The organism is Pyxidicoccus sp. MSG2, assembly GCF_026626705.1.
Classification (GTDB): Bacteria; Myxococcota; Myxococcia; order Myxococcales; family Myxococcaceae; genus Myxococcus.
On the sequence record NZ_JAPNKC010000001.1, the window covers coordinates 6,802,730 to 6,860,400 of the forward strand.

Here is a 57,671-nt window from a genome sequence, read left to right on the forward strand (position 1 = left end):
CGTCGCGAAGGGCGACCTGTCGCGCAAGATTACGGTCGACGCGAAGGGCGAGGTGCTGGAGCTGAAGAGCACCATCAACACGATGGTGGACCAGCTCCGCGCCTTCGCTTCCGAAGTGACGCGCGTCGCGAAGGAAGTCGGTACGGAAGGAAAGCTCGGTGGTCAGGCCGACGTGAAGGGCGTGTCCGGCGTCTGGAAGGACCTGACGGACAACGTGAACTTCATGGCGTCCAACCTCACCAGCCAGGTGCGCGGCATCGTGCGCGTGGTGACGGCGGTCGCCAACGGCGACCTGAGCCAGAAGCTGACGATGGAAGCGAAGGGCGAGATTGCCGCCCTCGCGGACACCATCAACGCGATGACGCAGACGCTGTCCATCTTCGCCCAGCAGGTGACGGACGTCGCCCGCACGGTGGGTGTCGAGGGCAAGCTGGGCGCCCAGGCGGAGGTGCCGGGTGTCGCGGGCACGTGGAAGGACCTCACGAACAACGTGAACCTGCTCGCGAACAACCTCACCGCGCAGGTGCGAAACATCGCGGAAGTCACCACGGCCGTCGCGAATGGTGACCTCTCCAAGAAGATTACGGTCGATGCGAAGGGCGAGGTGCTGGAGCTGAAGAGCACCATCAACACGATGGTGGACCAGCTCCGCGCGTTCGCCGCCGAGGTGACTCGCGTCGCCAAGGAAGTCGGTACGGAAGGCAAGCTGGGCGGCCAGGCCGACGTGAAGGGCGTGTCCGGCGTGTGGAAGGACCTCACGGACAATGTGAATGTCCTCGCCGGCAACCTCACCGACCAGGTGCGAAACATCGCCAAGGTCACGACGGCCGTCGCCAACGGCGACCTGTCGCAGAAGATCACCGTGTCCGTGAAGGGCGAGGTGCTGGAGCTCAAGAACACCATCAACACGATGGTGGACCAGCTCCGCGCGTTCGCCTCCGAGGTGACTCGCGTCGCCAAGGAAGTCGGCACGGAAGGCAAGCTGGGCGGTCAGGCCGCGGTGCCCGGAGTCGCGGGCGTGTGGAAGGACCTCACGGACAATGTGAATGTCCTCGCCGGCAACCTCACCGACCAGGTGCGAAACATCGCCAAGGTGACGACGGCTGTCGCGAACGGCGACCTGTCGCAGAAGATCTCCGTCGAGGCGCGCGGCGAAATCCTGGAGCTGAAGAGCACCATCAACACGATGGTGGACCAGCTCCGCGCCTTCGCCGCCGAGGTGACTCGCGTCGCGAAGGAAGTGGGTACGGACGGCAAGCTGGGAGGGCAAGCCGCGGTGCCGGGTGTCGCCGGTACGTGGAAGGACCTCACGGACAACGTGAACAGCATGGCCTCCAACCTCACCGCGCAGGTGCGAAACATCGCGCTGGTGACGACGGCGGTCGCCAACGGTGACCTGTCCAAGAAGATTACCGTCGACGCGAAGGGCGAAATCCTGGAGCTGAAGGACACCATCAACATCATGGTGGACCAGCTCAACAGCTTCGCTTCCGAAGTGACGCGCGTCGCTCGTGAAGTCGGTACGGAAGGAAAGCTGGGGGGGCAGGCGGAAGTGCGCGGCGTGTCCGGCGTCTGGAAGGACCTGACGGACAACGTGAACTTCATGGCCCGCAACCTCACCACGCAGGTGCGCGGCATCGTCAAGGTCGTGACGGCCGTCGCCAACGGCGACCTGAAGCAGAAGCTCGTCGTCGAAGCGAAGGGCGAGGTGGCCGCGCTCGCGGAGACCATCAACAACATGACGGACACGCTGGGCACCTTCGCCGAGCAGGTGTCCACGGTGGCCCGCGAGGTGGGTGTCGAAGGGAAGCTCGGCGGTCAGGCCCGCGTGCCCGGTGTGGCCGGCACGTGGAAGGACCTCACCGACAACGTGAACTTCATGGCGTCCAACCTCACCACCCAGGTGCGCGGCATCGTGCGCGTGGTGACGGCCGTTGCAAACGGTGACCTGACCCAGAAGCTCATCGTCGACGCGAAGGGCGAGGTGGCGGCGCTCGCGGACACCATCAACAACATGACGGACACGCTGGGCACCTTCGCCGAGCAGGTGTCCACGGTGGCCCGCGAGGTGGGTATCGAAGGAAAGCTGGGCGGCCAGGCCCGCGTGCCCGGTGCGCGGGGCACGTGGCGGCAGCTGACCGACAACGTGAACCAGCTCGCCGGCACCCTGACGAGCCAGCTGCGCGCCATCTCCGACGTCGCCACCGCGGTGACGAAGGGCGACCTGACTCGCAGCATCACCGTCGTCGCGGAAGGCGAAGTCGCCGCGCTGAAGGACAACATCAACCAGATGATCGTCAACCTGCGTGAGACCACGCAGAAGAACCAGGAGCAGGACTGGCTCAAGACGAACCTGGCGAAGTTCTCCGGCATGATGCAGGGCCAGAAGAGCCTGGACGCCGTCAGCCGCCTCATCATGAGCGAGCTGACGCCGCTGGTCTCCGCCCACCACGGCGCCTTCTTCCTCGTGGACGGCGAGTCCGGCACGCCGCTGCTCAAGCTCACCAGCACCTACGCGTACCGGGAGCGCAAGCACATCGCCAACCGGTTCCGCCTGGGCGAGGGGCTCGTCGGTCAGGCCGCCCTGGAGCGGAAGACGATTCTGCTCACCAAGGTGCCCTCGGACTACATCACCATCTCCTCGGGCCTCGGTGAGTCCGCGCCGCTCAACATCATCGTCCTGCCCGTCCTCTTCGAGGGCGAGGTCAAGGCGGTCATCGAGCTGGCGTCGTTCCACCCGTTCAGCGCGATTCACCAGATCTTCCTGGACCAGCTCACCGAGAGCATCGGCGTGGTCCTGAACATGATCATCGCCAACATGCGCACGGAGCAGCTGCTGCTCCAGTCGCAGGGCCTCACGCAGGAGCTGCAGAGCCAGTCCAAGGAGCTCACGCAGCAGCAGGACCAGCTCAAGCGCACCAACATCGAGCTGGAGGAGAAGGCGAAGCTGCTCGAGGAGCAGAACCGGCGCGTCGAGGAGAAGAACAACGAGGTGGAGCGCGCCCGCGTCAGCCTCGAGGAGAAGGCGGAGCAGCTCACCGTCATCTCCAAGTACAAGAGCGAGTTCCTGGCCAACATGAGCCACGAGCTGCGCACGCCGCTCAACTCGCTGCTCATCCTCGCCAAGCTCCTGGCGGACAACAAGGACGGCAACCTCAGCAACAAGCAGGTCGAGTACGCCAACACCATCTACGCGTCCGGCGGAGACCTGCTCAGCCTCATCAACGAGATTCTGGACCTCTCCAAGGTGGAGGCCGGGAAGATGCAGGTGGAGCCGCGGGACATCGTCCTGTCGGAGCTCAACCAGTTCATCGACCGGGGCTTCCGCCCGGTGGCGGAGCAGAAGGGGCTGGCCTTCACGGTGGAGGTGGCGCAGGGCTCGCCGCGGCACATCCGCACGGACCCGCAGCGCCTGCAGCAGGTGCTGAAGAACCTGCTGTCCAACGCCTTCAAGTTCACCGACGAGGGCAGCGTCCGGATGAAGGTGTCGCTGGCCGAGAAGACGGTGCGGTTCGACCACGAGGTGCTCAGGCGCTCGCGGCACGTCCTCGCCTTCGCGGTGACGGACACCGGCATCGGCATCGCCAAGGACAAGCAGCGCCTCATCTTCGAGGCGTTCCAGCAGGCGGACGGCTCCACCGCGCGCAAGTACGGCGGCACCGGCCTGGGCCTCTCCATCAGCCGCGAAATCGCCAAGCTGCTGGGCGGCGAAATCCACGTGCAGAGCGAGCCGAAGAAGGGCAGCACCTTCACGCTGTACCTGCCGCCCGAGTACGTTGGCCCGGAGGACGACGGCCTGCCGCCGCTGTCCGTTACCAGCGACGGCATCCCCCGCGTGCCCGCGGCGCTCGAGCCCCTGTCCGCGGTCTCCGTGCCGCCGGCTCCGGCCCCGGCCCCCGTGACACCGACCGCGGCGGAGAGCAGCCACGTGCTGGATGCGGCCCTGCCGCCGCAGGTGGAGTCCTCGCTCGCGCCCGTCTCGGTGGAGGATGACCGCGAGCACATCCGCGAGGGGGACCGCGTCCTCCTCGTCATCGAAGACGACGTGAAGTTCGCCCGCATCATGGTGCAGATGGCGCGGGAGAAGGGCTTCAAGGCGCTGGTCGCCACCCGCGGTGACACCGGCCTGTCCATGGCCAACGAGTACCAGCCGCACGCGATTACGTTGGACATCCAGCTGCCCGTGGTGGACGGCTGGAGCGTGCTGGACCGCCTCAAGCGCAACGCGCGCACGCGGCACATCCCGGTGCACGTCATCAGCGTCATGGACAAGCACCAGGGCAACGCGCAGGGCGCCTTCGGCTACCTCACCAAGCCCGTCAGCAAGGAGGGCCTGGAGCGCGTCTTCAACCAGCTCTCCAGCTTCCTGGAGCGCAAGGAGCGCAGGCTGCTGCTGGTGGAGGACGACGACGTCCAGCGCGACAGCCTCGTGAAGCTGCTCAGCGAGGGCGGCGACGTGGCCGTCACCGCCGTGGCCACCGGTGAAGAGGTCCTCCAGAAGCTGGAGGAGAACGAGTACGACTGCCTCGTCATCGACCTGCTCCTGCCCGACACGGACGGCACCAAGCTGGTGGAAGAGGTGAAGACGCAGCAGCGCTTCCGGGATTTGCCCATCGTCGTCTACACGGGCAAGGAGCTGACGCCCAAGGACGAGGCCCGGCTGCGCCGCTACACCGGCAGCGTCATCCTCAAGAGCGGCTCCAAGAGCCCGGAGCTCCTGCTCAGCGACACGGCGCTCTTCCTCCACCGCCTGGACCAGAACCTGCCGCCGCGCGCGCGGGCCGCCCTGTCCCAGCGCAACGAGAAGGACGCGGAGCTCACCTCCCGGAAGGTGCTCGTCGTCGACGACGACATGCGCAACATCTTCGCCCTCACCAGCGTGCTGGAGAACCACGGCATGCAGGTGGTCTTCGCGGAGAACGGGCGGGCCGCCATCGAGATGCTGGAGCAGCACCGTGACGTCGACATCGTCCTCATGGACGTGATGATGCCGGAGATGGACGGCTATGAGACCATGCGTGCGATTCGCAAGGACCTCAAGTACGCCAGCCTCCCCATCATCGCCGTCACGGCGAAGGCGCTGAAGGACGACCGCGAGAAGTGCATGGCCGCCGGGGCGAGCGACTACCTGCCCAAGCCGGTGGATACCGACAAGCTGCTCGAGCTCATCCGTTTGTGGGTGAGCGCCTGACAGCCTGAGTGATGGCTAGCACACGGCTGGTCTCCGTCGGGCTTGGGCCCGACGGAGGCTGCGCCTAGCCTCTTGAGCCATCCTTTCATCCCATCTCCATGACGCCTAGCGAACACATCCCGGCCGAACGCACCCAGGACGGCGCCGCACGCCCCCGGGCGAGCATCCTGATGGTGGATGACCACCCGTCCAACCTGCTGGCGTTGGAGGCCATCCTCGATCCGCTGGGTCAGGAGCTGGTGAAGGCCACCAGCGGTGAGGAAGCGCTCAAGTTCCTGCTCAAGCGCGACTTCGCCGTCATCCTGATGGACGTGCAGATGCCGGGGCTGGACGGCTTCCAGACGGCGACCATCATCAAGCAGCGCGAGCGCACGCGCACCATTCCCATCATCTTCCTCACCGCGCTCAGCCGCGACGCGGCCCACGTCTTCAAGGGCTACGCGCACGGCGCGGTGGACTACCTGCTCAAGCCGTTCGACCCGGAAATCCTCCGCTCCAAGGTCAGCGTCTTCGTGGACCTGTTCCTCAAGGAGCAGCAGATCCAACGGCAGGCGGCGCAATTGCGCCAGCGCGAGCGCGAGTCCCTGGAGCGGCAGAGCGAGCTGCGCTACCGGCGGCTCACCGAGTCGCTGCCCGAGGTCATGTGGGCCGCGCGGCCGGACGGCTCGTTCACCTACGCCAACCGCGCCGGGCGCGACTACACCGGCATCCAGGAGGACGAGCCGTTGTCGCTCGCCACCTTCCTGGACTTCGTCCACCCGCTGGACCGCGAGGACATGCGCGGCGTGTGGGAGCAGGCCATCCGCCTGGGCCAGCGTGTGGAGCGCGAGTTCCGCCTGCGCCGCTTCGACGGCGTCTACCGCTGGCACCTGGCGCGCGCGGTGCCGGAGCGCGACGAGTCCGGACAACTGGTGGGCTGGATTGCCATCGCCACGGACATCGACGACAAGCGCCGGGCGGAAGAGGCCCTGGGGCGCTTCAAGACGACGCTGGACGCCACGCTCGACTGCGTCCTCATGTTCTCTCCCGACTCGCTGACGCTCACCTACGCCAACGCGGGCGCGGCCAAGCAGCTTGCCGGCACCGTGGACGAGCTGGTGGGGCTGTCCGTGCTGGAGGTGGAGGGCGCCTTCGACGACGCGGGCTACCGCAAGCTGCTGGCCCCGCTGCTCAGCGGCACGCTGCCGAGCCAGACGTACTCCACCACCCACCGCCGCCGGGACGGCAGCGAGGTGCCGGTGGAGGTGGTGCTCCAGTACGTGGCCGCCGACGAGGGCCCGGGCCGCTTCATCTCCGTGGCGCGCGACATCACCGAGCGGCAGCGCGCGGAGACGGCACTGCGGCTGGCCAGCGAGGCCAAGGATGCCTTCCTCGCCGCGGCCAGCCACGAGCTGCGCACCCCGCTGGCGGCGGCCAAGGGCCACGCGCACCTGGCGCTGCTCAAGCTGGGCAACGAGACGGAGGCCGGCCCGGGCAAGTCGCTGAAAATCATCAACCGGCAAATCGACCGGATGGCCAAGCTGGTGGAGGACCTGCTGGACATCAGCCGGCTCCAGGCGGGCCGTCTGTCGCTGGAGCTGGAGCGCTTCGACATGAGCGACCTCGTGCGCGAGACGAGAGACCGCATGGCGGTGCTCTCCCAGGGGCACGAGCTGCACGTGGAAATGCCGGAGCACCTGGAGGGCACGTGGGACCGCGGGCGCCTGGACCAGGTGCTCACCAACCTCCTGTCCAACGCCATGCGCTACTCCCCCGAGGGCGGGCCGGTGCTGGTGCGGCTCACCGGCGAGGGCGAGGCGGGCGTGCACCTGGCGGTGAAGGACCGCGGGGTGGGCATCCCCAAGGAGAAGCAGTCGCTCATCTTCGAGCGCTTCGGCCGCGCGCACGGCAGCAAGTACGGCGGCCTGGGGCTGGGGCTCACCATCAGCCAGGGCATCGTCGAGCAGCACGGCGGCCGCATCTGGGTGGAGTCCGCGGGCCAGCCCGGCGAGGGCTCCACCTTCCACGTGTGGCTGCCGCGCGAGACGGTGCCGCAACTGGCCACCGTGCACCAGGCGTCCAGCACCCGCACCGCGAGCTGAGGGCCGCGCTCCGCGCTACTGCACCCGGGGCGGCCCCCCGGGGCGCAGCGGGCTCACGCCCGTCACCGACAGCACCCGCGTGGAGGGCTCCAGCCGGTACGTCACCACGTGGTTGGAGGCGCGCAGCTCGAACTCCTCCGCCGCCTCCTCGTCGCTGACCCACTGGCGCAGGCCCACCGTCGCGGCGACGCCCGCGAGGAGCGAGTCCAGCACCGCGCGGTCCCCCGGGGCCAGCGCGGACCACGCGGCACGCGCCTCCCACGCGGTGGCGACCCGCCACGCTCCGCCCTTCTTCCTTCCCATGCTCACGCGGAGCCGGGGGTCCGGCGGATGTCCACCAGCATGAGGGTCCGTGCCGTGTCGTCCCGCTCGTAGGTCACCACCAGCGTGGCCACGGTGAGGTGCTGCCGGGCCGGCTGCTCGGTGATGGGCGCATTCAGCCTTCCGTACTTCGCGGCCAGGTCATCCACGGCGTGCTGGAACGCATCGAAGAGGGCGGTGGACATCAGCCCGACTTCCTTCCACGCCTGGGACGTGAAGACGACGCGGTAGGGTCCGGTGGCTTTGGGGAGGGTGCGTTGCATTGTGCTGGGCAGGCTGGGGGGACGCGGAATGCTGTCACGGGGGACCCGGCCCACGACTCCCTGGCCACAGGGCTTCGCCGGACTCCAGGCGACGGCATTCCATCGAGTGACTTCAGAGGGGGAACGGCAATATCCGCCGGGTCCGGGTGGGAACATCCGCCCACCCGTCGGCGGGGTGCTCGCGACCGGCTTCTTCGCCGGCCGGGTGGCTCGCTACCGGGAGGCTGACGGGGGCGGAATGGTGGTCAGCCGGAGCGTGACTTCCGTCAGCCGGATGGCGGCCCGCGCGGAGTCCACCTGGTACAGCAGGACGAAGTCCCCCACGGTGAGCGACAGCGCCGTGTCCACCCCGGCCTCCTCGATGAAGCGTGGGTCTGGCAGCCGCCCTTCGGAGGCGAGCGTCGCCAGCGCCGTCAGCCGCTGCTGGAGGACCCCATAGTCTTGATGGGAGAGGTGGCCGAGCTGGCGCCATGCGGACGGCGCGACCTCGACTGCGTACGAGGGGAAGGATGGGGGTGTGGGGGATTCCATGCGCACCCACCCCAAAGCAACCTCCGCACCAGCCCGAAGGTGCCAGGAATCAGACGTTTGGCTCATGCCCGGGGGAGGGAGCCTGTAGGAATTCCGGAGCCGCTCGCACCGGGGTCTGTAACTTTTGCGAGTCGCGTGTCTCCGGTGCGCGTTTCGGCCCCGCGGGGCTGTTGCCTCGCGGACAGGCGGAAGATTTTGGGGTGCGTCACCGCTCCCGCCGCGCGGCGCCGGACCAATCATGCCCTGCCAAGCGCGCAGGGCCCTCCGCTTCCGTATGCCGAGCATCGCCGACCTCATCGACACCCACCGCGAGCTGCTCGTGCGGCGCTTCCTGGAGGAGGCCAGCAAGCTGGACAGCGCCAGGGACCTGCGGCCCTCCGAGGTCATCAACTCCCTTCCCGAGTACCTCTCCCTGCTCGCCGTCATCTCCCGCCAGGGACGCCGCGAGGACGCGGCGCGGACGAAGCAGCGGCTGGAGGACACGCACATCAGCGGGCGCCTGCGGCTGGGCTACAACCAGGACGAGGTGACGAGCGAGTACGTCCTCATGGGTCGGCTCATCGCCGGGCTCTGGGAGGAGCTCCCGCTGGAGGCGCAGCCCTCGCCGGAGGACTCGCAGCTGCTCTTCACGGAGCTGGACGCCGCCATGGACTCCACGGTGGCCCTCTTCACCGGCGACTCCGTGGAGGACCGGCAGCGCGAGAAGCGCACCCTGCGACGCCTGGAGGCGCTGGCACCCAAGGCGTTGGGGCGCGATGAGGCACCGGGCCCCCATGTGATGCCCATGGTGCGGCTCATCCTGGACGCGATGGAGGCGGACGGGGCGGAGCTCTTCCTCATCGACGCCGACGCGCCGGGGACGTTGCGGCTCGCCGCCTCCGCCGGCCGGTGCGAGGGACTCGCCGTCCCGGAGCGAAGGGTGTCCCTCGACGGGGACTCGTTCCTCGCCCGGGTGGCGCGCTCCGAGGAGCCGCTGGTGCTGGCGGGCACGTCCGAGTCCCCCGCCGCGCTGCGCGAGGGACTGTGCGGCGGCGGGCTGTCCACGCTGATGGGGCTGCGGCTGTGGCCACACGGCGAGCTGATAGGCGTCCTCTACATTGGTGTCGCCCGCGCCCGGCCCTTCCAGCCGCAGGCCAAGCGCTACCTGGAGACGCTGGTGGAGTACCTCTCCGGCATCCTCGACCGGGCCCGCCTCTTCGGGCAGCTCCGGGACGCGCACTCGCGCCTGGGCATCTCCGAGGAGCGTTACCGGCTGGCCAGCCGCGCCATCACCGACGCCATCTGGGACTGGGACCTCTCCACCAACACCCTCTTCTGGAACGAGGGCGTGGAGTCGCTGCTCGGCTTCCTCTCGCACGAGGTGTCGCCCCACATCGACTGGTGGACGTCGCGCATCCACCCCGACGAGCGCGAGCGCGTGGTGAGGGACCTCCACCGGGCCATCGATGGAGGCCTGGGCCGCTGGCGCAGCGAGTACCGCTTCCTCCACCGGGACGGCCACTACGTGCACGTCACCGACCACGGCGTCATCGCCCGGGACGCGTCGGGCCGGGCGGTGCGCATGGTGGGCGCGATGCAGGACATCAGCGTGCGCAAGCAGGCGGAGGAGGCACGCTCGCGGCTGCTCAAGCGCGAGAGCCAGCGCGCCGAGCAACTGCGCGGGCTGGCGGCCGCGTCGGTGACCATCAGCGGCACGGGCTCGCTGGACGCGCTGCTGCGGGTCATCACCGAGCGGGCCCGGGCGCTCATCGGCGCGCACCAGGCGATGACGTCCATCACGGTGAAGGGGCGCGCGGGCCCGACCATGCAGGCCGTCTCGCTCTCCGACAAGTACGCCGCGTGGCGGGCGGGCGCGACGCCGCTGGATGACGGCGGCCTCTACACGTACGTGGCGCGGACGCTCCGGCCGGTGCGCCTGACGCAGGCCCAGCTGGAGTCACACCCGTACTGGAAGGGCACGGGCCCGCGGGTCAGCGGCGGCCCGCCGATGCGCGGGTGGCTGGCCGCGCCGCTGCTCGGCCGGGACGGGACGCGCCTGGGGCTCCTCCAGCTCTCCGACAAGTCCGAGGGGGAGTTCACCGAGGAGGACGAGGCCATCCTCATGCAGCTGGCGCAGCTGTCGAGCGTGGCCCTGGAGAACGTCCAGCTCTACGCCGCGCTGAGCGAGAGCGAGGACCGGGTGCGGCTGGCGCTGATGGCGGCGCGGCTGGGCACGTGGGATCTGGACCCGGCGTCGGGAGTGCTGCGCTGGGACGAGCGCTGCAAGGCGCTCTTCGGCCTGCCTCCGGACGCGGAGGTGACGTGGGAGACGTTCGTCGCCGGGCTCCACCCGGAGGACCGCGAGCCCACGGTGCTGGGCGTCCAGCGGGCGCTCGCGGGAGAGGCGGGGGGCGTCTTCAACCTGGAGTACCGCACCCTGGGCCGGGATGACGGCGCCGAGCGCTGGCTGTCGGCACACGGCCAGGCCTTCCTGGATGCCCGGGGACAGGCGGTGCGCTTCATCGGCACGGTGCTGGACGTCACCGAGCGCAAGCGCCTGGACGCGCAGCTCCTGAGGCGCGAGGAGGAGCTGCAGCGGCGCGCGGACCTGGAGGAGAAGCTCATCGGCATCGTCAGCCATGACCTGCGCAACCCGCTCAACGCGATTGGCTTCTCCACCACGTTGCTGCTGCGCCGCGCGGACCTGGACGAGGCCGCGAAGCGGGGCATCGACCGCATCCGCAACGCCAGCGGGCGCGCGGACCGGATGATTCGCGACCTGCTCGACTTCACCCAGGCGCGGCTCGGCGGGGGCATTCCCATCCATCGCAAGCCGGCGGACCTCAACGAATTGGTGCGCACGGTGGTGGAGGAGGTGCGGCTCGCCAACCCGGGGCGTCGCATCGACGTCACGACGGAGGGTACCGGCGCGGGCGAGTGGGACACGGACCGGCTGGCCCAGGTCGTCACCAACCTCCTGAGCAATGCGCTGCGCTACGGCGCGGAGGACGCGCCCGTGCAGGTGCGGACGCGGGCGGAGGACGGCGTGCTGGAGCTGAGCGTGCGCAACGCGGGCGAGCCCATCCATCCGGAGGTGCTGCCCATCATCTTCCAGCCGATGAAGCGGGGGACCTGGCGCGAGCAGGCGACGAGCCGCGGGCTGGGGCTGGGGCTCTACATCGTGGACCGCATCGTCCACGCGCACGAGGGCAGCGTCACCGTGAAGTCCGCCGCGGAGGAGGGGACGACCTTCTTCGTGCGCCTGCCCCGGCACGCGGGCCTCACGGGTTGAAGTCGCGCTTCAGTCCGGGCCGCAGCCCAGCCGCTGCCGGCCGATGGCCAGGTCGTCCAGCCACCAGTCGGTGGGCACCGTGAGGCCCTGGTAGAGGACGACGCCGGTCTCCAGCACCGTGAAGTCGGTGGCCTTCTCGCGCACCGGCGGCGTGGCCGTGGGCGGGTCGGAGAAGACGAACTGCTCGGGCCAGGCGAGCTCCGCGCCGTCGAGCCACACGCGCGGCGTGGCGGCCTCCGCGTGGGTGCCGTTGGCGCCGTCGAACTGCCACTCGAGGCAGGCCCAGGCGTCGAGCACCAGCGGTGTGCCGGAGACCTGCACCCACTCCGGGAAGCCCGGCGGCTCGGGCGGGTGCCAGATGGCCATGTACTTCTGCTGGTAGGTGGCGACCTCGTACCAGTCGAGCGTGTCGAAGGCGCCGCCCGCGTGGCCCGGCCGTGGGTAGCGCGCGCTGAAGAGGCCCGCGTGCGACATGGGGCGCGCGGGCGTCGTGTACACCCAGACGCGTCCCCAGAGCACCGGCCCGAAGTGGGCGGGCAGGTCGAAGCGAAGCGTCTTCTTGGGCCCGCCCTGCGTGCCCTCCTTGCCGCCGGCCAGTGCCTTCGCGTGCAGCGCGTACCGGCCCCGGTGCGGCCGCGTGTCGTCCACGAGCAACTGGCCGCTGAACTCGTCGCGATGCGGCGTCCAGCCGGCCGGTAGCGCGCCCTCCTCGAAGTCCCAGCACAGCGCACCCGGCGCCGCGCAGCCGGTGGCGGAGCCCGGGGCTTCGTTGCTGGCGCCGCGCTCCGGCGGGCCATGGGTGCAGGCGGCCGCGAAGGTGAGGATGAGCAGTGCGCTCGATGCTGCCATTGGAGTGTGCAAGCGGGTGGCTTCTTATCGCTTGCGCGTCAGCAGCACCACCGCACCGAGGATGGCGCCCATGGCCACCCAGGCCGTGGGCTTCATCGTCTCGCCCGCGAGCACGCCGCCGAGGAACACCGCCACCACCGGGTTGACGTACGCATAGCTGGTGGCCAGCGACGGGCGCGCGTTGCGCAAGAGGTAGCCGTAGGCGCTGTAGCCCACCAGCGAGCCGAAGGTGACGAGGTAGAAGTACGCGAAGATGGCGCGAGCGCCCGGCATCGTCGTCGGCAGGTGCTCACCCGTCGCCAGGCCGAACGCGTACATGAGCGCGCCGCCGCACAGCATCTGCGCGGCGGTGGACATCAGCCCCTGCGGCATCGGCAGGCGGCGGCTCCAGATGGAGCCGAAGGCCCAGCTCAGCGGCGACAGCAGCATCGCCACCGTGGGCAGCCAGTGGCCCCCCAGATTGCCGCCCAGGTTGAGCACCACGATTCCGCCGAAGCCCAGCGCCAGGCCCCAGCGCTCCGCGCGCCCCGGCCACTGGCCGAAGAGGCCGCCGAAGAGCGCCGTCCACATGGGCAGGCTGCCCACCACCAGCGCCGCCACGCCCGACGGCACCCACTGCTGCGCGTAGACGAGGCCCCCGTTGCCGATGCCCAGCAGGAGGAAGCCCACCACCGCGCTGGACGCCCACTGGCGCGCGGTGGGCACTGGCGCACCGCGCAACCACAGCACCGCGAACAGCACGCTGCCCGCCAGCATGAAGCGGCTGCCCGACATCAGGAACGGCGGCAGGCCTCCCTCCAGGCCGAAGCGGATGGCCAGGTAGGTGGAGCCCCAGATGAGGTACAGCGTCACCAGGCTGGTGATGAGCCAGCCCCGGTGTGCGCCTGGAGCGCCAACGCCTCCCACGGGCAGGACGGCGGGGGTGGACGGCGGTGAAACCAGGGGCTGTGCGGGCGACGAAACAGACACGGTGCCGCCGCTTGTAGCGCTCGCGTCAGAGCGGGGCCATGTGCGCATTGCCATACCCCACAGTCGTCGGGCCCGCGGTGCGGTACAGTGCTCAAGGGCATGCTCCCGGGCGCGGCGGCGCCTGCCTGCCCTCCTGCTGCCCGACATCGGGAATGTCTCCGCCACCTGGACGTACGGACGAGGGGAACGCGGATTGAACGGCCGGGCCCGCTTTCTTAAACTTCCAATGGAGCCTCGGTGGGCATCATGCCGCGCCGCTGGCTCTGGAGTGTGAGCAGGGATGCCGTCCGAAGAGCTGGGAGAACGTGAGAAGGAAGTCCTCCGCGCGGTGGTGCAGGAGTACATCACCACGGGCGGACCGGTGGGCAGCCAACAGCTCACCCGCCGGCCCGGGTTCGAGGTCTCCTCGGCCACCATGCGCAACGTGCTCGCCGACCTGGAGGAGCTCGGTTTCCTGGAGAAGCCGCACACCTCGGCCGGCCGGGTACCCACGGACCAGGGCTACCGGTTCTACGTCGACACGCTCGTCAAGCTGAAGGACCCGACGCCCCGCGACAGGGAGCTCATCCACGCGGGCCTCATCCAGGAGACCAACCTGGAAGAGGTGCTGGGCGAGGCCAGCCGCATCCTCCATTCGCTCACGCGGCACGCCGGGGTCGTCGTCACGCCGCGTCCCGACGCGTCCGTGTTCCACCGCATCGAGTTCGTCCGCCTGCGAGAGGACCGGGTGCTCGCCATCCTGGTGGGGCAGAGCGGCCAGGTGCACAACAAGGCGATTACCGTCGAGTTCCCCATCACCTCGGACGAGCTGCTCAAGGCGAGCAACTACCTGTCCGAGCTGTTGCGAGAAGTCCCGCTGGAGGAGGCGCGCGAGCGCATCCGCGCGGAGATGGACCAGGAGCAGGCGCTCTACAACGCGCTGACGGCCAAGGCGCTGAAGCTGGGCGCGGCGGCCACGGATTTGCCCACCACGGAGCGGGTGCTCATCCAGGGCACGGGCTCGTTCCTGGAGGCGCCGGAGTTCGCGGACGTGGAGCGCATGCGCGCGCTCTTCAAGGCGCTGGACGAGAAGCACAAGCTGCTGTCGCTGCTGGACCGCGTCCAGCGCGCCAACGAGATGCAGATATTCATCGGCGCGGAGAGCGACTTCTCCGCGGCCGGCGACGTGTCCGTCATCGCCAGCCCGTACGGAAACCAGGAGCAGGTGCTGGGCACGGTGGGCGTCATCGGCCCCACGCGCATGGACTACCGGCGCGTGATTCCGCTGGTGAACTTCACCGCGCAGGTGCTCTCGCGCGTGCTGGAGAAGGTGTAGCGCTTCCTACTCCGCGCGGGTGACGAGCAGCTCCTGCTCGCCGCCCGTGCGCCGCAATTGGATGCGCACCGGAGAGCCGGGCGCGCCCTTCGTGCGGGACTCGGCCTCCGTCCTGTCGCGAACCACCAGCCCGTCCACCGCCAGCAGCCGGTCTCCCACGGAGACGCCCGCGCGCGCGGCGGGCCCGTCCGGCGTCAGCCAGGCGAACGTCACCAGGCCCCGGTCCTCGCTGAAGCCCGCGCCCAGGGTGCCGGGCGCCGCGCGGCGCGGGGACACGATGATGTCGCCCAGCTCACTGGCCTCGGCCTCCACCACCTTCACCGTGCGCGTCTCCGTGCGTCCCTCGGGGGGCATGAGCCGTACGGTGTGCGGGCCGGGGCGCACGTCGTCGAGGCGGAAGCGGCCGTCCGCGCCAGTGCGAGCGTCCGGCTGCGCCGTCACCGTCCGGTCCAGGAACACCGCCACGCCCGGGGCCGGCCCGCCGCCCCGGCTCCACACCGCGCGCCCGGAGATGGAGGACGCGCCGCCGGTGAGGGGCACCTCCACTTCCGCGGAGCCGCCCGGCGTCAGCGTCACCTGGGCCTCGCCCGTGCGCCCGTCCGCGGTGCGCACGGAGAGCTGGAGGCGCTGACCGGGCGCGTCCGGCAGGAAGAAGGTGTCACCGGGGAAGCGCCGCGCGGTGGGCGACGCGCCGGCCCACGGCAGCTCCTCGCCATCCGGCTCGTGCAGCTCCAGGACGAAGCCGTCCGGCGGTGGGCCCCCGGCGGACACCACGCGTCCGCGCAGCGTGGCCGCGGGCTGGAGGCGCACGCTCTGGGGGCCCTGGCCTTCCGTCACGCCGGTGAGGCGACCCACGCGTCCACCGTTGTGCGCCACCAGCGTCAGGGGCACGGCGCCCTGGGGACGCGCGAGCAGCTGGAAGTGCCCGGACTCGTCCGCGCGCACCGTGAGGTTGATGGCGAACTCTCCGGGCTGGACGGCGACCACCACCGCGAGCGGGCCCGGCGCGCCCGAGGGCTCCAGCACGGTGCCGGAGATGGCGTCATGCTCCCTCAGCGTGAGGTCCAGTCGCAGGTTGCTTCCCGCGGTCACCGTCACCGCCGGGTCGTTCTCCACGTGGAAGTAGACGGTGGGCTCCGCGCGTGACTGCGTGGAGAACTGGTACACGCCCTCGGGCAGCTCCACCTGGTAGTGGCCCCGGGCATCCGTCTCCACCGTGGCCGCGCCCAGGCTGCCCCGGGGAATCGCGTGCACCAGGATGCTTCCCTCCAGGGGCGCGCCCGACGGCCGCGTCACCTGGCCCCAGACGATTCCGGACTCCGGCAGGGTGAAGTCCACGCGTGTCGTGATGCCGGCCTCGAGCGTCTCCACGCGAAGGGTCCACCGGGAGGAGCCCTCTCGCCGGACCTTCACCGTGGACAGCCCCGCTTCGAGTCCCTCCAGCCGGTACGCGCCCTGGGCGTCCGTCAGCGTGGTGCGTGCGACGCCCTCGCGCTGGCGCAGCGCCACGGCGACCTGGGCACCCGCGACGGGCCTGCCCTCCGTGTCCACCACCGTGCCCTCCACCACCGCCGTCGCATGCTCCAGCTTCACGTCCAGCGGCGTGTAGCGCTCCGCGACGACGACCACGGCGTCCGCCACCTGGCCCGTCATCCCGGGGGCCCGCGCGGCCACGTCGTACTCGCCCGGCGGCAGGTCCATCCGCCACGTCCCGTCCGGCCCCGACGTGGCGCGGCCCAACTCTCCCGCGCTACCCCGGGGAGAGGCCACCAGCACCGCGCCCCGCACCGGCGCACCGTCCGCCGACACGGTGCCCTCGATGCCGCTGGCGCCACCCAGCGTCACCGTGAGGCCGCGCAGTGTCTCGCCCGGCGCCACGGACAGGGGCGCGGGGATGTGGCCCACCGCGTCGCCCCGCCTGGCGGACACGCGCCAGGTGCCCGTGTCCACTTCCAGCGCGAAGCCGCCGCTGTCTCCCGTGGTGGTGCGCACCGGCTCGGAGCCGCCGACGGCCGTCACCTCCGCGCCCGCGACGGGCTGGCCTCGGGCGTCCACGACGAAGCCCTCCAGCGTGCCCGCGCCCCACAGCCCCACTACCAGTGCGCCGGCATGCGGGACCTCGAGCAGGCGCAGCATGCGGCGGCTATAGCCCGGTGCCTCCGCGGTGAGCGCGTAGTGGCCGGGCGCCAGGTCGGAGAAGGCGAAGCGGCCGTCCGCGCCGCTCCGCGCCACCGCCGTCTCCTCCGGCAGGTGGGCGGGGTCCGCCCAGGCGACGGCCGTGCCGGGGTAGGGCCACAGCGTCACCTCCGCGAGCGGCACCGGCTCGTCGCGGCCCTCCACCACCGTGCGTCCCTCCAGGGACACGCCCGGAGGCAGGGACAGCTCCACCGCCGTCTCCGCCTCACCCGAGGGACGTGTCGCCGTGCGTCGGGCGGGGGCGTGGCCCGGCGCGTGCGCCGCGAGCAGGTAGTCCCCCGGGCCCGCGGGCAGCCGCAGCGTGCCGTCCGTGGCGGTGGTGCCCTCGCCCGCACGGCGCCAGGGGGGAGTCCCGGTGCCGTCGTCCACCCCGCGCAGGTACGCCCGCACGCGCGCGCCCGCCACCGGACCGGCGGCGCCCACCACGCGCACCACGAAGGCTCCATCCTCCGGCGCCGTGGCCTCTTCCAGCAGCGGGGTGGGCGGCTCGCTCTCGCGAGGCGGGGCCTCGGGCGCGGTCCCCTGCGCGGTGGCGATGGCGCGGACCCCCGGAGTCGGGGGCGGATGCGCTCCCGGTGCCGGCATGCGGAACCAGAACAGCAGCACGGCCGCGATGGCGAGGCAGGAGGCGAAGAGGAGGGGGAGTCGGGAACGCTGGCGCACGGCTCGGCCTCCCCACGGCGCAAGGGGGAGACCGCCGTGGACGGCTCCAGCCTAGGCCAGACGGGACCTGAATCGAAATTCAGGACGGGGCGGGCGCGTAGACGCGCAGCGCCGCCGGGGCCACTTCGAAGCGCATGGGGGTGTGGCCGATGAGCTCTCCGTCCGCATTCACCTCCTGGACGGGGTCGGCCTCCACGTAGAGCCGGGCCGCTCGCAGCGACGTGACGGCCGGGTGGTCCTCGTGGTCGCCGGAGCGCAGCGACAGCGCCACGCGCGCCAGCGTGGCGACGTCCTGCAGGTGGCCCAGGCCGGTGCCCTCGCGGCCATTGGCGGCGGACGGCGCGGTGATGGCGTACACGTGGAGACGCCTGTCATCCAGTTGCGCGTCGGGCGACACCACGTTGCCCGCCCCGTGGTAGCGGCCGTTGCCCACCACGAGCTGCAGCGCGTCCAGCTCCAGCTCCTCGCTGTCGGCCTGGATGCGCACGTGGAAGTGCTGGAGGTCCTTCACCTCCGCGGCGGCGGCCACCGGGTAGGCCAGCTTCCCGGCGCGCTGCTTGAGGCGCTTCGTCAGCCGCTTCGCAATCGCGGTGGCCAGGCCCAGGCTGGCCGCGTTGAGGAAGGGGCGCCCGTTGGCCAGCCCCACGTCCACGCGCGCCGTGTAGCCGTTGGCGATGACGTCGCACGCGGCCTCCACATCCGCGGGAATCCCCAGCGAGCGCGCGAAGTCGTTGCCGGTGCCCAGCGGTAGCACGCCCAGCGTCACGTCCCGGCCGAGCAGCTTCGCCACCACGCAGCTCAGCGTGCCGTCTCCGCCGCCCACGAGGATGCGGCGCGCGCCCAGCTCCGCCATCCGCTCCAGCACGTGCTCCAGGCGCTCGGTCCTGGACAGCGCGTGGCATTCCACCAGCGGGACGCCCCGGTCCGCGAGCGCGGCGCGCGCCTGTTCGAAGGCCTCGCGGCCCGAGCGTGAGCGGGTGTTCACCACCAGCACCGCGGGGCCGTCGTCCAGGGCCCGACGACGTGGCGGCTCGATGAGGGCGGGTTCCAGGGCGGCCTCTCTTTCCATGACCCTTTCAAGCTGTGCACGACGGGGCAGGCGGGCCAGCGGCACGGACGGGCGGTGCGGCGTCGGAAGTGTCTGAAAGGGAAACCCCCAGGACGCCGGGAGGGCGACCTGGGGGTCGGGGGCACGGCACGAGGGGGAATCCACACGGGATGCCGCGTCCCCGCGGCCGGACGTGAGCGCTACTCCTGCGCGTCGCGGCCTTCGATGATGCGGCGCTGGATTTCCTCGCGCAGCGGCAGGGCCTCCGCGGTGCTCAGCGTGCCGTCGCCGTTGGTGTCGTACGTGGCCATCAGCGTGGCGCGGCGTGCCTGGGCGGCGGCCACCCGGTCCTGGCGCAGCGTGAGGCGCTCCCCCTCGTCCAGCATGCTGTTGTGGTTGGTGTCGTACTCGGCCAGCAGCGCCTGGCGCTTCTCCTGCCAGTGGGCGCGCACGGCCTGCCGCGCCGCGAGGCGCTCCGACTCGTCGAGCTTGCCGTCGTCATTGGCGTCGAACTTCTCCAGGCGCTCGTCGCGCAGCCGCTCGCAGCGGGCCTCCATGGCGTCCACCAGCGCGGTGCGCTCCTCGGCGGACAGCGTGCCGCTGCCGTCCTCGTCGAAGGCCCAGCGCACCCGCCAGAAGGCCCAGTTGCGCGCGCGCTGGCGCAATTGGGCGAGGCGCGGGCGGACGGTGTCGCGCCGCTCGCCCAGGTCCCCCTTCAGCTCGGCCAGCTCCGCGCGGCTCAGCGTGCCGTCCCCGTCCGCGTCGTACTTCTCCAGCACCTCCTGGCGGCGGGCGCTGAAGTCGCACAGGTTGCCCTCGTCCGTGGGCTCCTGGTTGATGGTGTCCACGTCCTCCGTGGCCATGGACTGCATGGCGGTGGTGTCCGCGTCGGCCACCGCGTCCCCGCCGATGTCGCCTCCCTCCTCGGAGGCGGTGAGGAAGGCCGCGGCCTCGCCGACAGCGAGGTCCTCCTCGGCGGCGTCCTTCCCACAGGCGACGAGGCCCAGGGGCAGGGTGAAGCACAGCGCGGCGGCGAGCAGACGGCGGTGGGAAGAGATGAAGCGCATGGGGTTCCTCCAGAAGGTTCTTGGGTGCGGCGTGTTCCGGCCTCGCTCCTCCTGAACCCGGCCTCCGTGGAGAAGTTGCGGGGGGAATTTCCGCGCGCGCCCTGGGGCCTGCGTGGTGCGGGCGCAAGGGGCGATGTGGGGCTTGACGTTCCCGGGTGGACACCTGTGGCCCGGGGCCCGCTTCCATGACGGCAGGGGGCTGCCCACCTTCCAGGCGACGCTGGCTACACACCGGCGCCGACATCCGCCAGGAGGCAACGCATGGCACGTGGAAGCAAGGCGAAGTATTCGACGAAGCAGAAGCGAATGGCCGAACACATCGAGGAGGGCTACGAGAAGAAGGGCACGTCCGAGAAGACGGCGGAGGCCCGCGCCTGGGCCACCGTCAACAAGCTCACCGGTGGTGGGATGAAGGGTGGTTCCGGCAGCAAGGCCAAGGCCGCGCGCCGCCGTCCCGTCGCGCGGAAGAATGCGCGCAAGGCCGGCGCGAAGGGCGGCAAGGCTCGCGCCGCCGTCACCCGGAAGGCTACGCGCTCCACGCGCTCAGGTAGCAAGACCACGGCGCGCGGCACCGCGGCGCGCCGGGTTACCGCGAAGCGCGGCTCCACCAGCGGCCGCACCCGGAAGAGCACCGCCACGCGCGGTGGCTCGCGCGGGAGCACCCGCAAGAGCACCACCCGCCGGAGCCGGAGCGGCGGCCGCAAGGGCAGCAGCCGGAGCAGCACGCGCAAGTAGGGCATCCACCCCGTCTCCATCTCCCGCGTGGGAGATGGGGCGCGGGGAGCCACACGACGCGCGCGGAGCCGCGCTACTCGTCCTTGGCCGTCTGCGCGGCGCCGGCCTCGTTCCATGGCCAGTCGCGCGGCGAGGCCTCGAGACGCGCGAGCAGTTCCGCCGGGTTCTTCACCAGCGTGCGACAGCCCGCGGAGCGCAGGTCGTCCGGAGGGAAGCCGCCGGCCAGTACGCCCACCGTGGACAGGCCCAGCTTGTTGGCGGCGAGCGCGTCATACGGCGTGTCCCCCACCACCACCGTGGCGCTCGCGTCCGGCTTTCCCAGCCGCTCCAGCGCGGCCTCGAAGATGTCCGGGTGGGGCTTGCTCTTGTCCACCTCGTCCTTGCTCGTCTTCGCCTCGAACAGGCCGTCGATGCCGCACAGCTTCACGTAGTGCTTCAGCTCGTCCTCCCTGGCGCTGGAGGCCAGGGCGGCGCGGATGCCGGAGGCGCGCAGCCGCTGGAACAGCTCGCGCACGCGCGGGAAGGCGCGCACCTTGGGCAGGAACTCCTTCACGAAGAGCTGGCCGCGGTACTCCTCCAAATCCGTGCCGAAGCGCTCCAGTTCCTCGTCGTTGAAGAAGACGGGAACGAGCTGGTCGGCGCCCTTTCCAATCTGGCTCCGCACGTGTGAGAACGGAATGTCCCGACCGAAGTGCAGGAAGGCGCGGCGCCACGCCTCGGCGTGCTCGTCCACCGAGTCCACCAGCGTACCGTCCACATCGAAGATGACGTTTTCAACCATGAGTGCCGTTGCTCCCGGCACCGAAGGTGGGGACGACGCGAGAGCCGGTCAACCGCCCGTGGGCGGCGCGGCGGGAGTGGACTCCACCAGTGTCCGCGACTGCACCGCGTACCCTTCCGGCGCGGTGAGGGTGAAGGCGTCATTGGGCAGCGGAGCGTTCAGCTCCACGCGGCCCAGCACCGTCTCTCCCACCTGCTTGCCTCCCAGCCACCGGGTGATGCGCTTGGGCACGCACAGGTCGAGCGCCTTGTCGCAGTGCTCGTCCTCCACGCGCTCCTCGGCCTGCGTGCCGTCCGGGGCGCGGGTGCGCTTGCCCAGGAAGTCCAGCCGGGGCCAGCGCAGCACGTAGACCATCTCCGTACCCAGGGCCTCGCCCTCCAGCGTCTGCACCAACTCCACCGCCTCCGGGGCGCGCGGGTGCGTGGCGCGGCGGGCGGTGGCGCTGCGCAGGATCAGCGGCGTGCGGAAGCCCTCCGGCGTGAAGGGGCTGAACGTCTGATTCAGGAAGCCGGCCAGCTTCGCCGGGGGCAGCTCCGACTTGAAGGTGCTGAAGGACTTCTCCCCGTCCACCTGCTGGAACAGGTGCGTGCCGTCCCACGAGAAGGTGCGCGAGGCCGGCGGGCCCAGCGAGCCGCGCATGCGCTGCGGGGCACGGTAGTCGAAGGTGAAGGACATCGCCTCCTGGCCCTCGTCCTTCACCGTGCCGGCGATGCGGTAGCTGGTGAGCTTCGCGTCGCGCTCGGCCAGCCGCGTCCGTACCTCGGTGGCGAGGTTGGCGTCCGCGCTCTTCTGGGAGCAGCCGGCGAGGGCCAGGAGGACACAGGGCAGCAGGAGGCGGGCGCGCATGGGAGGGCCGGGAAGGAGAAGGGGTGCCAGAAAAGCAAGGAGGCCCGCCTGTCACCAGGGGGCCTCCCGCCAACCGCCCGCTTTCGCGGAAGGTGAGACTACTTGACCGCCACGCCGATGGCGCTGGAGGAGGTCACGCCGATGATGGTGCCGGCCAGGGCGTAGATGCCGTGGCGGGGCGTGGTGCCGGCGGTCATCAGCTCCACCTTGGAGGCGCCCATGGCCTTGGCCTCGGCGATGAGGAGCTTGTTGATGACGGTGTCCAGGTCGCTCTGGACGATGTCGATGATGTGGAAGATGGCGGTCAGGCCCAGGGCGTTCGCCTGAACGACGGCGACGGCCTCTCCGTTGGAGGCAATCTCGGTACCGGAGACGACGGCGCTCTCCACGCTGGTGCAGGCAACCAGGCTGCTGGCGGCAATCGCGGACACGATGAACTTCTTCATTGTCTTCCCCTCTCTAAAGGACGCTTGTGCGGTGGCCGAGCGCCTTGGAGAGCGCCAGGCCGTTTGATTGGAACCTCAAGCGGCCGGGGTCGTACCAGATGTCGACTCCATGTCAAGGTCCGTCCAGGACAGAGTGTCCCAGCGGGACTGGGCAGCGGCGCATTGCAATGCACACCTCCCCTTGCTAGCCCAACCCCGAGGCTTTTCTCGCATGGACACCGTCCCCGTCGCCCGTCCCGCTCCCCGGTACTGGGTCCACCTGTTGCTGCTCGTGTTGACGGTGGGGACCACCTTCACCTCGTACCTCCTCTACTTCCACTTCCAGCGGCCCTACTCGCCGTCGGAGGTGTCGCCCGACGCGGCGCTGCGCGCGCTGTCCTTCAGCCTGTCGCTGCTGGCCATTCTCGGCTCGCACGAGATGGGGCACTACCTGCTGGCCCGCATCCACGGGGTGGACACGTCGCTGCCGTACTTCATCCCGCTGCCGGTGCTGGGCGTGGGCACGCTGGGCGCCGTCATCCGCATCCGTGACAGGATTCCGCACCGCAACGCGCTGGTGGACATTGGCGCGGCGGGGCCGCTGGCGGGACTGGTGGTGGCGATTCCCATCCTCTTCTGGGGGCTGGCGCACTCCACGGTGGTGGACGCGCCGAGCCTGCCCCTGGCCTTCCCCGGCGACGACTCGCTGTGGGCCTATGGGAAGGAGTTGTTCGCCTGGGTGATGGAGAAAATCACCCACGCCCCGCCCGCCCCGGAGGAGGCCATCCACGGTGTGCACACCGTCTTCGGTGACAGCCTGCTGATGCAGGGACTCACCCGGCTGGCGGTGGGCCCGGTGCCAGAGGGCAAGGACGTGCTGGTGCACCCGGTCGTGATTGCCGGCTGGTTCGGGCTGCTCGTCACGCTGCTCAACCTGATGCCGGTGGGGCAGCTCGACGGCGGGCACCTGGCCTACGCCATCCTGGGGAACCGGGCGCGGTGGGTGGGGCGCGGGGTGGCGCTGGTGCTGCTGTTCCTCACTTTCTTCGTCACCGCGTCCTGGGGCCTGTGGCTGCTGGTGACGAGCAAGCTGGTCGGCTTCGGGCACCCGGAGGTGGTGGAGCCCCGCGAGCCGCTCAGCCTTTCGCGTAAAGTCATCTGCGCGCTGTGCCTGCTGGCCCTCATCGGCTGTGCCATGCCCATCCCCTTGAGACAGGTGGTGTCATGAAGTTCCAGTGCGACGCGTGCGAGCGGCTCGTCCCCCTGGAGGTGTTCCGGGTGGAGGCGGGCGTGCTGGTGGTGAAGTGCGACCGCTGCGGCGCGGAGAGTCGTGCTCTCGTCCCCGCGTCCTCGTCCTTCGCGATGGGCGCCTCATCGGTGGCCGGAGAGGGCCAGGGCGTTTCTCCGCCGCCGGAGCCCTCGCCCGGTGCGAGCGCGCCGCTGCCCCCGCGCGCCAGCTCGCCGGCGCTGCGCGTGGTGCGGGGACGGGCGGCGGAGGTGCCGCTGACCGACGAGGCGCTCTTCGAGGCGCCTCCGGGCTCCTGCCCCAAGTGCGTGGCGCCGCGGCCCGAGGGCGTGGAGTCCTGCGCGCAGTGCGGGCTCGTCTATGTGAACTTCAACGCGGATGAGCACCGCCCCTCGGGGATGCTGGCGGACGCGTGGAAGGCCCTGGTGGCGGAGCACTGGGACGACTGGGAGGCGCACGACCGGTTGATGACGCTGGCCATGGGGCGGGGCGAGCTGGCCATGCTGGGACGGCTGTACCGGCTGCGGCTGGCGCGGGCGCCGGATGACGCCATGGCCCAGCGCGGCCGTGACGAGCTGGTGCGGCGGGCCACCCTGGTGGTGCCCGCGACGGCCGAGGTGTCCTCCGGGCCCTCGGGCCTCCAGAAGCGCGTCAAGACGGTCGGCCTGGTGGTGCTGTTCCTGGTGGTGCTGGTGCTGGCCGTGCTCGTGTTCCAGAACCTGCGCGAGCTGATGGCGGGGGGCTGAGCCGCCGCGGGGTGCTCCTTGGCGCCAACAGCGCCAGGCGCTTCCCCGTGGAGCGGCCGGCCATGCGGTGGAACGGGGCGGAAGGTGGACGGAAACGCGCCTGAAACGGGGCTCGCTGCTATCTTGTCCGGCCGCCTCCGTCCTCCTCCGGTGCCATGTCGCTCCCCAGGTCCACGTCCCACACCGTCGACAGCCTCCTTGGTCCCGGAGGGGCGCTCGAAATGGCGCTGCCCGCGTACGAGCACCGCCCCGAGCAGCTCCAGATGGCGCGAGCCGTGGAGCGCGCCTTCAACGAGCGCAGCTACCTGCTGGCGGAGGCCGGGACGGGCACGGGCAAGACGCTCGCCTACCTGGTTCCCGCGCTGCTGTCGGGGCGCAAGGTGGTGGTGTCCACCGCGACGAAGACGCTGCAGGACCAGATCTTCTTCAAGGATTTGCCGCTGATGCGGGAGAAGATGGGGCTGCACTTCGAGGCCGCGTACCTCAAGGGCCGTAGCAACTACCTCTGCCTGCACCGGTACGACGCCTTCTCCAAGGACCCGCAGTTCTCCTCGCGCGAGGAGTCCCGCCTCTGGCCGAAGCTGAAGAAGTGGGCGGACGCGACGGAGACCGGAGACCGCGCGGAGCTGGACCTGCCCGAGTCCTTCAGCGCCTGGTCCCGCCTGTCCACCACGTCCGAGACGTGCATGGGCACGAAGTGCCCGCTGTACGAGAACTGCCACGTCACGCGCATGCGCAAGCGCGCGGAGGGCGCGGACCTGCTGGTGGTCAACCACCACCTCTTCTTCGCGGACCTGTCGCTGCGCAGCTCCGGCAAGCGCAACGAGGGCGTGCTGCCCTGGTACGACGCCGTCATCTTCGACGAGGCGCACGCCCTGGAGGACGCGGCCAGCGGCCACTTCGGCGTCAGCGTGTCCAACTACCGGCTGGAGGAGCTGGCGCGGGACGCCATCGCGGCGCTGAAGGACGACGACTCGCGCCACGCCATGCTGCGCGCGCTGTCGGCGCGGCTGCGCAGCAGCACGGAGGCCCTCTTCGCGCAGGCGCCCCGGGCGTTGGGCCTGTCCGGACTCGAGTCCTCCGTGGCGCTCAAGCCGGAGACGATGGGGAAGCTGTCCACCGCGGTGGAGGGCGTGCGCGAGTCGCTGGGCGCGCTGTCCTCCTTCACCGTGGGCGAGCGCGAGCCGGAATTGGCGGCGCTCACCCGCCGGGCCGACGAGCTGGATGAGCAGCTCGGCTTCCTGGAGAAGGCGGAGTCGGTGGACCACGTGTACTGGGCGGAGCAGCGCGGCAAGGGCCTGTTCCTGCGCGCCAGTCCCATCGACGTGGCGAAGGAGCTGCGCGAGCGGATGTACGGTGCGCTCGACACGGTGGTGTACACGTCCGCGACGCTGGCGGCGGACAGCCGCTTCGACTTCTTCGCGAAGCGCATGGGGCTGTACGGCGAGGACGGGCAGCCGGTGACGCAGGTGCGCACGCTGGCGGTGCCCAGCCCGTTCGACTTCCCCACGCAGGCGGCGCTGTACACGCCCACGCACCTTCCGGACCCGGCGGCCCCCGGCTTCATCGAGGAGGCGGCGGAGGAAATCCTCAAGCTGTGCGAGGTGACGGGAGGCCGCGCCTTCGTGCTCTTCACGTCGCTGCGCAACATGGTGCGCGCGTACGAGCTGACGGCGGGGCGGCTGCCCTACCAGGCGCTGCTCCAGGGCGAGCGGCCCAAGCAGCAGCTCCTGGAGTCCTTCCGCGAGACGCCGAGCGTGCTGTTCGCGGCGCACAGCTTCTGGGAGGGCGTGGACGTGCCGGGGGATGCGCTGAGCCTGGTCATCATCGACCGGCTGCCCTTCGCGTCACCGGGAGACCCGCTGGTGGCGGCGCGCATCCACCAGATTCAGCAGCGGGGCGAGGAGCCCTTCGAGCAGTACCAGCTCCCGCAGGCGGCGCTCGCGCTGCGGCAGGGCTTCGGGCGGCTCATCCGCACGCAGGCGGACCGGGGCATCGTCGCCATGCTGGACCGGCGCATCGTGACGAAGGCCTACGGCCGCGTCTTCCTCTCCAGCCTGCCGCCCGCGCGGCGCGTGGACGACGTGGTGGAGCTGAGCCGCTGGTTCAACGGCCCGGTGCGGCCGGTGCGCACGATTCGCTGAAGAGGCGCCGGGCTCGCGGGCTATGCGTGCGCGGCCCCGGTATGGGCGGTGATGGCTCCGGCGATGATGGGCCAGTCCGCCTCGTGCAGCTCGTGTCCCGCGTCCTCGAGTGTCACCAGCCGCGCGCCCGGCACCGCCCGGCTCAGTGCCACGCCGTGCGCGTAGGCGACGACAGGGTCCAGCGCGCCGTGGATGACGAGCAGGGGGGCGCGGAGCTCATGCGTCCGGCCGTACCACTGCTGTCCGCCGGTGAGGAGCGCGTAGTTCATCATGCTCTGGATGCGGGACGAGCGACGGAACTCCCCGGCCGCCACGCGGCGCGCGAGGGCCGCGTCGTAGGGCCTGCGCCCGCTGGCATTCAGCCGCCCTGCCTCCACCATGAAGTCGAGCACGGCGGCCTCGTCGCTCCAGTCCAGCGCGGCCGAGGTCCCGAAGTGCGCGAGCAGCGCCGGGGAGAGGGGTGGGGGCGTGAAGCCCAGGTCGCCGAGGAACTCCGCGCTGATGAGGGTGAGGGAGAGGACCCGCTCCGGAGCCTTCAACGCCACGATTTGCGAGAGCATCCCTCCGAGCGACATCCCGACGAGGTGCGCCCGCGCGAGGCCATGGCCGTCCAGCACGGCGATGACATCCTCCGCGAGGTCGTCGACGGTATAGCCCGGAGCCCCCGGGGGATACGTCGTGGAGCCGCCCATGTCGCGGTGGTCATGGCGGATGACGTACCGTCCCGCCGCGACCAACAGGTCGACCAGCGGGTCGGGCCACCACTTCATCGACGACATCGCACCCATCACCAGGAGGATGGGCGGGTCGGCCGGTGAGCCGAAGGTCTCCGTACAGAGGCGGATGCCCCGACTCTCAATCACGCGCTCGGCCATACGAGCTCCTTTCCCATGTGGGAGGCTTTGGGGTGAATTGATAACCGACGCGACGGTTATAAACAAGTCGCGGGTGGAGGACGCCCGGTCCCCGTGAGGGCGCTCAGGACTTCGGAAGCGGGAAGGACTCCAGGGGGAACAGCAGGCGGAGCACCCGGCGCAGGCGCTCCAGCACGTAGCGGGTGAGCGAGGGCTTGCGCTCCACCATCCACTGCATCGTCGCCCCGGCGATGATGTCCTGGAGCACGGCGGCCACCTCGTCCCGCTCGGCGCTCTGGGGGAGCCGGGCGGCGATGGCCTCGCGGACCATGAGGTTTCGCTCGAGGGCCATGCGCCTCAGGGTGGTGTCCCGCAGGTCCTTCCAGGCGAGGAGCAGGTAGCTGTCGAGTCCCTCCCCCGTGCCCATCCCGGAGACTATCTCCGTCAGGAAGCGCCAGAGCCCCCGCGCTCCGACCTCCACGGGCATGCTCGCGAGGTAGTCGCGCCGCTGCTCTCCGGAGCGCTCCATGGCCCGCAGGTACAGCGTGTCCTTGTTCTTGAAACGCTGGATGAGCGCGGCGCGGGACATGCCCAGCTCGACGGCCACGTCATTCAGGGTGAACTCGGCCGGCCCGCGACGCAGCAGCACCTCCATGGTGGCATCGAGGATGGCTTCATCGCTGTGCAGCTTGGGGCGGGGCACGGTCCCCGTACCTATCACGTCGCGAAGAGGGGAAACGCATCCCGCGGCGTCTTGCGGGCGCCCGCTTCAGGGCACGCCGCGCAGCCGCAGTCCCACGCGCGCCGTCAGGGGTGGGCCGAGCGTGTCCACGCCGGCACGACCCGCGAGGTACTCCCGGTCGAAGAGGTTCTCCACCGCGGCGAAGAGGTCCAGCTTCCAGAAGAGGTGCCGGCTGGCGGCCACGTCCACCAGGGCATAGCCGCCCATGCCGCGCTCGTTGAGGTCGTCCTCGTACTGGGGACCGGTGACACGCAGCTGCACCGTGGCGGTGAAGAGGCCCGGGTCGTCGAAGGTGACGATGGCCGTGCCCCGATGTCTCGGGTCCTGCGCGAGCTGCTTGCCCACCAGCTCGGGTTGTCCTGGCGCGAGGGTGACGGTGGGGTCCACGAAGGTGTACGCGAAGATCGCCGTCCACTGACGTGACAGCCGCCAGTCCAGGCCCGCCTCCACGCCGCGCACGCGCGCACGGCCCAGGTTCTCTCGACGGCGCGTGGCGCCATCCGGCAGCGGCTTGGCGAGGGTGACGTTGGTGATGGCGTCGTCGAGCACGTTCCAGAAGCCGGTGACGCGCGCGGTGAGGCCGCGGGAGGCCTCGGCTTCGAGACCCGCCTCGGCGCCCCACAGGCGCTCCGCGCGCAGGTCCGCGTTGGCGGCGGTGAGCACGGTGCCTACCTGGAAGGGGCGGTACAGCTCATTGAGCGTGGGGGTGCGGAAGGCGCGGTAGCCGGAGGCGCGCAGGGTGAGCCACTCCACGGGCCGCAGTCGCAGGCCCAGTCGAGGGCTGAGCTGTTGCTCGGTGCGGTCCTCGAAGGTCGTGGTCTCCACGGTGCCGCTGGCGCGCTCCACGCGCTGCTCGCCCTGCGTGTTGCGCCAGAGGTCCAGGCGGAGCGCGGCGGACAGCTCCAGCGCGGGGGACACGGTGTAGAGGTCCTGGACGAAGACGCCGCCGGAGAGCTGGGTGCCGCCCGCGGCGCGGAGCAGCGTGGAGGACGGCGTGGGCTCGGGCGGGAAGAGGCGCTCCTCGGAGGTGCCGGCCATTCGCCGCGCGTCGAGGCCGGTGCTGAGCGTGTGCGTGCCGCCCCACGTCGCCGTCGGGGCCGTCCAGACAAGTGAGAGGCCCTGGTCATCGGCGGGCACGTCCTGCGAGGCGGCAGTCGTTTCGCTGGAGCGGTCCTGGGCCACGCGCGCGCGTTGTTGCTCGAAGCGCTGGAGGCGGCCGTAGAGGTCCAGGGCGAAGGTGCCGCGTGCTTCCGTGCGCAGCCGCGCGCCCGCGCCGAAGTGCGCCAGCTCCACGCGCGCGGTGGTGAAGCGGGTGCCGCCGTTCTGGTTCTCCCGGAAGAGGCCGGCACGGGCGGAGAGGGAGAGCGCGTCGGAGACGTCCGACTCCACGCGGCCGTTGAGCACGGCGTGGTTGCTGGGCGTGGTCGTGTCGATGGGGCCTCGCTGCGGGGCGACGACGAGCGGATAGCCGTCGCTGGTGAGCAATTCCGTCTCCAGCGAGGCCCGGACGGGGCCCCAGGTGTCGGCGCCTCGCGCGGCGAAGAAGCCGGTGTCGAGGTTGCCGTAGGCGAGGTCCGCCGCGAGGTCGGGGGCGGCGATGGGTCGGGAGATGAGCTGCACGACGCCACCGAGCGCGGCGCTGCCGTAGAGGGCGGAGCCGCCGCTGGGGACGACCTCGATGCGCTCCAGTCCGAGCCGGGGCAGCGAACGCCAGAAGACCCAGCCTCCGAAGGGGTCATTCACGGGGATGCCGTCCAGGAGGACGAGCGTGCGCGCGACGCCCGAGGGCGCGAGGCCGCGGAGATTGAGCCCCTGGGCGGTGGGGTCGGAGACGAGGCTGGGCGTGCGACGGAAGGTGGAGGCGGAGGGCAGGGTGCGGATGAGGGCATCCTGCGTGAGCGTGGGACTGCGCTCGATTTCCGCGCGGGGGATGACCACCGTGGTGGCGGGCACGTCGCGGATGGGGCGGGGAAGGCGGGTGCCCGTGATGACCGTGCCGGCGGAAGGAGGCGCTTCCTCGGGAGCGGAGGTGCTCACTCCCGCATCGGCACCCTCCGTCGCTTGGACTCCACCGTCGATGGGCTGTGCTCCGACCCCTGTCGATATCAACAACGTCAGAAGCGTTGCCCATGGACCGAACCGTCTGAACGGCGCGGAGCACGGAGAGATGACCGACGAAGATGGAGGCGAGCACGGTCCGGGCATTCAGTCCGCTCTAGCGGAAGCCCGGGCAGGTGGGCACCCGAAGACGCGGACCGCGGGCACCGATTCCGTCACGTGTTGAACGGCGTCCGGTGAAGCGTGTCCGTGGGGCCGGCTCAGCCGCCGGTGCGGTTCCCCGCGACGCCTCGCACCGTGTGCACCGCCGCGTCGATCTCCGAGAGGATGCGGCGCGCATGAACCAGGAACGCCTCGCCCGTGGGGAGCAGGCGCATGCCACGGCCCGTCCGCTCGAACAGCGGCGCGCCGAGCTCGTCCTCGAGCGCGAGGATGTGTCGGCTGAGTGGAGGCTGCGTCAGGTGCAGCCGCCGCGCGGCTCGGCCCACGTGGCATTCCTCGGCCACGGCGACGAAGGACTGGATGTGCGTGAGGCTCACGACGCGAAGTCTACCTCGGTCCCCAGCGCCGGTACACGCGGGCCGCTGTCATGCCGAAACAGCATTGGACGCAGTGCCGGAGTGAACGCCACCTTGTCCGCCATGACGATTCCCCTGTTCAAGGGCTCGGACGTGGAGCGCCTGCGCCGAGCAAGCCAGGCGGCCGCCGGCACGCTGGCCCATGTTGCTTCGCGCCTCGCCCCCGGCATTACAACGGCGGACATCGACGCGTGGGTTCGCGAGGACACGGCGCGCCGGGGCGGCAAGCCGAGCCAACTGGGCTTCCATGGCTTCCCCGCCACCGTCTGCACCAGCCGAAATCAGGTGGTGTGCCACGGCATCCCCCGCCCGGACGAGCACCTCGCCCCGGGCGACATCATCAACGTGGACGTGACGACGTTCCTGGACGGCTTCCACGGGGACACCTCGGCCACGTTCCTCATCGGCGAGGTGTCGGCGGAGGCCCTGCACGTGGTGGACGTGGCGCGCCGGTGCAGGGACGCGGGCATCGCGGTGGTACGTCATGGCGCGAAGCTGGGCGACATCGGCGCCGCCATCGAAGAGCTCGCCCGCAAGGAGGGCTGCAGCGTGGTGGAGGAGTTCGGCGGCCACGGCATCGGCCACCAGATGCACGGGCCGCCCATCGTGCCCCACACCGGGAAGCGAGGCACGGGCATCAAGCTGCGCTCGGGCATGGTCCTCACCATCGAGCCCATGGTGAATCTGGGCCGCCCGGGAATCCGCCTGATGCCGGACGGCTGGACGGTGGTGACGGAGGACGGGCGTCTCTCCGCCCAGTTCGAGCACACCCTCCTCGTCACCGGTGACGGCTGCGAGGTGCTCACCCGGCGGGAGCTGCCACTCCACATCCCCGTGCCCGGCGCGGTGCGCCCGGAGGGCGGGCAGGCAGCCGTGCCTGCCGTGGCTCAGTGAGGTGCCTACCCTTCAACGTCGAAGCCAGGAGGGCGGGCGATGAAGAGAGAGATGTTGCTGCACGAGCTGCACCCCGCGGTGGTCCACGTGCCGCTGGCGCTGCTGCCCACGGCGGCGGTGGCGGACCTCATCGCCGTGGCGACGGGCGACCGGGCCTGGGCGAAGGTGGCTCGGCGGGTGTGGGTGGCGGGCACGCTGGGCGGCGTGTTCGCGGGAGTCGCGGGCCTGGCCGCCAGCCAGGAGGTGCGGATGGATTCGCCGCGCGCCCGGGACATGACCTTCCTGCACGGCGCGGGCAACACCGTCATCCTGATGGGCGCGATGGGCGTGACGGCCTGGCGGCTGAAGCGCGAGCCCACCGTCCTCTCCACGGTGCTGGGGCTGGCCGCGTGCGGACTGGCGCTCTACACGGCGTCGCTCGGCGGGAGAATGGTCTACGAGCTGGGCGTGGGCATCAACCCCATGCCCGAGGACTCGCCGCAGGGCACGCTGAAGAGTCCTCCGCTGCTGTCGGAGCGGGCGCCCGGGGTGTTGGTGAAGGACGCGCTCCAGGGCGTGAAGTGGCTGGTGTCGCGAGCCCGCGAGCTGCTCACCGGCACACGGCCACTGGCTCCCGGCGCCGAGGGCCTCCGCTCCAGCGAGGACGCCACCCTGCCGCTTCCTCTCGACGCGTCCTCCTTCTCGGGACGTGCGATGCCGCAGGCGTAGGCCCGAGAGCCGCGTGCTCGGGAATGGGACAGTGTGTTCCCACTTCCGGGCAGGTCTGCTGGACGTCCGGGATGGCTCGCCGCCGTCCCATTGAGGCGCGCGACGTCGTCCTGAAGCGGTGGCCGTGGCACTCTTGTTGCTCACGTCCGTGAGACGCCTCCCAGGCCCTCGCGGGCCTGACCGCCCGCTCGCTTCAGCCCCTCCATCGAATGACCTCACTCCTCCAGGAACTCCGGTTCGCGGTCCGTTCGATGTTTCGCGAGAAGGTGTTCACCGCGGTCGTCGTCACCACGCTGGCGCTCTCCATCGGAGCGACCACGTCCGTCTTCAGCGTCGTGTACCAGGTGCTCTGGCGGCCCCTGCCGTACCCGGAGGCGTCGCAGCTCTACCGGCTCTTCCAGACCACCACGCCGGGCGCGGGCGCGGGGCCCCACCGCGACAGGACGCGAGTCACCCGCCCCGTGTGGAACGCCTGGCGCGAGGGCGCGCACGGCTTCTCCCGCATCGAAGGCTTCAAGGGCGAAAGGCAGGTCCTCAGCGGAACGGAGTCCGATGACCGACTGACGGTGGGGCGCGCCTCCGCCGGGCTCCTGCCGATGCTCGGAGTGCAGCCCTCGCTGGGGCGGCTCTGGGGGGCGGCGCTGGAGGTACCGGGGCGGGATGGCGAGGCCGTGCTCTCGCATTCGCTGTGGCAGCGGCTGTACGGGGCGGACCCGGGTGTCCTCGGGCGGAGCATCGTCCTGGACGACCGGGTCCACACCATCATTGGCGTCCTGCCCGCGAGCTTCCAGTTCGAGCCGGAGGTGGAGGTCTGGAAGCCGCTGGCGCTCGACCCGACGACGGAGCAGGGCAGCGCGTTGCGAGTCTTCGGGCGGCTCCAGCCGGGCGTCACTGCCGAGCAGGGGCGCTCCGAGCTCGTCCAGCTCGCCCTGGGCGCCGAGCGCGTTCCGGGTGTGGTGGTCACCGGAATGAGCCTGGAGCCGCTCCACCAGCTCTGGGTGGAGCAATCCCAGACGCAGTTGCAGGTGGTGAGCGCGGTGGCGGCGCTGCTGCTGCTGCTCGGGTGCGCCAACCTCGCCAATCTGCTGCTGGCGCGGGGCAGCTCGCGCATGCACGAGATGTCGGTGCGCCTCGCGCTCGGTGCGAGTCGGATGCAGCTGGCGCGGATGGTCCTCGTGGAGAGCGGAGTCCGGGCGGTGCTCGGGGGCGGCCTCGGCCTGCTCATCGCGCTCTGGGGAAGGGACCTGCTGGGCACGCTCATTCCGCCGCAGCTCATGTCCGGGCCGGGCGTCGAGCCCTTCGTCCTGGTGACGGCCTCGGTGGTGTCCGTCGCGGCGGCGGTGCTGGTGGGCCTGCTGCCGGCGCTCCACGTCTCGCGGGGGCCGGGGGCACCTGCCCCCATGGCGCGGGGCACGCGCGTCACGTCGATGGGCTTCACCCGCTCCGTGCTCGTCGTCGTGCAGCTGTCACTGGCGATGGTGCCGCTGGTGGGCGCGGGGCTGATGCTGCGCACGGTGTGGAAGCTCCAGAACGTTCCCCTCGGCTTCGAGGCGCGCGGCGTGACGGTGGCGGAGGTGTTCCTGCCGCTGGAGAAGTACGCGGGAGAAGACGCCGCGGCCTCCGTCGCGCGGAACCTCGTTGGCCACCTCGAGTCGATTCCCGGGGTGCAGGCGGTGGGCCTCACGGGCAACCTGCCCTTCTCGGGAAGCGTCTGGCGGCAGACCACGGGCGTCCACGTCATGGGGGAGGCCGCCTCCACCGAGGCGTCGGCCCAGGCCGGGTACGTGCCCGTCACCGGAGGATACTTCCCGGCGCTCGGAATCCCGCTGAAGGAGGGGCGCTACCCGGACGCGAGGGACACGGCCTCCAGCCCGCGCGTGGTGGTCGTCACCGAGGCCTTTGCCCGCCGCTTCCTTCCGGGCCGGAGCGCCGTCGGCGCGCGTCTCGAGCTGGACGTGGTGGATGACGGCTCGCGAAAGGTCCACGAGGTCGTGGGCGTCGTCGGGGACGTGCCGATGGAGCGGCTGTCCACGGTGCCCTCGGGCGATGTCTATGTGCCCCTGGCCCAGGACCTGCGCCACAACCTGAGCGTCGCGGTGAAGTCCACGCTGCCCGCCGGTCAGCTCATGCCCCTGCTGCACCAGCGGCTGCGCGCGACGGACGCCAGCCTTCGCATGGTGAAGGTCCGCCCGTTGGAGACGGTGGTGGAGGAGAGCTACGCACAGGTGCGCGTGGTGGGAGGGTTGCTCGGCGCCTTCGCGGTGCTGGCGATGGTGCTGGCCGCGGTGGGCCTCTACGGCATCCTCGCCTTCTGGGTGGCGCAGCGCACCCGCGAGCTGGGGATTCGGAGTGCCCTGGGCGCGACGCCGCGTCGCCTGCTTCGCATGGTCATCGGGCAGGGGCTGCGGCTCACGGGGATGGGGCTCGCGGTGGGGCTCGTGGGGGCGGCGCTGATGGCGCGGGCGCTCGCGGCGATGCTCTACGGTGTGTCCACGTACGACCCGCTCATCTTCCTCGGTGCTCCCGCCGCGCTGCTGCTCACCGCGCTCGTGGCGAGCTGGCTCCCGGCGGCCTCCGCCATGCGTGTGGCGCCGAACGAGGCGCTCAAGCGAGAGGGCTGAGGGCCGCCCTCCACGGAGCCGGCGTCGAAGTGTTCACCCCGGGGCGCTCGGCGTCGTGGGGAGTGTCCTCGCGGACCATGCACTTCACGCGGCAGAAGGCCCGGCCCCTGGGGCCGAGGTGACACGAGCCCTCTGGTGGGTGGCCACTTCCCGTGACGCGCCTCTGGAGGCTCCTCGTGACCCGTGCGCGTCACTCGACGGAGCCCTCGTCTTCTGGGAGGTTTGAAGTCACGGAGAAATGGAGCTAGAGCTGCATGGCAGCGACCGGGGGACGCATGCGCGCACGGGTGGACATGGCGGGGATGGGTGGCGTGGTGCTGGGCATCCTGCTGCTCGCGGCCGGAGTCCCGCTGCTGGTGCCCCGCTGGGTGCTGGAGGATGCGTCGGTCGCCGTGCCCCCGTCGGTGGCGCCCGCCGTGGCCCGGAGTGACGCGTCGCCCGCTCCTGCCGTCACGAAGGATGCGCCCGGTCCCCGGCTCCAGGTGGAGCTCGCCACGGGAAGCCAGGGCACGGTGGTGGAGGTGGCTCGCGCCCGGGCCGCGTCGCCCGCGCTGGCCCGGTTCGCGGCGCTGGTGCCGCTGACTCCGGATGAAGAGGCGCTGCTTCGCGAGGAGTCGGTGGACGATGTGGCGGCGCTCGTGGCTCGCACGGAGCGGGCCTTCATGGACGCGACGCCCGAGACTCGCGCGGAGAAGGAGCGGCGCTACCTGGCCGCGCTGAATCTGGCCGCGAAGCTGGTGGCGCCTCCCGAGCCCTCCGCCACGGACGCCCGCGCGCGGGAGGTGGATGCGCGCTACCAGCAGGCGCTCGCGGCGGAGCGGGTGAAGTGGAAGGACCTGTCTGTCGAGGAGCAGGCGCGCCAGCAGGAAGTCTTCAAGGAGTGGTTCTTCGGCCGGGAGGAGTCGCGATGAAGGCGTACCTGAGAGTGCTCCAAGCGCTGGTGCTGCTCATGCCGGTGATGGCGATGGCCGGGCCCCATTACGTGGCCTCGCGCGACTGGGGCAGCTTCATCTGGCTGAGCACGTACCTGGACGCCGGCCAGACGTACACCTTCGAGACGCGGGACTTGACGGGCACGTCGCCGGACACGGTGCTGCACGTGCTGCGCGACAGGAGCGGCTGGAGCCAGGTGGCGGTAGGGGACGACTGCGCGGGGGCGACGCGCTCGTGTGTGACGTTCGTTGCGCCGGACTCGGGCTACTACCGCGTCTGGGTGCGCGCCTACGCGGATGGGCGCGGCGGCACGGCGAGCCTGTACCGCAACGGCACGCTGCTGCTGGCCAACCAGCCGTTCGGCGGTGTGCCCGTGGCCTTCTCGTGGAAGGCGAAGGAGACCTTCCGCGCCAACTCCACGACGCCCAATGCTGGAGACCACCTCATCTTCCTGCTGCGCTCCAACACGGAGTTCCTTCAGCTCGATGACGACAGCGGGCCCAAGGCCTACCCGCGCGTCGTGGCGACGAGCACGCAGAACGCCGGAGCCCAGCGCGTGGTGGTGGGCCGCTACCCGGGCAGCACGGGCACGGCGAGCTTCGTCCATGACGAGGAGCTGTGGTCCACGGTGTTCGACGACAACGACTCGGATGAGGATGGTCTCTCGGACGCGCTGGAGCCGGTGGTGGGGACGAACCCGGAGGAGGTGGACTCGGACGGTGACATGGTGCCGGACGCGCTGGAGCTGTTCGGCAACGACGGCTTCTCCTTCTCCGAGTGGGGGAGTCCCACGACGAGGGACATCTATGTAGAGGTGGACTGGATGCAGCACCCGACGAACCCGTACCTGACGCGGCAGCCGTACGCGGCGCTGGTGGCGGACGCGGCGGCGGTGTTCGCCCAGGACTCCGGAGTGCGGCTGCACGCGTTCATCGACGGGACGCTGCCCTGGTACGAGGTGGTCTGCTACGGCGCATGCAGCGGCGGGGTGGACTTCTACTCGCTGAAGGGGAGCTCGTTCTCCACGTCGAACCCGGAGCGGAGGCCGTACTTCCATTACGTGATGTGGGCCTACAAGCACACCAGCAGCACGTCGTGCTCGTCGGGCCGGGCGGAGATGCTGGGCAACGACGTCATCATCAGCATGGGGTGCTGGAGCAGCCCGAGCGCCGGAGAGCAGCGCGGCACCTTCATCCACGAGCTGGGACACAACCTGGCGCTGGACCACAACGGCAACGACGTGGCGAACCAGTACAGCGTCGTGCACGACAGCGTGATGAACTACCGCTACCAGCTCACGGGGGTGAGCAACTCGGGGTGGTACTCGTATTCGCGCGGGAGCAACGGGTGCGCGTCGTGCGGTACGTCGCCGAAGGCGGCGTGCGCCGCGTGCCGTGACGGCTTCCTGGGGTGTAGCTATCCCGGGTGCGGTGCGTGTGATTGCGATGTGAATGAGTGGGGCTCGCTGGCGCTGGACTTCTTGGATGATGGTGACGCGGACGACGGCACGGGCCCGGTGAAGGGACGCACGCTGCTGGCGCGCTACGCTCCGGACGACAAGGGCGGGTCGGCACGGTTCCAGCCCTTCGTGCCGCACGTGGAGCGGCCGGCGGAGGCACGGCGCGAGGCGGTGCGCCACAAGCGGGAGCGCCTGCTGTTGCGAGGACAGGTGGAGGGGAGGGACTTCCACGTGTCGGCGGACGGCACGGTGCTGTACGCCGAGTGTCCGTGAGGCTCGGGGCCTTCCTGCTGGTGCTGTTCTTCTCGGGGTGTCGGGCGCGCTCCGAGGTCACGACTTCGGACGCGGGCCCAACGGTGTCGCAACCGCCTGCGATGGAGCGGACACCGCCTGCCGTGTCCGCCATGCCGGAGGCGGTCTCCTCGTCGGCTCCCGCGGTGGCTGCGCCCGTCCCCACGGAGACTCCCGCCAACAAGACGGTGGGCCCCTGTGACGAGGTCTGGCGCGCAGCGCAGGTGGACGTGGCCTTCAAGGAGGAACCGGAGGACGCGGCCGGACAGCGCACGGGCCCACGGCTGGAGCGGCGCTTCATGGTGGCGCGGCAGCTTCAGGGCGCGTACCGCCATCAGGACCAGTGGGCCTCGGTGCTGGAGTACGAGACGGACACGGTGCGAGGAGGAGTGAGCTACAGCCTCACGGTGCCGGACGTGCTCGCGGACCTGAAGGGGCGCACGGTGGCGTGGGTGAGCCACCGCGAGCCGGCGGGGTGTCTCTCCAGTGACGGTGAGGAGCCCGTGCTGCTCGCGGGCGACACGCTGCGAGACGAGAAGGGACGGCTGTTGCTGCTCACGGTGCCGAGCGCGCCCACGACGCCAGGAGGCGAGGTGTTTTTACCAGCGGGCCTCGTCCCGGAGCTGAAGGTCCGCTGGGAGGAGACGGGCTGTGCGGCGGGGCAGGGCGCTCGCACCCGAGGCGTCCGGCTGCGCTTGAAGGATGCAAAGACCCGGGGCGCAATGTCCGCGCGCGTTGGCGAGACGGTGCCGCTGACGCTGAATGGCATTCGCTACGAAGTCCGCGTGGCTCGTGCGAGGGCGGATATTTCAGGCCACTGCGGACAGGCCGTGTTCACGCTGTTCCGCGAAGGGATGCGCGAGCAGCGACCTGCGGAATGAGGACGCTGGGGTTTGACGCCGATGTGAACCTTCCGGGCTGTCTGGCTGCCGGTGTTCGCCGTGTCCTGGCTCGCCTGTTCAACCGTCACACCGCCCGCTCTACCAGCAGAAGTGGGGCGGAGCCGAGGCGGTAAGTGACCTGATTGGCCGAAGCGCTCCTCTCTAGGAGCCTTTCCAGAGAGCGTCCCGAAGAGAGATTAGGCTTCCCACCCGGCGAGCCCAATGGGAGGCGGTCCATGCAGGTCCCGAAAGAGGAGAGCGTCGAGCGCGCGCGGCGCCGCTGGTTGTGGGCGGTGTCGCTGGTGGCCCTCGCTGCCTCCTGCCTCGCGGTCCTCGCGGTAGCCCCCTTCTCACCCTACTGCGTCAAGCGCGGCGCGGGCCTGAGTTGGCGCGTGGGGAGGTATTGGACCGAGACCGGCCCCGGGGGCACCCTGCGGATGTGTTTCACCGGCAGTGCCGGGCTGGCCGACTTCGACCTCGAACTCGACCGGGATGACGATGGCCGCTTCGATCTTCGGGCGGTGGGCATGTCCCGCTTGCACCCTGCGCCCAGGCAGTGCCTCGAGCGCGAGGGCCTCGGCTGGCGGGAACTCCCGCCCCAGGACTGCGTCCGGGCCTTGAGCTTCGAGGACGCGCCGGACGCGGGGCCAGGCGAGCACTGACAAGGGAGCGGCCTGCCGCGCCGGACGAGCCCATCTTCGACGCCGCCTCCCTGCCCACCCGCTGCGCCTTCCAGAGGGCAGGCGAGCACTGTCCTTCGTCACGGCATCACATCCGCGCGGCGCCCACTCGACCGAGATGGGAGGTCTGCCCGATGCCCGTCGAACCCGCCAGCTCGCCGCGCCACGAAGAGGTCGTCCCGTTCCTCGCGGGTGATGGGCGAGCACTCAACCTCATCCACATTCACGGAGAACAGGAGGCACCCAAGGGACCGGTGGTCCTCGTGCACGGTGCCGGAGTCCGCGCCAACATCTTCCGTGCCCCCGTCCGACAAACGCTGGTCGATGCCCTCATCGACGACGGCTACGACGTGTGGCTGGAGAACTGGCGCGCGAGCATCGACGTGGAGCCCAGCGAGTGGACGCTCGACCAGGCGGCCGTCCATGACCACCCCGCCGCCATCCGCACCGTGGTGAGCAGGACGGGCCACGACACCGTCAAGGCCATCATCCATTGCCAGGGCTCCACCAGCTTCGCCATGTCCGCCGTCGCCGGCCTGCTGCCCCAGGTGCCCCTCATCATCACCAACGCCGTGTCACTGCACCCGGTGGTGTCCCACGCCGCGGAGCTGAAGCTGAAGTTCGCCGTCCCTCCCGTGGCCCGGCTCACCGACTACCTGGACCCCCAGTGGAGCTTCGGCGCTCCCACGCTGACGGCCAAAGCCCTCAACCTGCTCGTCCGCGCCATCCACCACGAGTGCGACAACCTCGTCTGCCGCTGGTCCAGCTTCACCTACGGCGTCGGCTTCCCCGTGCTCTGGCGTCACGAGAACCTCAACCCCGAGACGCACGACTGGCTCCAGCACGAGTTCGCCAAGGTCCCCCTCACCTTCTTCCTGCAGATGGGCCAGTGCGTGCGCGCCGGGCACCTGCTGCCCGTGGAGGACTTCCCCTCGCTCGACGAGGACCTCGCCGAGCGCGAGCCCCAGACGGACGCGCGTTGGGTCTTCCTCGCTGGCGCGGAGAACCACTGCTTCCTGCCGGAAAGCCAGCGCCGCAGCTTCGAGCATCTGGAGCGCTTCCGCCCCGGCTACCACTCGCTGCACGTCGTCCCCGACTACGGCCACCTGGACATGTTCATGGGCCAGGACGCCTCCCGCGATGTCTTCCCCCTCATCCTCGCCGAGCTCGACAAGCCGGTGTGATGGAGCCCCGCCATGTTCCGCCAGCCCAAACGCATCGACACGTCCACCGGCCGCTTCTCGCGCGTCGACGGCATTCCCTATGAGCTGCCCATCAACTCGAAGGACTCGCCGGCCCTGATGGCCGCCTTCCCCATCGACGCGGAGAAGGCAGCCCGGCTGCTTCCCGGCGACGAGTTGCACCCGCTGCGCATCAGCCGCAAGAAGGGCGTGTTGATGATTACCGTCATCGACTACCGCACCACCGACATCGGCGCGTACATCGAGTTCAGCGTCGCCATCGCCTGCACCTTCGGGCCCCGCCGTGCACTCCCGCTGCTGCCAGTCCTGTTCCAGAAGAAGTACGGGCTGGGGCAGTACGTCGTGGACCTGCCGGTGAACACCGAGGTCTCCGTCAAGGGAGGCAAGGGCATCTGGGGCATGCCCAAGCACCTGGGCAACCTGGACTTCCGCATCGAGGACGGCACGGTGAGCAGCCGCTACGACGAGGGCGGCAAGTTGGCGGTGCGCATCGAAATCGAGCGCCCGAAGCGCGCGTGGCTGCCCCTGCGCATGGCGGCGGCCAACTACTGCGCGTTCCGCGGCATGTTGATGAAGAGCTACATCTACTTCCGGGGGAAGCTCGGCTTCCGGCTGGGACGGCGCGCCCGGGCGCGGCTCGAGCTGGGCGACCACCCGCGAGTGCAGCCGCTGAAGGACCTGGGAATCTCGCCCCAGCCCCTGTTCACCGGCTTCTTCCCCAAGACGAGTGGCGTGCTCGACGACCACTTCGAGTCGTGGTTCCTCAGCCAGCCCGCGCTGCCCGCCGACACGTACCCCGAGGGCCTGGAGAGCGTCTTCCACCTGGGCCAGAGCCAGACGCCCATGCCGCCCCCGGGCGAGGCACCCGCGCAGGAGTCGCGCACCGCGCCCGAGGGCGAGCTGCTCACCATGGAGCAGGAACTGGTGGAAGAGGTCACCCATCCGCACGCGTCCGAGCAGGAGGCGCATCCATGAGCGTTCGCTGGCTCCAGGCCCATGAGCGGCAGTGGCGCTGGGTCATCCAGGCCATCGCGTGGGTCACCATCGTCAGCGGCGCGGGGATGATTGTCATGCCCGGCACGCTGCTCGCGCTCCTCGACGCCGGGACGGACCTGACCAGCCGTCACACCTTCGGCATCGAAGGCATGTTCATGGTGCTGTTCGGGAGCCTGCTGCTCCATGGCATGAAGTCCCCGCGCGAGAATGGCGCGGCCGTGCTCTGGGCCGGCGTGCAGAAGGTGGCCGCCTTCGGTGCCGTGTCGCTGGGCGTGCTGCGCGGCGTCTTCTCGCCGCTCGCGCTCACCGTGGCCGTCTTCGACCTGTTGTCCGGCGTGGTGGTGCTGGGCTACCTCGCCTTCCTGCGCCGTGAGCAGCAGGCCTCCGTGGCCGGCCGCCCGGGGACGCTCACCGCGAGCGGGGCCGTGACGGAGCCGCTCGGGATGAGCGCGCCCGGAGTGGGTGTGCCTCCTTCCGGGCGACCCCGGCCGATGCCGGTGGTGCCCGGCGCTTCGGTGGCGGATGCATCCATCACTGAAGCGCGACCGCCGGAGGATGCACGGCCGCTGCCGCCATTCACCGCGAGCGGACGGAAGCGCTCGCTCATCCTCGCGGGCGGCGGCATGCGCGTGGCGTGGCAGGCCGGCGTCCTGCGCGCGCTCTCGGACGCGGGGCTCACCTTCCAGCATGGCGACGGCACGTCGGGCGGCATCATCAACCTGGCGATGCTGCTGTCCGGCCTGTCTCCGAAGGAGATGTGTGACAGGTGGCGGACGCTCCGGGTGAAGGACTTCGTGTCCTTCGTCTCGCCGGAGAAGTACCTGCGCGCCTGGAAGATGGAGGCCATGGGCGACGCGGACGGCATCGTCCAGCACGTCTTCCCGCACCTGGGCATCGACGTGGAGGCCATCCGCGCGCACGAAGGAATGGAGGGCACGTTCAACGTCTGCGAGTTCACCCGGAAGACGAACGAGGTCATCCCCCACACGCAGGTGGACCGGGATTTGCTCGTGGCGGGCATCTCCCTGCCCATCTTCATGCCGCCCGTGCGAAGGGCTGGCGCCATCTACACGGACTCGGTGTGGATTCAGGACGCCAACCTGCTGGAGGCCGTGCGCCGGGGCGCGGACGAGCTGTGGGTGCTGTGGTGCATCGGCAACACGCCCGCGTACGAGCGCGGCGTCTTCCGTCAGTACGTCCACATGATTGAGATGAGCGCCAACGGCGCCCTCTTCGCCCAGCTGGCGCAGATAGATGACCTCAACGCGCGCATCCGCGCGGGCGAGGTGGTGATGGGGCACCGCGAGCCCATCTCCGTCCACCTCATCAAGCCCGAGCGCCCGCTGCCGCTGGACCCGGACTTCTACGCGGGGCACATCACCGCCGCCTCGCTCATCGACATGGGTTACTCGGACGCCTGTCGCTACCTCGCGGTGGCCGGCGACCGGGGCCTTCCCCTCACCCCGGAGATGACGCAGATGACCGAACCCGCTCCCGACCTGACCTTCCGCGAAACCATGTCCGGCCCCCTGGCCCTCGGCGTCACCGACCCCGTGGCCGGCGCACACCAGGGCAAGGACTCGGCCTTCACCATGCACTGCACCATCAGCGTGGACGACATGGACGCCTTCATCAGCGATGCCACCCACGCCGCCCGCCTGGTGGCCCACGTCAGCTACCCGCCCTTCGGCGAGGACCTCCCCGTGCGCCAGGGGTACTTCAACCTCTTCCGCTCCGGCGATGACCCGAACACGCGCCTGATGACGTACGGCCTGCGCTTCGACGCCAACGGGAAGGAGTACTACCTGGAGGGCACGAAGACCATCCACGACGACCGTGGACCCGACTTGTGGAAGGACACCACGCGCCTGTACTCGCAGCTCCACGAGGGCCCGGACGCACGCGGCCCCGTGGTGGGCGCTGGCGTGCTGAAGCTCGGCGTGGGGCAGCTGCTCAAGCTCATCTCCAGCATGCGCTCGGCCCGCGAGGGCACCGAGGGGCTCAGGGCCGTGGGCCGCTTCGGCAGGCTCTTCCTGGGCACCCTCTGGGACCTCTACGCGCCGCGCGCGCGGAAGGAGGAGCCCGAGCGGGCCCCCGAGGGCGCGGAGCGCGGGCAGGAGCCGACGGCGAACGTGTGAGGAGGGGACATCATGGACGCTGGCAATGCGCACTACGACGTCATCATCGTGGGCTCCGGCTTCGGCGGCTCGGTGATGGCCTACCGGCTGGCGGAGGCCGGCCTGCGGGTCTGCGTGCTGGAGCGGGGCAAGGCGTATCCGCCCGGCTCCTTCCCACGCAGCCCCTATGCGATGCGCCACAACTTCTGGGACCCGAGCCAGGGCATGTACGGCATGTTCAACCTCTGGTCCTTCCGGGGCCTGGGCGGCGTGGTGTCCTCCGGGCTGGGCGGAGGCTCGCTCATCTACGCCAACGTGCTGCTGCGCAAGGACGAGAAGACCTTCGTCCACGAAGACCTGCGCGACGGCGGCTATGAGTCCTGGCCCGTCACCCGCGAGGATCTGGACCCGCACTACGACGTCGTGGAGCGGATGATGAACGCCCAGCGCTATCCGCTGGAGCACGCGCCCTACGCGTCCACCGCCAAGACGCTCGCCATGAAGCTCGCCGCCGAGCGGCTGGGCCGGGGCGCGGACTGGCAGTTGCCTCCGCTGGCCGTCACCTTCGGCAACCCCGGGGAGACGCCGGTGCCGGGTGAGCCCATCCGCGAAGAGCACCCCAACCTCCATGGCCGCACGCGCACCACGTGCCGGCTGTGCGGGGAGTGTGACATCGGCTGCAACTACGGCAGCAAGAACACGCTCGACTACACGTACCTCTCCGCCGCGAAACGCCACGGCGCCGAGCTGCGCACGCTCGCCGAGGTGAAGGAGTTCTGGCCCGGCGAGCACGGCGGCTACGTCGTGCAGTACGTGGACCACTCGGACGCGCGAGAGGGCGAGCCGCGCGAGGTCTCCTCCGAGCTGCTGCCCCGCACGACGCTCACCGCGGACCGGCTGGTGCTGTCCGCGGGCACCTTCGGCACCGCCTATCTGATGCTGAAGAACCGGCGGCACTTCCCGGCCCTCAGCGCCCGGCTCGGCACGGGCTTCTGCGGCAACGGGGACCTGCTCGGCTTCCTGCTCCGGTGCAGGGACAGCAGCTCCGGCACGCCACTGCCGCGCGTGCTGGACGGGGGACGGGGGCCCGTCATCACCAGCGCCCTCCACTTCCGGGGCGAGGAGGAGGGTGGCACCGGGCGCGGCTACTACGTGGAGGACGCCGGCTTCCCGGAGTTCTTCAACTGGCTGTACGAGGGCGCCCACCAGATTTCGCTCCTCAAGCGCAGCGCGCGCCTGGCGGGCCGCATCGCCAAGGGCTGGCTGGGGCTCTCCCGCGACTCGGACGTCAGCGAGGAGATTGCGCAGGTCCTGGGCGACTGCACCGGCTCGGCCACGTCCCTGCCGCTGCTCGCCATGGGCCGCGACATCCCCGACGGGCACATGCGCCTGACGGACAACGGGATGCTGGACATCGACTGGCGGGTGAAGGGCTCCAGCGAGTACTTCCGCCGCGTGCGCGAGTCCATGCGCGAAATCGCCGACGCGCTGGAGGGGAAGATGGTGCAGAACCCGCTGGGCTACCTGAGCCGCGTCATCACCGTGCACCCGCTCGGAGGCTGCCCCATGGGCCACTCGCCCGAGGAGGGTGTCGTGGATGCCACCGGCGAGGCCTACGGACACCCCGGGCTCTACGTGGCGGACGGCTCCGTCATGCCCGGGCCCACCGGGCCCAACCCCAGCCTCACCATCGCCGCGCTCGCGGACCGCTTCGCCGAGCACCTCCTCGCCGGGCGCTCACGCCCCGTGTCCACCCCCACCCCCGCGCCCCAGGAAGCGGAGGCCTCCGTGTGAGTCCCGGGCCATGCCCCCAGTGAAGCCTGTTATTTTCAGTATTGTTGCTTTCTCGTGATTCGAGACAGAGTGCGGCCCCTACCTTGGAGGGGAGTCAGCTTTGTCCACACGTGCAGGTCTCGCTCGCGGGCTATGTCTCGCGATGTTGCTATGGGGTGCAGGGGCGTTTGCCCAGGGCACCTCGGTCATCACCGGAACCATCTCCAACGCGGCGGACCAGAAGTCGCTCGCGGACGCCGTGGTGACGGCCACGTCTCCGAAGCTGCAGGGTGAGCGGACCGCCGTCTCGGACGGAAGCGGCCTGTACCGGCTCCCCCAGCTGCCGCCGGGCACGTACACCCTGCGCGTGGAGCGCGAGGGCTATGAGCCCTTCGTGCGCTCCGACGTCGTCCTGCGGCTGGACCGCACGGTGCGCGTCAACATCCAGCTGCTGCCCAGCTCGCTGGGCGAGGAGATTTCCATCACCGCCACGCCGCCCACCATCGACGTGGGCAGCAACACCGCGGGCCTGAGCGTGGACGCGGACTTCATCCGCAACATCGCCGTCATCCGCCCGGGCACCAAGGGCTCCGCGTCGCGCTCCTTCGAGTCGCTGGCGGAGCTGGCGCCGGGCGCCACGGAGGACCGCTATGGCGTGAGCGTGAGCGGCAGCTCTTCGCCGGAGAGCCAGTACGTGGTGGACGGCCTGTCCGTGAATGACCCGGGCGTGGGCACGCTGGGCACGCCGCTGTCGGTGGAGTTCGTCCAGGAGGTCAACGTCATCACCGGTGGCTACATGCCCGAGTACGGCCGCTCCACCGGCGGCGTGCTCAACGTCGTCACCAAGTCCGGCTCCAACGAGTTCCACGGCTCCGTCTTCGGCACCATGGCGCCGGGCGCCTTCCAGCGCTCGGGCACGGAAATCCGCCAGGAGGGCAGCGTCGTCTCCGCCACGGGCAGCCCGTGGAACCAGGGCGACTTCGGCTTCGACCTGAGTGGTCCCATCCTCAAGGACAAGCTCTGGTTCTACGTGGGCGTGGCGCCGTCCTTCAACCGCATCCGCGTGGACCGGCAGTTCAGCAAGCTGGAGTACTGCGACGAGGCGGACCCGGCGAACGGCTGCGCGTCCGTGGGCGCGCGCCGCAAGGACCCGACCACCGGCTTCGGTCAGGTGACGCCGATTGAGGGCAGCCAGGTCAGCCGCTTCGCGGACGAGCGCAGCGTGCAGTACATCAGCAAGCTGACGTACCTCTTCAACCCGAACCACAACCTGTCGGTGTCCGTCTTCGGCACGCCGCGCTCCTCCGGCGGCGACGGCAGGTACTCCTTCAGCCGCGACGGAGACCCCGAGGTGTGCGTGGGCCTGTCGTGCACCGGCTTCGTCCAGGGCACCTACGAGTCCATCGCCACGCGGCGCTCCAACAGCGTCATGGACATCGTCGCGAAGCAGCAGTCGTCGTTCTTCGACAAGAAGTTCCTCGTGGACGCCACCCTGGGCTGGCACCACCAGGCCGACTCCACCCTGCCGTCGGATGGCTCGGCGCTGGGCTCCAGCGAGGGTCTGGCCGGGCAGTCCAACCTGGCCTGGCGCCGCACGCGTACCCCGCACTCCATCACCGAGTTCGAGTCGCTGCCCGACCCGTCCGTCTGCGGCGCCACGCCCGCGGAGCAGTCGCGCAACTGCCCCGTCACCGCGTATTCCACTGGCGGCCCCAACACCATCAGCGAGGCGGAGCTGGACCGCGTGCAGGGCAAGGTGATGGGCACGTACCTGGCGCAGGCGTTCGGCCACCACATCTTCAAGGCCGGCTTCGACGCGGAGCGCGCGAGCTTCCACCTCAACCGCGCGCGCACGGGCCGCACCCCCTGGCAGGAGTGCACCAGCGGCAACTGCTGGTTCAGCCTCAACGAGTACGGCTACCTGTCCGGGCCGGACACCCCGGTGTTCCTCGCCAGCAAGGAGGGCACGTCCACGTCGGTGACGGTGGGCGGCTTCGTGCAGGACAGCTGGTCCGTGCTGGACAAGGTGACGGTCAACGTGGGCCTGCGCTACGACGTGCAGACCATCTGGGGCCTGGATGACCAGGTGGGCCTGCACCTGCCCAACCAGTGGTCGCCGCGCATTGGCGCCATCTACGACTTCACCCAGCAGGGGCGCTCCAAGCTGTTCGTCAACTTCGCGCGCTTCTACGAGAACGTGCCCCTGGACATGGCGGACCTGTCCTTCCCGCAGCAGCAGCTCCTGTCCGCCACCTACACCGCGCCGGCGTGCAACCCGAGCGACCGCAACTCGCTGCTGACGGGCTGCACCGCGGCCAACCGCCAGCGCCTGGGCAACGCCAACGAGGGCCCCAACCAGACCTGGGATGCCCAGGGTGGCGACCGCGTGCCGGTGGACCCGAACATCCGCGCGCAGTCCGCGGACGAGTTCATGGCGGGCGCGGAGTACGACCTGCTGCTGGGCCGCGTCGGCCTGGCGTACACCCGGCGCGTCCTCAATGACGTCATCGAGGACATGAGCCGGGATGACGGCAACACGTTCTTCCTGGGCAACCCGGGCAAGGGCTTCTCGTCCGACTTCCCGGAGGCCCGCCGCCACTACGACGCGGTGAACCTGTACTACCAGAAGGCGTTCTCCAACGGCTGGCTGGCCCAGGCCAGCTACACGTGGTCCAAGCTGCGCGGCAACTACTCCGGCCTGTTCCGCGCGGACACCGGGCAGCTGTCGCCCAACCTGACGCGCGACTTCGACCTGCTGTCGCTCACCACCAACCGCGACGGCCCGCTGCCCGGCGACCGCACGCATTCCTTCAAGGCCTTCGGCGCGCGCGAGTTCGTGCTGAGCAACACCACCAGCTTCAACGTGGGTGGAGGCTACCGGAGCCGCTCGGGCACTCCGCTCAACTACCTGGGCCTGCACCCGCGCCGCAGCGGCGCGGAGACGTTCATCCTCCCGCGTGGCAGCGCCGGCCGGCTGCCCTGGGTGCACAACGTCGACTCCCACGTGGGCATCAGCCAGAAGCTGTCGAAGGACTACACGCTGAGCGTGTCCATGGACGTGTTCAACCTCTTCAACTTCCAGCAGTACACCAACGTGGACCAGACGCTGGCGCTCAACCGCGTGTACGCCATCGAGCAGAACGGCACCACGGCGGACGTGTCGGCGTGCCTCGATGCGCTCAACCCCGCCTGCCGCATCGTCCCCATCTCGGACACCGAGTACACGGTGCTCCCGGACGGGACGAAGCTCGCGCGCATCCGCGCGTCCGACATCAACCCCAACTTCAAGCGCCCCACGGCGTACCAGGCGCCGCGCTCCATCCGCTTCGGCGCGAAGCTGAGCTTCTAGCCCCGCTCCCCAGAGGACACTTCCAATGAAACTTCGACTGATGGGATTGAGCGTGGGCGTGGCGACGGCCGCCGTGGCCGTATTCGCGTGCGGCGTGGACGAGCCGGAGCCCCAGTGCGTGGTGGCGCGCGCGAGCATCGACGGCTCCACCGGCTCCTTCGCGGCGACGTACACCCTGAAGCCCGGACAGAATCCGGACCAGCAGTGCGCACGGCTCAAGCCCGAGCGCGTGGGGCTGCAGAAGTACTTCAGTGAGACGCCGAGCTCGGCGGACAGCGTCGCCGTGCGCAGCGCCCGGCTGGGCAAGCTGGGGCGGGACTTCGCGGCCACGCGGCCGGACCCGGACCCCACGCACGCGACGTACTCGGTGGGCGCGTTCGCCAGCGAGGCGCCGGGGCCGGACAACTTCTGCAACGTGCCCACGCTGACGGCCGCGCGGCTGGACGTGCCCGCCACGGCACCGGGCCTGCCCGACGGCGGGGCGCAGCCGGATGGCGGCCCGCCCGGCCAGGCGGCGCAGAGCTTCACGTACGAGTGGTCCAACCTGCGCATCTACAACTCGCCGGGGACTCCGGGCACGCAGTTCACCGCGGAGCTGCGCTACACGGAGAACGGCTGCACCGCGGAGTACAGCGCCAAGGGCATCTGGCCCGTGGTGACGTGCGGCTTGAGCGACGGCGGCGTCAACGAGGCGGCGTGCGACCCGTACGCGGACTACGACGCGGGGCGGCTGCGCGGCTCGGGCATCAACCCCGTCTTCCCCGTCAAGTGCGACCCGGACGCGCTCATCTGCGTGCTCACGGGGGAGGTGCCTTCGGAACAGCAGCAGCCGTGACACGGATGCGGTGAGTTCGTCAACGGGCCCGGTGGAGACTTCGCGCTCCGCCGGGCCCGTGCGCGCTTCCTGACCCATCTCGACTTTTCAAACGCGGGACGCTACATGGTCGCGGCGCTTCAGCGAGCGCATCGGCGGCCACGGTCCTGCGCATGCTTTCGGTTCCCTTCTTCGGCACCGCCACGGAGCTCAGTCGCTTCACGCACCGCCCGGGCACGTCCGTCGTCCTGGTGGGCACGGGCGGCACGGAGAGCGCCTTCCCGCAGGACCTGGCGGAGCGCATCTTCGCGTGGTCCTCGGACGTGAAGCTGGCGTCCGCCAGTCCCGAGGCGCTCGCGCGCGTCTCGGGGGACGCGATTCAGCCCGGTGACGTGTTCATCTTCGCGGATGGCAAGCTGAGCTGGCGGAGTGAGCCGGCGCTGAACCTGGACTCACACGCGCTGGCGTCGCAGGCCGTGTCGCTGTTCATCAGTGCGCTGTCGCAGCAGGGCTACGTGCGGCTCAAGCAGCGCGAGCGCAACGACGCCATCTTCACGCGCGTGAAGCTCATCGCGATGGAGCGGCTGCTGAAGAACCGGGCGAAGCGGGCCTCGCGTGCGAAGGCCGGGCCGGAGCCGGTGCCGGTGGAGGACCCGTACGCGCTGCTGGGGCTGACGCCGGGGGCTTCCTTCGAGGAGGCGCGCGCGGCCCGCAACGCGCTGCTCTTGCAGTACCACCCGGACAAGGTGGCGGGGCTGGGGCCGAAGCTGCGCGAGGTGGCCGAGGCGGAGACGAAGCGCATCAACGCGGCGTTCGCGAGCCTGACGGCGCCGGTGCGCGCGGGGCGGGGACAGCGGGAGTAGGCGCTCTAGCGCGTGTGCAGCTCGCGGAAGGTGAGGCCGTCCAGCTCCAGGTGCTGCACGGCGTTCATGAACCGCTCGGTGCCGACAATCATCGTGGCGAAGTTTCCCACGCGGAAGAGGTCCAGGTCCGTGGGCAGGGAGGCGGCGTCGAGGATGGGGCTGTCCGGCCATTTGAATGCGTGCCGGCCACAGGTGGCGCACGGTGGAGGAACATCCGGTGGAATGCAGTCCGGGTGCAGCCGGCCGTGGGGCTCAATCTGGAGTTCTAGCAGCTCCGGCGGGTTCTTCTGACGGAACCGCAGCTCCGTCCGACAGCCCAGCAGCCCCCGGACGCCCGCTGCCTGGATGCGCTCCAACACGGCTCGGTGCACGAGGAGCTTCAGCCCCCCCACCCAGGCGATGGGGCCAAACTCCCCATGGGCACGGCCCACCAGCGGGCCGAAGCCCGTACCGGGTGGCAGCTCCGCATTCCGGGGTGCCAGGGGGCGCACCAGCTCGCGCAGGCGTGCGAACTCGGGGAAGGGCTCGGGCCTGGCCTTCTCGAAGTCTCCGCGCTCTGGCAACTGCGACAGGTCGACGCACGGGTACTCGTGGCCCGCATCGGTCCAGGTGGCGCCGCAGGTGTGGCACCTCACGCCTGGCAGCCCCAGCTTGTGCCACGCGTTGACTACCCCGCCATGCTTCGCTGCCGCCGCCTGGTCCTCGTCCAGCAAGAAGTACCTGCTCATCGAACCTCACGCTCCCGGACGGGAATGGTAGGGCTGAACAGGGCCACCGATGAGTTCGAAGCGGTGGATGAGTTCCCCTGCATGCTTGTAGATATCCTCGGGGGTGGCTCCGCGGTTCGTCTTCATGAAGTCCCGCCAGGCCTGGTTCCACGGCCCGCCACGCCCGTCGTTCCCGTGAATCCTCCGGTGGAGGGCACGCGGAATCGGCATGGTGTAGTCGTGAATCTTGATGCCTCGCCCAGCGAACCACAGCGAGAACTCCTCGGCCCGGGGTAAGATGTGGTGCTTCTCCCAATGTCCGGGCGTGAGCTGGCGTGACGGCGGGATGAGCCTGTCATGGGCGCCGTTCCAGTTGGGGAACACCATGACGGCGCCTTTCGGCAGGTGCTGCGCACCTCCCCAATTCCTCTGGGGACCCATGCCCGGTGCCGCGGCCGCAGCGGGCGGACGCGAAGGCGGGAAGCGTGCCAGCTCGACTTCTCCGGGCAGGTCTTCGCAGCGGTAGAAGCCGCAGGCGTCACCCAGGCAGAGCAGGGTGACGCACTGGTCGTCCCCTGGCTCGTCGCACTCCAGCTCCGCCGAATCCCGGACCTGCTGCATGGGTGGTCTGGCGGCGGTGGCGCAGCCCAGCCAGGACACGGCGGAGATCAAGACAGCGAACGCGAGGAACAGGCGCATGGCCCGCGAAAGTTAGCGGAAATGGCTCCAGCCACGGTGGCCCATGCGCACGGGGCACCTGTGTGTGAACTCGCACGTTCGGGACACACCGTGCTTGGACGGCCTACCTTTGAGGTGCGCCTGCCACTGCAACCGGGTTACCGGAAGCAGCAGGCAGGAATAGACGCCCCACGAAGGGAGTCAGGCCCTCCAGGGTGGGGGCCGGCGGGCCGCGCAGGGCCTGCTGGCCGGGCTGCCGTGGGTGTGCCTCCGGTGCCCGGGACGTCAGGCGACGGAGGCGAGCGAGGGACCGTCCCGTCCTCCGCCGAGGCTGCGTCTCACCTGCGCCAGGAAGCGCGACAGGTCACCTTCCTTGGGCAGGAAGACTTCCCCGCGCGGAGCGAGCATGGCGTGCTCGCTGCTGTGCAGGATGAGCGGCGTGTTTCGCAAGCGCTCGTCGGCACGCAGGCGGTGACACAGCTCCAGCCCGGTCATCCGCGGCATGCATACGTCGGTGATGATGAGGTCGGGCCGCAGCACCAGGGCCTGCTCCAGCCCCTCCTGGCCGTCATGGGCGACGGTGACCGCGTAGCCCAGCTCCTCGAGGGCCCACGTGTAGATGTCGAGGAGGTCCGCGTCGTCGTCGATGAGGAGAACCCTGGACTGGAAGTTCATGCTGCGCCTCACTCTGGTGATGGGCGACCGTGCGCCCCGTCCTATATCGACAGGGCCTCCAGGGCGAGAATGTGAACGGCGGGTCCGGAAAGGGCGTCGGGAGAAGGGAGACGCTGGAGCAGGCAGGCGGAGCGGCGCGAGGCACCTTCCGTGCGCTGTTTCAGCGGAACAGGGGCGGCACGGGGAGCGCCGCGAGCGTGGCGGCGAGGTCCCCGCGCTGCTGGTGGAATGCGCGCAGGAAGTCATGTGCCGCCCGGTGGGCCTCCGGCAGCATGGGCGGAGGGGCCGTCGGCGGCGCGCCCCAGGTGGGGCGGGTGAGCACGGCGAGGAAGGGCCGCACGTCGTGCGTGCCCAGCAGCAGACGGATGGGACCCGGTCCGTGCAACACCCGGTGCCGCCGTCCGTCATGCCCGCGCTGGAGGGTCCGGGACATGGCGCAGGCGCGCTTGAGGTAATCGTTGAAGGCCCGCTGGCCTCCGGGCAGCAGCAGCAACCGACGCAGGAGCGTCGCGAGCAAGCCGCGGTCGAGCTCCAGGGCACGCCACCGTCGCTGGAGCCGCCACGCCCGCTGGCGTGCCTCGCGAAGCTCCCGTTCCGCGGTGCTCTCGAAGTGCGTGTCCCAGCTCAGGTGGCTCAGCGCGTGCTCGCCGATGAGGCCCTCGGGGAGGGCGCCTCGCACGTGCGACAGGCGTACATCACGCGGCAGGTCCGCGGTGACGGCGCGGGCCCAGCGCTGGAAGGGGTTGACCTTGTCCCGCGCACGGCGCCCCCACACGACGCGGCGCATCTTGCGCGTGGAGTCCGCGTCGAGGTCCGGACAGTCGTCCGCGAGCTCGGGGTCGTGTTCGAGCTGGTTCATGCGGCCGCGGACGGCATGCCGGGTGCTCCGGCTGATGGCCGCGCGCGCCTGGCGAGCCCCCTTTCGTCCGGTGGAGGGCAGCAGGCTCCGGGCCATCTCGTATGCTTTGTCGTCGCCGTGGACCAAGGGAACCCCCCGTTTCTCCGCGAAGGACGCCAGGGGCTCCGCTTCCTGACGCGGGGCCCGAGCCGTGTTTTCGTGCGACACGAGGCCGGTGGAGCCGTTCCTCTTGCGCGCACCCCGCGCCCATCCCCCATGACCCCCAAGCACCTGCTGCCCCTGTCCCTGTTCGTCCTCGCCGCGTGTGGCGGCGGCTCCAAGCCTGCTCCGGAGCCCACGCCGGACCCGACGCCCGCCAGCTGCGACGCCACGGGCCTGTCCGTGACGCTGCTTTCCCCCACGGGCCCGGTGACGACGCGGGGCGTGGTGCCGGTGGCGCTCGCCATCTCCGGGCAGGTGGACCGGGTGGACCTGATGCGCGACGGCCTGGTGCTGGCGACGCTGACCGCGCCGTACACCTTCGAGTGGGACACTGCGTCCGTGGCCGAGGGCACCTACCAGCTCCTGGGCCGCGCCACCTGCGGCACGACGCGAGTCACCAGCGCCATCCAGCCGGTGGTGGTGGACCGGACGCCGCCCTCCCTCACCGAGCGCTCACCCGCGCCCGGCGCGGAGGTCGCCGCGGGCGGCGCCATCCGGCTGGACTTCTCCGAGCCCCTGCTGCCCTCCAGCGTCACCGCGGACTCCCTCGCGCTGAAGGTGGACGGACAGCACGTGGAGGCGAGCGTCGCCCTGTCCCCGGACGGACGCACGCTGACGCTGACGCCGGCACAGCCCCTGGTGGCCCCGGCGAGCGCCGAGGTGACGCTGACGGACGCGCTGACGGACGGCGTGGGCAACGCGGTGGTGCCTCCCGCGCCGTGGACGTTCTCGGTGCCGCGCTGGCTGGACGCCCAGGGGGCCGTGACGCTCGCGGCGGCCAACGAGCGCTTCGCTCAGCCTCCCATCCTCCAGCTCGACACCGCGGGCCGGCCCGCGCTGGTCTTCCGTGTCGCGAGCGGGCCCACGGGCGCCTACGCGGCGCGGACCTCGCGCTGGACGGGCAGCGCGTGGACGCCCCTGGTGGACAGCGGGGGCTCCGGCTCGCTCGCCGTCGCCTTCGCCATGGGGAAGGAGGACCGCATCATGCTCTCGGACCTCCGCGATGTCGGGGGCTGGCGCCTCGACCTCGAGTACCACACGCCCCGGCGGACTCCGGCGAGCGACTTCATCTTCAACTGCGAGTCCCCCGTCGCGGCGGTGGGGCCCCGGGGCCTGGGCGTGGTCGCCGCCGCCTACGCCATCAGCCGGGTTCCTCCATTCGTCATCCTCGTCGAGGGCTTTGGCGACAACGGACAGGTCGAGTTCCCCGACCTGCCGGGCGCGCACGAAGACGAGGACCAGCGTCTTCCCGCGCTCGCCATGGATGCGGAGGACCGTCCCGTGGTGGCCTGGCTGGATGAGCGCGGCGCCATCGCCGTGGCTCGCTGGAAGGGCACGTTCTGGGAGTTGCTGGGCACCCGTCTTCCGACGCAGGGCCTCAGTGGCGAGCCCACCCTGCGTGTCGACGCGCAGGGGCGGTTCGTCCTGGCCTGGCGCGAGGTGGAGGGCAGCGAGAGCCGGGTGCGTCTGCACCGCTTCACCACCGGCGACTGGTCCGCGATGGCGTCTCCGTCCGGAGTGGCCCCGCCGCCCGCCGCCGCGCCCTCGCTTGCGATGGACCTGGATGCCGAGGGCAACCCCGTGCTGGCCTGGACGGAGGCTGGCTCGCCCGCGAAGGTGAGGGTGATGCGCTATTCCGGCTCCGGGTGGACGTCGCTCGACGAGGTGTCGCGCGCGGGCGTGGACGTCCTCGTGGGACGGGGAGGGCTGGAATTGGATGGCCGGGGGCAGCCGGTGCTGGCCACGGCGGTGCGCGCGGCGGAGGTGTCGGACGTGCGGGTCTGGCGCGTCAACCGCCTGGAGCCGTAGTCGCCGGGTGGAGGGCACTTCGCCCGCGCGGCGCTTGCCTCGGGTCTCCGCTCCTCCGAGGCTGTGCCCATGCTTGCAAGGACGTTGCTTCGAAGGTGCTTCGCCTGGGCCCTGGTGGCCACCGCCCTCACGGGCTGCTCCGTGGCCCGGGTGAACCTGGCTCCGCCCACTGGAGATGAAGTGACGCTGCTGGTGCCCGGCTACCGCGGCAGCTTTCTCTTCACGGAGGGGCCGGAGCCCGAGCGTGCGTGGTTCTCGCCGGGGGACGTCGTCACTCGTGGGGAGCGCTCGCTCGCGCTGCCGTTTCCGGGACAGCGCCCCGCGTCCCGCTTCGGTCCCCTGGTGCCGGACGGGCCGATGACGAAGCTCACGCTCATCCCGCTGCTCGCGTCCATCGACGTGTATCGCCCGGTGATGGAGTTCGGCCGCGAGCGGCTCCCGGGCTTCTCCGCGTTCGGCTACGACTGGCGGCGCGATGTGCGCGAGAGCGCGGGGAAGCTGTGTGCGCGCATCGAGCAACTCGTGGCCGAGGGCGGGGGACGGCGCAAGGTGAACCTCGTGGTGCACAGCATGGGCGGGCTGGTCGCGCTGCACTGCTTGCTGCACGGAGGCTCGGAGCCGGGCACGCAGCCGTGGGCGGGCGCCGCGCACGTGCAGCGCGTGGTGTTCGTGGGCACGCCCTTCCGGGGCTCTCCGGGCATCTTCGACGACCTGCTCGAAGGCACCGCCACCGGACGGAACACGGCGCTGCTCCGCCCCGAGGCCCTCTTCACCTTCGCGTCCTCCTTCCAGTTGCTGCCGTGGCGGGGCGACTTCTTCGTGGACGCGGCGGGCGCGCCCGTCGCCCTGGATGCCTTCGCGCCGGAGCAGTGGTGGCAGCGGGGCTGGAGTGTCTTCGAGGAGGCCGCGCTGCGCGAGGACATGGCCTACCGCGAGCAGCTCGCCCGCATGTTGGAGGCCCGTCGCGCGCTCGCCGACGCGCTGGCGCCGCGCGAAGGACTGCCGCCGCCTCCCTTCCAGACGCTCGTCGTCGTCGGCACGGGGCGGCCCACCACGAGCGGCTACCGGATGAAGGACGGCGTGCTGGACGTGGATGACGAGGCGAAGGCCGACGGGGACGGCGCCGTGCTCGCCACGAGCGCCGTGCCCGCGCTGCCCCTGCCGTTCGAGCGCCTGGACAGCCGCGCCGAACACGTGGCGCTGATGTCCGATGACGAGGTGCTCCGCGCCATCGCGCGGTTCCTCGGACATCCCGTGCCGTGACGGCGCGCCCTCTTCACGGCCGGGGTGTTGGGGCTCCGGTCCGCCCGCGTCGTGAGCAGGCGGACCCTGTCGCTTCTGGCGTCAGGCCGGGGTGAGCTCCACCGGAAGCGTCTGGGGCCCGTGGATGGTGAGGCCGGGGAGCCACTGGATGTCCGGGGAGCGGAGCTTCACGGCGCGGATGCGGGGGACGAGCGCCTCCAGCGCGAGTCGGGCCTCCATCCGCGCGAGCTGCGCGCCCAGGCAGAAGTGGATGCCATGCCCGAAGGCGAGGTGCTGGGTGCCCTTGTCGCGGCCGGGGAGGAACCGGTCCGGCTGCTCGAACACGCGCTCGTCTCGATTGGCGCTCCCCACCAGGCCCATGACGAAGCTGCCCGCGGGCACCTTCGTGCCGGACAGCTCCACGTCCGTCACCGCGATGCGGAAGGCGAACTGGGTGGGGGACTCGTAGCGGAGCACCTCCTCGACGAAGCGGGGGATGTGCGCCTTGTCCGCCCGCGCGTGCTCGAGCTGCTCGGGGAAGCGGGCGAGCAGGATGGCCGCGTTGCCGATGAGCTGCGCCGTCGTCTCCATGCCCGCGGGCAGCAGCAGGAAGAGGAAGGAGAGGACCTCCGCGTCGGTGAGCTGGCGGCCCTCCACCTCCGCGCGGAGCAGGTCGCTCACCATGTCGTCCCCGGGCTGGCGGCGGCGCGCGGCGATGACGTCGCCGAGATAGGTCTCCATCTCCTTCACGGTGTCGCGGATGCCCTGGTGCTGCTCGGGCACGGCGGAGGTGATGAGGCCCATGTTCACCGACCAGCGCTTGAACTCGGTGAAGGTGGACGGCTCCAGGCCCAGCATGCGGCCAATGACATTGCGCGGCAGCACGAAGGAGAGGGCGTCCACGAAGTCCACCTCGCGCTGGCGGACGGCGGCCTCGGCCAGTGTCTCGGCTTCGTGGCGTACCTGGGCCTCCATACGTGCCATGCCCGAGGTGCCGAA

At 70.6% G+C, this 57,671-nt stretch carries 44 protein-coding genes (2 of these 44 running past the window's edge); 24 read left to right on the forward strand and 20 right to left on the reverse strand.

The genetic code is table 11. The features are described 5' to 3' along the window. Positions 1-5,191 carry the 3' portion of a HAMP domain-containing protein gene (locus tag OV427_RS26845; RefSeq protein ID WP_420718367.1) on the forward strand. The gene continues 1,979 nt to the left of window position 1, outside the view, so the window shows 5,191 of its 7,170 coding nt (coding positions 1,980-7,170); its start codon lies beyond the left edge, outside the window; it ends in the stop codon at positions 5,189-5,191. 98 nt (positions 5,192-5,289) lie between these two features. Continuing rightward, entirely contained in the window at positions 5,290-7,272 is a 1,983-nt protein-coding gene (locus tag OV427_RS26850; protein ID WP_267859025.1) for a PAS domain S-box protein, read from the forward strand. A gap of 15 nt (positions 7,273-7,287) precedes the next feature. Here OV427_RS26850 and OV427_RS26855 read toward each other — a convergent pair whose 3' ends face one another. The 3 genes from OV427_RS26855 to OV427_RS26865 form a co-directional block, all read right to left on the reverse strand. Continuing rightward, a complete protein-coding gene (locus OV427_RS26855) occupies positions 7,288-7,575 on the reverse strand; it encodes a hypothetical protein (protein ID WP_267859026.1) in 288 nt (95 codons plus the stop codon). A gap of 2 nt (positions 7,576-7,577) precedes the next feature. Continuing rightward, positions 7,578-7,778 carry a hypothetical protein gene (locus OV427_RS26860; RefSeq protein WP_267859027.1) on the reverse strand — a complete coding sequence of 67 codons (201 nt, stop codon included), beginning with the start codon at positions 7,776-7,778 and terminating at the stop codon, positions 7,578-7,580. 291 nt (positions 7,779-8,069) lie between these two features. Further along, positions 8,070-8,387 carry a type II toxin-antitoxin system RelE family toxin gene (locus OV427_RS26865; RefSeq protein WP_267859028.1) on the reverse strand — a complete coding sequence of 106 codons (318 nt, stop codon included), beginning with the start codon at positions 8,385-8,387 and terminating at the stop codon, positions 8,070-8,072. Between the two features lie 274 nt (positions 8,388-8,661). On the opposite strand from OV427_RS26865, the gene OV427_RS26870 reads away from it, so the two are divergent. Beyond that, the gene (locus OV427_RS26870; protein WP_267859029.1) at positions 8,662-11,658 is read left to right on the forward strand and encodes a PAS domain-containing protein; all 2,997 of its coding nucleotides are present in this window, start codon (positions 8,662-8,664) and stop codon (positions 11,656-11,658) included. Between the two features lie 9 nt (positions 11,659-11,667). On the opposite strand, the gene OV427_RS26875 is transcribed toward OV427_RS26870, so the two are convergent. Then, positions 11,668-12,507, reverse strand: a complete 840-nt coding sequence (locus tag OV427_RS26875) for a hypothetical protein (protein WP_267859030.1) — start codon at positions 12,505-12,507, stop codon at positions 11,668-11,670. 24 nt (positions 12,508-12,531) lie between these two features. After that, positions 12,532-13,524: a drug/metabolite exporter YedA gene (gene yedA / locus OV427_RS26880; RefSeq protein WP_420718282.1), complete on the reverse strand. Its 993-nt coding sequence runs from the start codon at positions 13,522-13,524 to the stop codon at positions 12,532-12,534. A gap of 232 nt (positions 13,525-13,756) precedes the next feature. On the opposite strand from yedA, the gene hrcA reads away from it, so the two are divergent. Continuing rightward, positions 13,757-14,791, forward strand: coding sequence for a heat-inducible transcriptional repressor HrcA (hrcA, locus tag OV427_RS26885; protein ID WP_267859032.1), 1,035 nt, complete (start codon positions 13,757-13,759; stop codon positions 14,789-14,791). Between the two features lie 6 nt (positions 14,792-14,797). Here hrcA and OV427_RS26890 read toward each other — a convergent pair whose 3' ends face one another. From OV427_RS26890 to OV427_RS26900, 3 genes are all read right to left on the reverse strand, one after another. Then, positions 14,798-17,650: a carboxypeptidase regulatory-like domain-containing protein gene (locus OV427_RS26890; protein WP_267859033.1), complete on the reverse strand. Its 2,853-nt coding sequence runs from the start codon at positions 17,648-17,650 to the stop codon at positions 14,798-14,800. A gap of 79 nt (positions 17,651-17,729) precedes the next feature. Then, the gene (locus OV427_RS26895; RefSeq protein ID WP_267859034.1) at positions 17,730-18,719 is read right to left on the reverse strand and encodes a lipid kinase; all 990 of its coding nucleotides are present in this window, start codon (positions 18,717-18,719) and stop codon (positions 17,730-17,732) included. Between the two features lie 179 nt (positions 18,720-18,898). Next, the gene (locus OV427_RS26900; RefSeq protein ID WP_267859035.1) at positions 18,899-19,765 is read right to left on the reverse strand and encodes a calcium-binding protein; all 867 of its coding nucleotides are present in this window, start codon (positions 19,763-19,765) and stop codon (positions 18,899-18,901) included. A 261-nt stretch (positions 19,766-20,026) separates the two neighbouring features. On the opposite strand from OV427_RS26900, the gene OV427_RS26905 reads away from it, so the two are divergent. Further along, positions 20,027-20,500 (forward strand): transcriptional regulator, encoded by a 474-nt coding sequence (locus tag OV427_RS26905; RefSeq protein ID WP_267859036.1) that lies wholly within the window; start codon positions 20,027-20,029, stop codon positions 20,498-20,500. 73 nt (positions 20,501-20,573) lie between these two features. Here the strand turns inward: OV427_RS26905 and OV427_RS26910 are convergent, their stop codons facing one another. The 3 genes from OV427_RS26910 to OV427_RS26920 form a co-directional block, all read right to left on the reverse strand. Next, entirely contained in the window at positions 20,574-21,281 is a 708-nt protein-coding gene (locus tag OV427_RS26910) for an HAD family hydrolase (RefSeq protein WP_267859037.1), read from the reverse strand. Between the two features lie 48 nt (positions 21,282-21,329). Continuing rightward, positions 21,330-22,127, reverse strand: a complete 798-nt coding sequence (locus OV427_RS26915) for a hypothetical protein (RefSeq protein ID WP_267859038.1) — start codon at positions 22,125-22,127, stop codon at positions 21,330-21,332. 98 nt (positions 22,128-22,225) lie between these two features. Further along, entirely contained in the window at positions 22,226-22,573 is a 348-nt protein-coding gene (locus OV427_RS26920) for a hypothetical protein (RefSeq protein WP_267859039.1), read from the reverse strand. Between the two features lie 211 nt (positions 22,574-22,784). Between OV427_RS26920 and OV427_RS26925 the strand changes: the two genes are divergently transcribed. From OV427_RS26925 to OV427_RS26935, 3 genes are all read left to right on the forward strand, one after another. Continuing rightward, positions 22,785-23,780, forward strand: a complete 996-nt coding sequence (locus OV427_RS26925) for a site-2 protease family protein (protein ID WP_267859040.1) — start codon at positions 22,785-22,787, stop codon at positions 23,778-23,780. Beyond that, on the forward strand, positions 23,777-24,544 hold the full coding sequence (locus OV427_RS26930; RefSeq protein ID WP_267859041.1) for a hypothetical protein: 768 nt from the start codon (positions 23,777-23,779) through the stop codon (positions 24,542-24,544). Before OV427_RS26925 ends, OV427_RS26930 begins: the two co-directional genes overlap by 4 nt. 155 nt (positions 24,545-24,699) lie before the next feature. Continuing rightward, positions 24,700-26,688, forward strand: coding sequence for an ATP-dependent DNA helicase (locus OV427_RS26935; RefSeq protein ID WP_267859042.1), 1,989 nt, complete (start codon positions 24,700-24,702; stop codon positions 26,686-26,688). A gap of 20 nt (positions 26,689-26,708) precedes the next feature. Here the strand turns inward: OV427_RS26935 and OV427_RS26940 are convergent, their stop codons facing one another. The 4 genes from OV427_RS26940 to OV427_RS26955 form a co-directional block, all read right to left on the reverse strand. Beyond that, positions 26,709-27,563: an alpha/beta fold hydrolase gene (locus OV427_RS26940; protein ID WP_267859043.1), complete on the reverse strand. Its 855-nt coding sequence runs from the start codon at positions 27,561-27,563 to the stop codon at positions 26,709-26,711. A 103-nt stretch (positions 27,564-27,666) separates the two neighbouring features. Then, positions 27,667-28,245, reverse strand: coding sequence for a TetR/AcrR family transcriptional regulator (locus OV427_RS26945; RefSeq protein WP_267859044.1), 579 nt, complete (start codon positions 28,243-28,245; stop codon positions 27,667-27,669). A gap of 66 nt (positions 28,246-28,311) precedes the next feature. Then, positions 28,312-30,489, reverse strand: coding sequence for a TonB-dependent receptor (locus OV427_RS26950; protein WP_420718283.1), 2,178 nt, complete (start codon positions 30,487-30,489; stop codon positions 28,312-28,314). A 113-nt stretch (positions 30,490-30,602) separates the two neighbouring features. Continuing rightward, complete coding sequence (locus tag OV427_RS26955; protein WP_267859046.1) at positions 30,603-30,881, reverse strand: LysR family transcriptional regulator; 279 nt, start codon at positions 30,879-30,881, stop codon at positions 30,603-30,605. Positions 30,882-30,983: 102 nt separating this feature from the next. On the opposite strand from OV427_RS26955, the gene map reads away from it, so the two are divergent. The 14 genes from map (at position 30,984) to OV427_RS27025 (ending at position 50,501) form a co-directional block, all read left to right on the forward strand. Then, positions 30,984-31,814 carry a type I methionyl aminopeptidase gene (gene map / locus OV427_RS26960; RefSeq protein WP_267859047.1) on the forward strand — a complete coding sequence of 277 codons (831 nt, stop codon included), beginning with the start codon at positions 30,984-30,986 and terminating at the stop codon, positions 31,812-31,814. A 39-nt stretch (positions 31,815-31,853) separates the two neighbouring features. Then, the gene (locus OV427_RS26965) at positions 31,854-32,522 is read left to right on the forward strand and encodes a DUF2231 domain-containing protein (protein ID WP_267859048.1); all 669 of its coding nucleotides are present in this window, start codon (positions 31,854-31,856) and stop codon (positions 32,520-32,522) included. Positions 32,523-32,731: 209 nt separating this feature from the next. After that, positions 32,732-35,143 (forward strand): ABC transporter permease, encoded by a 2,412-nt coding sequence (locus OV427_RS26970; RefSeq protein WP_267859049.1) that lies wholly within the window; start codon positions 32,732-32,734, stop codon positions 35,141-35,143. Positions 35,144-35,397: 254 nt separating this feature from the next. After that, a complete protein-coding gene (locus tag OV427_RS26975; protein WP_267859050.1) occupies positions 35,398-36,054 on the forward strand; it encodes a hypothetical protein in 657 nt (218 codons plus the stop codon). Further along, the gene (locus tag OV427_RS26980; RefSeq protein WP_267859051.1) at positions 36,051-37,808 is read left to right on the forward strand and encodes a hypothetical protein; all 1,758 of its coding nucleotides are present in this window, start codon (positions 36,051-36,053) and stop codon (positions 37,806-37,808) included. Before OV427_RS26975 ends, OV427_RS26980 begins: the two co-directional genes overlap by 4 nt. Before the next feature lie 131 nt (positions 37,809-37,939). Further along, entirely contained in the window at positions 37,940-38,707 is a 768-nt protein-coding gene (locus OV427_RS26985) for a hypothetical protein (RefSeq protein ID WP_267863482.1), read from the forward strand. Between the two features lie 236 nt (positions 38,708-38,943). Then, positions 38,944-39,369, forward strand: a complete 426-nt coding sequence (locus OV427_RS26990; RefSeq protein ID WP_267859052.1) for a hypothetical protein — start codon at positions 38,944-38,946, stop codon at positions 39,367-39,369. A 152-nt stretch (positions 39,370-39,521) separates the two neighbouring features. Then, positions 39,522-40,571 carry an esterase gene (locus tag OV427_RS26995; RefSeq protein ID WP_267859053.1) on the forward strand — a complete coding sequence of 350 codons (1,050 nt, stop codon included), beginning with the start codon at positions 39,522-39,524 and terminating at the stop codon, positions 40,569-40,571. Between the two features lie 12 nt (positions 40,572-40,583). Then, a complete protein-coding gene (locus OV427_RS27000) occupies positions 40,584-41,564 on the forward strand; it encodes an acetoacetate decarboxylase family protein (RefSeq protein WP_267859054.1) in 981 nt (326 codons plus the stop codon). Then, positions 41,561-43,723, forward strand: a complete 2,163-nt coding sequence (locus tag OV427_RS27005) for a patatin-like phospholipase family protein (RefSeq protein WP_267859055.1) — start codon at positions 41,561-41,563, stop codon at positions 43,721-43,723. The genes OV427_RS27000 and OV427_RS27005 overlap by 4 nt, the downstream gene beginning before the upstream one ends. A gap of 12 nt (positions 43,724-43,735) precedes the next feature. Further along, entirely contained in the window at positions 43,736-45,496 is a 1,761-nt protein-coding gene (locus OV427_RS27010; protein WP_267859056.1) for a GMC oxidoreductase, read from the forward strand. A gap of 142 nt (positions 45,497-45,638) precedes the next feature. Then, positions 45,639-48,824, forward strand: coding sequence for a TonB-dependent receptor (locus tag OV427_RS27015; protein WP_267859057.1), 3,186 nt, complete (start codon positions 45,639-45,641; stop codon positions 48,822-48,824). Positions 48,825-48,849: 25 nt separating this feature from the next. Then, positions 48,850-49,659, forward strand: coding sequence for a hypothetical protein (locus OV427_RS27020; RefSeq protein WP_267859058.1), 810 nt, complete (start codon positions 48,850-48,852; stop codon positions 49,657-49,659). A gap of 152 nt (positions 49,660-49,811) precedes the next feature. Further along, entirely contained in the window at positions 49,812-50,501 is a 690-nt protein-coding gene (locus tag OV427_RS27025) for a J domain-containing protein (protein WP_267859059.1), read from the forward strand. A gap of 5 nt (positions 50,502-50,506) precedes the next feature. On the opposite strand, the gene OV427_RS27030 is transcribed toward OV427_RS27025, so the two are convergent. The 4 genes from OV427_RS27030 to OV427_RS27045 all read right to left on the reverse strand — a co-directional run bounded on the left by OV427_RS27030 (position 50,507) and on the right by OV427_RS27045 (position 53,420). After that, positions 50,507-51,229 carry a double-CXXCG motif protein gene (locus OV427_RS27030; RefSeq protein ID WP_267859060.1) on the reverse strand — a complete coding sequence of 241 codons (723 nt, stop codon included), beginning with the start codon at positions 51,227-51,229 and terminating at the stop codon, positions 50,507-50,509. Positions 51,230-51,235: 6 nt separating this feature from the next. Next, entirely contained in the window at positions 51,236-51,907 is a 672-nt protein-coding gene (locus tag OV427_RS27035; RefSeq protein ID WP_267859061.1) for a TIGR02269 family lipoprotein, read from the reverse strand. 264 nt (positions 51,908-52,171) lie between these two features. Next, positions 52,172-52,561 carry a response regulator gene (locus OV427_RS27040; protein ID WP_267859062.1) on the reverse strand — a complete coding sequence of 130 codons (390 nt, stop codon included), beginning with the start codon at positions 52,559-52,561 and terminating at the stop codon, positions 52,172-52,174. Between the two features lie 160 nt (positions 52,562-52,721). Next, a complete protein-coding gene (locus OV427_RS27045) occupies positions 52,722-53,420 on the reverse strand; it encodes a hypothetical protein (RefSeq protein WP_267859063.1) in 699 nt (232 codons plus the stop codon). Between the two features lie 255 nt (positions 53,421-53,675). Here OV427_RS27045 and OV427_RS27050 point away from each other — a divergent pair, with 255 nt between their 5' ends. Both OV427_RS27050 and OV427_RS27055 read left to right on the forward strand, forming a co-directional pair. Beyond that, complete coding sequence (locus tag OV427_RS27050) at positions 53,676-55,430, forward strand: Ig-like domain-containing protein (protein WP_267859064.1); 1,755 nt, start codon at positions 53,676-53,678, stop codon at positions 55,428-55,430. Between the two features lie 69 nt (positions 55,431-55,499). Then, a complete protein-coding gene (locus OV427_RS27055) occupies positions 55,500-56,693 on the forward strand; it encodes a lipase/acyltransferase domain-containing protein (RefSeq protein ID WP_267859065.1) in 1,194 nt (397 codons plus the stop codon). 81 nt (positions 56,694-56,774) lie between these two features. Here the strand turns inward: OV427_RS27055 and OV427_RS27060 are convergent, their stop codons facing one another. Further along, on the reverse strand, positions 56,775-57,671 hold the 3' portion of the coding sequence (locus OV427_RS27060) for a cytochrome P450 (RefSeq protein WP_267859066.1). 288 nt of this gene lie beyond the right edge of the window; 897 of the gene's 1,185 nt are visible here — the last part of the coding sequence; the start codon falls outside the window, past its right edge; the stop codon is at positions 56,775-56,777.

What these genes read in the sequence shown, in the direction of transcription:
- map (WP_267859047.1), top strand. Translation starts at nt 30,984, where the DNA reads ATGACGATTCCCCTGTTCAAGGGCTCGGACGTGGAGCGCCTGCGCCGA.
- OV427_RS26910 (WP_267859037.1), bottom strand. Translation starts at nt 21,281, where the DNA reads ATGGTTGAAAACGTCATCTTCGATGTGGACGGTACGCTGGTGGACTCG.
- OV427_RS26925 (WP_267859040.1), top strand. Translation starts at nt 22,785, where the DNA reads ATGGACACCGTCCCCGTCGCCCGTCCCGCTCCCCGGTACTGGGTCCAC.
- OV427_RS26905 (WP_267859036.1), top strand. Translation starts at nt 20,027, where the DNA reads ATGGCACGTGGAAGCAAGGCGAAGTATTCGACGAAGCAGAAGCGAATG.
- OV427_RS27010 (WP_267859056.1), top strand. Translation starts at nt 43,736, where the DNA reads ATGGACGCTGGCAATGCGCACTACGACGTCATCATCGTGGGCTCCGGC.
- OV427_RS27035 (WP_267859061.1), bottom strand. Translation starts at nt 51,907, where the DNA reads ATGCGCCTGTTCCTCGCGTTCGCTGTCTTGATCTCCGCCGTGTCCTGG.
- OV427_RS26985 (WP_267863482.1), top strand. Translation starts at nt 37,940, where the DNA reads ATGCCGGAGGCGGTCTCCTCGTCGGCTCCCGCGGTGGCTGCGCCCGTC.
- OV427_RS27045 (WP_267859063.1), bottom strand. Translation starts at nt 53,420, where the DNA reads ATGAACCAGCTCGAACACGACCCCGAGCTCGCGGACGACTGTCCGGAC.
- OV427_RS26875 (WP_267859030.1), bottom strand. Translation starts at nt 12,507, where the DNA reads ATGGCAGCATCGAGCGCACTGCTCATCCTCACCTTCGCGGCCGCCTGC.
- OV427_RS26965 (WP_267859048.1), top strand. Translation starts at nt 31,854, where the DNA reads ATGAAGAGAGAGATGTTGCTGCACGAGCTGCACCCCGCGGTGGTCCAC.
- OV427_RS26900 (WP_267859035.1), bottom strand. Translation starts at nt 19,765, where the DNA reads ATGCGCTTCATCTCTTCCCACCGCCGTCTGCTCGCCGCCGCGCTGTGC.
- OV427_RS27030 (WP_267859060.1), bottom strand. Translation starts at nt 51,229, where the DNA reads ATGAGCAGGTACTTCTTGCTGGACGAGGACCAGGCGGCGGCAGCGAAG.
- OV427_RS26895 (WP_267859034.1), bottom strand. Translation starts at nt 18,719, where the DNA reads ATGGAAAGAGAGGCCGCCCTGGAACCCGCCCTCATCGAGCCGCCACGT.
- OV427_RS26865 (WP_267859028.1), bottom strand. Translation starts at nt 8,387, where the DNA reads ATGGAATCCCCCACACCCCCATCCTTCCCCTCGTACGCAGTCGAGGTC.
- hrcA (WP_267859032.1), top strand. Translation starts at nt 13,757, where the DNA reads ATGCCGTCCGAAGAGCTGGGAGAACGTGAGAAGGAAGTCCTCCGCGCG.
- OV427_RS26870 (WP_267859029.1), top strand. Translation starts at nt 8,662, where the DNA reads ATGCCGAGCATCGCCGACCTCATCGACACCCACCGCGAGCTGCTCGTG.
- OV427_RS26970 (WP_267859049.1), top strand. Translation starts at nt 32,732, where the DNA reads ATGACCTCACTCCTCCAGGAACTCCGGTTCGCGGTCCGTTCGATGTTT.
- OV427_RS26930 (WP_267859041.1), top strand. Translation starts at nt 23,777, where the DNA reads ATGAAGTTCCAGTGCGACGCGTGCGAGCGGCTCGTCCCCCTGGAGGTG.
- OV427_RS26995 (WP_267859053.1), top strand. Translation starts at nt 39,522, where the DNA reads ATGCCCGTCGAACCCGCCAGCTCGCCGCGCCACGAAGAGGTCGTCCCG.
- OV427_RS26850 (WP_267859025.1), top strand. Translation starts at nt 5,290, where the DNA reads ATGACGCCTAGCGAACACATCCCGGCCGAACGCACCCAGGACGGCGCC.
- OV427_RS27025 (WP_267859059.1), top strand. Translation starts at nt 49,812, where the DNA reads ATGCTTTCGGTTCCCTTCTTCGGCACCGCCACGGAGCTCAGTCGCTTC.
- OV427_RS26860 (WP_267859027.1), bottom strand. Translation starts at nt 7,778, where the DNA reads ATGTCCACCGCCCTCTTCGATGCGTTCCAGCACGCCGTGGATGACCTG.
- OV427_RS26975 (WP_267859050.1), top strand. Translation starts at nt 35,398, where the DNA reads ATGGCAGCGACCGGGGGACGCATGCGCGCACGGGTGGACATGGCGGGG.
- OV427_RS27055 (WP_267859065.1), top strand. Translation starts at nt 55,500, where the DNA reads ATGCTTGCAAGGACGTTGCTTCGAAGGTGCTTCGCCTGGGCCCTGGTG.
- OV427_RS26950 (WP_420718283.1), bottom strand. Translation starts at nt 30,489, where the DNA reads ATGCCCGGACCGTGCTCGCCTCCATCTTCGTCGGTCATCTCTCCGTGC.
- OV427_RS26855 (WP_267859026.1), bottom strand. Translation starts at nt 7,575, where the DNA reads ATGGGAAGGAAGAAGGGCGGAGCGTGGCGGGTCGCCACCGCGTGGGAG.
- OV427_RS27015 (WP_267859057.1), top strand. Translation starts at nt 45,639, where the DNA reads ATGTTGCTATGGGGTGCAGGGGCGTTTGCCCAGGGCACCTCGGTCATC.
- OV427_RS27000 (WP_267859054.1), top strand. Translation starts at nt 40,584, where the DNA reads ATGTTCCGCCAGCCCAAACGCATCGACACGTCCACCGGCCGCTTCTCG.
- OV427_RS26990 (WP_267859052.1), top strand. Translation starts at nt 38,944, where the DNA reads ATGCAGGTCCCGAAAGAGGAGAGCGTCGAGCGCGCGCGGCGCCGCTGG.
- OV427_RS26940 (WP_267859043.1), bottom strand. Translation starts at nt 27,563, where the DNA reads ATGGCCGAGCGCGTGATTGAGAGTCGGGGCATCCGCCTCTGTACGGAG.
- yedA (WP_420718282.1), bottom strand. Translation starts at nt 13,524, where the DNA reads ATGCGCACATGGCCCCGCTCTGACGCGAGCGCTACAAGCGGCGGCACC.
- OV427_RS26935 (WP_267859042.1), top strand. Translation starts at nt 24,700, where the DNA reads ATGTCGCTCCCCAGGTCCACGTCCCACACCGTCGACAGCCTCCTTGGT.
- OV427_RS27005 (WP_267859055.1), top strand. Translation starts at nt 41,561, where the DNA reads ATGAGCGTTCGCTGGCTCCAGGCCCATGAGCGGCAGTGGCGCTGGGTC.
- OV427_RS26920 (WP_267859039.1), bottom strand. Translation starts at nt 22,573, where the DNA reads ATGAAGAAGTTCATCGTGTCCGCGATTGCCGCCAGCAGCCTGGTTGCC.
- OV427_RS26915 (WP_267859038.1), bottom strand. Translation starts at nt 22,127, where the DNA reads ATGCGCGCCCGCCTCCTGCTGCCCTGTGTCCTCCTGGCCCTCGCCGGC.
- OV427_RS27040 (WP_267859062.1), bottom strand. Translation starts at nt 52,561, where the DNA reads ATGAACTTCCAGTCCAGGGTTCTCCTCATCGACGACGACGCGGACCTC.
- OV427_RS27050 (WP_267859064.1), top strand. Translation starts at nt 53,676, where the DNA reads ATGACCCCCAAGCACCTGCTGCCCCTGTCCCTGTTCGTCCTCGCCGCG.
- OV427_RS26980 (WP_267859051.1), top strand. Translation starts at nt 36,051, where the DNA reads ATGAAGGCGTACCTGAGAGTGCTCCAAGCGCTGGTGCTGCTCATGCCG.
- OV427_RS27020 (WP_267859058.1), top strand. Translation starts at nt 48,850, where the DNA reads ATGAAACTTCGACTGATGGGATTGAGCGTGGGCGTGGCGACGGCCGCC.